The organism is Acidisoma sibiricum, assembly GCF_057837225.1.
Genome location: NZ_CM174445.1, coordinates 747,293 through 804,088, shown reverse-complemented (window position 1 = coordinate 804,088; position 56,796 = coordinate 747,293). Strand labels below are relative to the sequence as shown.

The 56,796-nt window shown below is 63.8% G+C and carries 51 protein-coding genes and 1 tRNA gene (2 of these 52 only partly in view); 27 read left to right on the top strand and 25 right to left on the bottom strand.

All coding sequences use genetic code 11. The features are described from left to right. The 4 genes in view from AC3G7M_RS03860 to AC3G7M_RS03845 are tightly spaced (at most 13 nt apart) and all read left to right on the top strand, a layout consistent with a single transcriptional unit that may run on beyond the window. Positions 1 to 677: the 3' portion of an ABC transporter substrate-binding protein gene (locus AC3G7M_RS03860; protein WP_489214399.1), read on the top strand. Its footprint begins 286 nt before the window's first position; the window shows 677 of its 963 coding nt (coding positions 287–963); its start codon lies off the left edge, out of view; it ends in the stop codon at positions 675 to 677. A 13-nt stretch (positions 678 to 690) separates the two neighbouring features. After that, positions 691 to 2,187: a sugar ABC transporter ATP-binding protein gene (locus AC3G7M_RS03855; RefSeq protein ID WP_489214398.1), complete on the top strand. Its 1,497-nt coding sequence runs from the start codon at positions 691 to 693 to the stop codon at positions 2,185 to 2,187. Beyond that, positions 2,180 to 3,169, top strand: a complete 990-nt coding sequence (locus AC3G7M_RS03850) for an ABC transporter permease (RefSeq protein WP_489214397.1) — start codon at positions 2,180 to 2,182, stop codon at positions 3,167 to 3,169. The genes AC3G7M_RS03855 and AC3G7M_RS03850 overlap by 8 nt, the downstream gene beginning before the upstream one ends. A 5-nt stretch (positions 3,170 to 3,174) precedes the next feature. Next, complete coding sequence (locus AC3G7M_RS03845; RefSeq protein ID WP_489214396.1) at positions 3,175 to 4,185, top strand: zinc-binding alcohol dehydrogenase family protein; 1,011 nt, start codon at positions 3,175 to 3,177, stop codon at positions 4,183 to 4,185. Between the two features lie 173 nt (positions 4,186 to 4,358). Here the strand turns inward: AC3G7M_RS03845 and AC3G7M_RS03840 are convergent, their stop codons facing one another. The 4 genes from AC3G7M_RS03840 to AC3G7M_RS03825 all read right to left on the bottom strand — a co-directional run bounded on the left by AC3G7M_RS03840 (position 4,359) and on the right by AC3G7M_RS03825 (position 8,373). Then, the gene (locus AC3G7M_RS03840) at positions 4,359 to 5,144 is read right to left on the bottom strand and encodes an NAD(P)-binding domain-containing protein (protein WP_489214395.1); all 786 of its coding nucleotides are present in this window, start codon (positions 5,142 to 5,144) and stop codon (positions 4,359 to 4,361) included. Positions 5,145 to 5,220: 76 nt separating this feature from the next. Further along, complete coding sequence (locus AC3G7M_RS03835; protein WP_489214394.1) at positions 5,221 to 6,657, bottom strand: FAD/NAD(P)-binding protein; 1,437 nt, start codon at positions 6,655 to 6,657, stop codon at positions 5,221 to 5,223. Between the two features lie 287 nt (positions 6,658 to 6,944). Further along, the gene (locus AC3G7M_RS03830; RefSeq protein ID WP_489214393.1) at positions 6,945 to 7,388 is read right to left on the bottom strand and encodes an RrF2 family transcriptional regulator; all 444 of its coding nucleotides are present in this window, start codon (positions 7,386 to 7,388) and stop codon (positions 6,945 to 6,947) included. A gap of 88 nt (positions 7,389 to 7,476) precedes the next feature. After that, positions 7,477 to 8,373 (bottom strand): pyruvate, water dikinase regulatory protein, encoded by an 897-nt coding sequence (locus tag AC3G7M_RS03825; protein WP_489214392.1) that lies wholly within the window; start codon positions 8,371 to 8,373, stop codon positions 7,477 to 7,479. A gap of 308 nt (positions 8,374 to 8,681) precedes the next feature. Between AC3G7M_RS03825 and hemE the strand changes: the two genes are divergently transcribed. From hemE to hemJ, 4 genes are read left to right on the top strand one after another with little or no spacing between them, the layout of a single operon-like run. After that, a complete protein-coding gene (hemE, locus tag AC3G7M_RS03820; protein WP_489214391.1) occupies positions 8,682 to 9,713 on the top strand; it encodes a uroporphyrinogen decarboxylase in 1,032 nt (343 codons plus the stop codon). Next, a complete protein-coding gene (gene hemH / locus AC3G7M_RS03815; protein WP_489214390.1) occupies positions 9,714 to 10,850 on the top strand; it encodes a ferrochelatase in 1,137 nt (378 codons plus the stop codon). 22 nt (positions 10,851 to 10,872) lie between these two features. Then, the gene (locus AC3G7M_RS03810; RefSeq protein ID WP_489214389.1) at positions 10,873 to 11,583 is read left to right on the top strand and encodes an HAD family hydrolase; all 711 of its coding nucleotides are present in this window, start codon (positions 10,873 to 10,875) and stop codon (positions 11,581 to 11,583) included. Beyond that, positions 11,583 to 12,026, top strand: coding sequence for a protoporphyrinogen oxidase HemJ (gene hemJ / locus AC3G7M_RS03805; RefSeq protein WP_489214388.1), 444 nt, complete (start codon positions 11,583 to 11,585; stop codon positions 12,024 to 12,026). Before AC3G7M_RS03810 ends, hemJ begins: the two co-directional genes overlap by 1 nt. A 96-nt stretch (positions 12,027 to 12,122) precedes the next feature. Here the strand turns inward: hemJ and adh are convergent, their stop codons facing one another. Then, a complete protein-coding gene (gene adh, locus AC3G7M_RS03800) occupies positions 12,123 to 13,634 on the bottom strand; it encodes an aldehyde dehydrogenase (RefSeq protein ID WP_489215944.1) in 1,512 nt (503 codons plus the stop codon). A 403-nt stretch (positions 13,635 to 14,037) separates the two neighbouring features. Here adh and rho point away from each other — a divergent pair, with 403 nt between their 5' ends. Together rho and AC3G7M_RS03790 are read left to right on the top strand one after the other, a co-directional pair. Then, positions 14,038 to 15,312, top strand: coding sequence for a transcription termination factor Rho (gene rho, locus AC3G7M_RS03795; protein ID WP_227321035.1), 1,275 nt, complete (start codon positions 14,038 to 14,040; stop codon positions 15,310 to 15,312). A gap of 52 nt (positions 15,313 to 15,364) precedes the next feature. Beyond that, entirely contained in the window at positions 15,365 to 16,774 is a 1,410-nt protein-coding gene (locus AC3G7M_RS03790; RefSeq protein ID WP_489214387.1) for an amidase, read from the top strand. A gap of 180 nt (positions 16,775 to 16,954) precedes the next feature. Here the strand turns inward: AC3G7M_RS03790 and AC3G7M_RS03785 are convergent, their stop codons facing one another. Continuing rightward, a complete protein-coding gene (locus AC3G7M_RS03785) occupies positions 16,955 to 19,771 on the bottom strand; it encodes an MFS transporter (RefSeq protein ID WP_489214386.1) in 2,817 nt (938 codons plus the stop codon). A gap of 174 nt (positions 19,772 to 19,945) precedes the next feature. Between AC3G7M_RS03785 and ahcY the strand changes: the two genes are divergently transcribed. Then, on the top strand, positions 19,946 to 21,265 hold the full coding sequence (gene ahcY, locus AC3G7M_RS03780; RefSeq protein WP_489214385.1) for an adenosylhomocysteinase: 1,320 nt from the start codon (positions 19,946 to 19,948) through the stop codon (positions 21,263 to 21,265). Positions 21,266 to 21,376: 111 nt separating this feature from the next. Here the strand turns inward: ahcY and AC3G7M_RS03775 are convergent, their stop codons facing one another. From AC3G7M_RS03775 to AC3G7M_RS03740, 8 genes are all read right to left on the bottom strand, one after another. Further along, entirely contained in the window at positions 21,377 to 21,937 is a 561-nt protein-coding gene (locus AC3G7M_RS03775) for a Maf family protein (RefSeq protein ID WP_489214384.1), read from the bottom strand. A 5-nt stretch (positions 21,938 to 21,942) separates the two neighbouring features. Then, complete coding sequence (gene infA, locus AC3G7M_RS03770; protein WP_227307622.1) at positions 21,943 to 22,161, bottom strand: translation initiation factor IF-1; 219 nt, start codon at positions 22,159 to 22,161, stop codon at positions 21,943 to 21,945. Between the two features lie 133 nt (positions 22,162 to 22,294). Beyond that, complete coding sequence (gene atzF / locus AC3G7M_RS03765; RefSeq protein ID WP_489214383.1) at positions 22,295 to 24,112, bottom strand: allophanate hydrolase; 1,818 nt, start codon at positions 24,110 to 24,112, stop codon at positions 22,295 to 22,297. An 80-nt stretch (positions 24,113 to 24,192) separates the two neighbouring features. Next, a complete protein-coding gene (gene infC, locus AC3G7M_RS03760; protein WP_489215941.1) occupies positions 24,193 to 24,732 on the bottom strand; it encodes a translation initiation factor IF-3 in 540 nt (179 codons plus the stop codon). 190 nt (positions 24,733 to 24,922) lie between these two features. After that, positions 24,923 to 26,857: a threonine--tRNA ligase gene (gene thrS / locus AC3G7M_RS03755; RefSeq protein WP_489214382.1), complete on the bottom strand. Its 1,935-nt coding sequence runs from the start codon at positions 26,855 to 26,857 to the stop codon at positions 24,923 to 24,925. Positions 26,858 to 26,940: 83 nt separating this feature from the next. Beyond that, entirely contained in the window at positions 26,941 to 28,026 is a 1,086-nt protein-coding gene (locus tag AC3G7M_RS03750) for a 5-(carboxyamino)imidazole ribonucleotide synthase (RefSeq protein WP_489215940.1), read from the bottom strand. A 59-nt stretch (positions 28,027 to 28,085) separates the two neighbouring features. Next, positions 28,086 to 28,625, bottom strand: a complete 540-nt coding sequence (gene purE / locus AC3G7M_RS03745; protein WP_489214381.1) for a 5-(carboxyamino)imidazole ribonucleotide mutase — start codon at positions 28,623 to 28,625, stop codon at positions 28,086 to 28,088. Between the two features lie 42 nt (positions 28,626 to 28,667). Next, the gene (locus AC3G7M_RS03740) at positions 28,668 to 28,871 is read right to left on the bottom strand and encodes a YdcH family protein (protein ID WP_489214380.1); all 204 of its coding nucleotides are present in this window, start codon (positions 28,869 to 28,871) and stop codon (positions 28,668 to 28,670) included. Between the two features lie 185 nt (positions 28,872 to 29,056). Here AC3G7M_RS03740 and AC3G7M_RS03735 point away from each other — a divergent pair, with 185 nt between their 5' ends. Then, entirely contained in the window at positions 29,057 to 29,233 is a 177-nt protein-coding gene (locus AC3G7M_RS03735; RefSeq protein ID WP_489214379.1) for a YdcH family protein, read from the top strand. Positions 29,234 to 29,346: 113 nt separating this feature from the next. Here AC3G7M_RS03735 and AC3G7M_RS03730 read toward each other — a convergent pair whose 3' ends face one another. From AC3G7M_RS03730 to AC3G7M_RS03715, 4 genes are all read right to left on the bottom strand, one after another. Then, entirely contained in the window at positions 29,347 to 29,928 is a 582-nt protein-coding gene (locus AC3G7M_RS03730) for a DUF1013 domain-containing protein (protein WP_489214378.1), read from the bottom strand. Between the two features lie 112 nt (positions 29,929 to 30,040). Further along, entirely contained in the window at positions 30,041 to 30,712 is a 672-nt protein-coding gene (locus AC3G7M_RS03725) for a GNAT family N-acetyltransferase (protein ID WP_489214377.1), read from the bottom strand. A 63-nt stretch (positions 30,713 to 30,775) separates the two neighbouring features. Further along, positions 30,776 to 32,455 carry an energy-dependent translational throttle protein EttA gene (ettA, locus tag AC3G7M_RS03720; protein WP_489214376.1) on the bottom strand — a complete coding sequence of 560 codons (1,680 nt, stop codon included), beginning with the start codon at positions 32,453 to 32,455 and terminating at the stop codon, positions 30,776 to 30,778. 87 nt (positions 32,456 to 32,542) lie between these two features. Further along, positions 32,543 to 32,615 (bottom strand) — tRNA-Ile (locus AC3G7M_RS03715). Positions 32,616 to 32,732: 117 nt separating this feature from the next. Between AC3G7M_RS03715 and AC3G7M_RS03710 the strand changes: the two genes are divergently transcribed. From AC3G7M_RS03710 to AC3G7M_RS03700, 3 genes are all read left to right on the top strand, one after another. Beyond that, positions 32,733 to 34,037 (top strand): MFS transporter, encoded by a 1,305-nt coding sequence (locus AC3G7M_RS03710; protein WP_489214375.1) that lies wholly within the window; start codon positions 32,733 to 32,735, stop codon positions 34,035 to 34,037. A 93-nt stretch (positions 34,038 to 34,130) separates the two neighbouring features. Continuing rightward, a complete protein-coding gene (gene ppa, locus AC3G7M_RS03705; RefSeq protein ID WP_489214374.1) occupies positions 34,131 to 34,664 on the top strand; it encodes an inorganic diphosphatase in 534 nt (177 codons plus the stop codon). A gap of 239 nt (positions 34,665 to 34,903) precedes the next feature. Then, positions 34,904 to 35,800 (top strand): DUF6635 family protein, encoded by an 897-nt coding sequence (locus tag AC3G7M_RS03700; protein WP_489214373.1) that lies wholly within the window; start codon positions 34,904 to 34,906, stop codon positions 35,798 to 35,800. Positions 35,801 to 35,804: 4 nt separating this feature from the next. Here AC3G7M_RS03700 and AC3G7M_RS03695 read toward each other — a convergent pair whose 3' ends face one another. Further along, positions 35,805 to 36,533, bottom strand: coding sequence for an SDR family NAD(P)-dependent oxidoreductase (locus AC3G7M_RS03695; protein WP_489214372.1), 729 nt, complete (start codon positions 36,531 to 36,533; stop codon positions 35,805 to 35,807). 977 nt (positions 36,534 to 37,510) lie between these two features. On the opposite strand from AC3G7M_RS03695, the gene AC3G7M_RS03690 reads away from it, so the two are divergent. The 3 genes from AC3G7M_RS03690 to AC3G7M_RS03680 are packed head-to-tail and all read left to right on the top strand — an operon-like array spanning position 37,511 to position 40,118. After that, complete coding sequence (locus AC3G7M_RS03690) at positions 37,511 to 38,839, top strand: nucleoside 2-deoxyribosyltransferase (protein WP_489214371.1); 1,329 nt, start codon at positions 37,511 to 37,513, stop codon at positions 38,837 to 38,839. Next, complete coding sequence (locus AC3G7M_RS03685) at positions 38,836 to 39,459, top strand: 7-cyano-7-deazaguanine synthase (RefSeq protein WP_489214370.1); 624 nt, start codon at positions 38,836 to 38,838, stop codon at positions 39,457 to 39,459. Before AC3G7M_RS03690 ends, AC3G7M_RS03685 begins: the two co-directional genes overlap by 4 nt. Continuing rightward, on the top strand, positions 39,459 to 40,118 hold the full coding sequence (locus AC3G7M_RS03680; RefSeq protein WP_489214369.1) for a hypothetical protein: 660 nt from the start codon (positions 39,459 to 39,461) through the stop codon (positions 40,116 to 40,118). The genes AC3G7M_RS03685 and AC3G7M_RS03680 overlap by 1 nt, the downstream gene beginning before the upstream one ends. A 569-nt stretch (positions 40,119 to 40,687) precedes the next feature. Here the strand turns inward: AC3G7M_RS03680 and AC3G7M_RS03675 are convergent. Together AC3G7M_RS03675 and AC3G7M_RS03670 are read right to left on the bottom strand one after the other, a co-directional pair. Then, on the bottom strand, positions 40,688 to 41,200 hold the full coding sequence (locus tag AC3G7M_RS03675; protein WP_489214368.1) for a DUF2059 domain-containing protein: 513 nt from the start codon (positions 41,198 to 41,200) through the stop codon (positions 40,688 to 40,690). 88 nt (positions 41,201 to 41,288) lie between these two features. Continuing rightward, positions 41,289 to 42,209 carry an aliphatic sulfonate ABC transporter substrate-binding protein gene (locus tag AC3G7M_RS03670; protein WP_489214367.1) on the bottom strand — a complete coding sequence of 307 codons (921 nt, stop codon included), beginning with the start codon at positions 42,207 to 42,209 and terminating at the stop codon, positions 41,289 to 41,291. A 207-nt stretch (positions 42,210 to 42,416) separates the two neighbouring features. On the opposite strand from AC3G7M_RS03670, the gene AC3G7M_RS03665 reads away from it, so the two are divergent. The 8 genes from AC3G7M_RS03665 (at position 42,417) to AC3G7M_RS03630 (ending at position 50,844) form a co-directional block, all read left to right on the top strand. Next, the gene (locus AC3G7M_RS03665) at positions 42,417 to 44,780 is read left to right on the top strand and encodes an Orn/Lys/Arg family decarboxylase (protein ID WP_489214366.1); all 2,364 of its coding nucleotides are present in this window, start codon (positions 42,417 to 42,419) and stop codon (positions 44,778 to 44,780) included. Next, the gene (queC, locus tag AC3G7M_RS03660) at positions 44,777 to 45,487 is read left to right on the top strand and encodes a 7-cyano-7-deazaguanine synthase QueC (protein ID WP_489214365.1); all 711 of its coding nucleotides are present in this window, start codon (positions 44,777 to 44,779) and stop codon (positions 45,485 to 45,487) included. Before AC3G7M_RS03665 ends, queC begins: the two co-directional genes overlap by 4 nt. Positions 45,488 to 45,556: 69 nt before the next feature. Further along, the gene (locus AC3G7M_RS03655) at positions 45,557 to 45,844 is read left to right on the top strand and encodes a hypothetical protein (protein ID WP_489214364.1); all 288 of its coding nucleotides are present in this window, start codon (positions 45,557 to 45,559) and stop codon (positions 45,842 to 45,844) included. 14 nt (positions 45,845 to 45,858) lie between these two features. Next, positions 45,859 to 47,046, top strand: a complete 1,188-nt coding sequence (locus AC3G7M_RS03650; protein WP_489214363.1) for an MFS transporter — start codon at positions 45,859 to 45,861, stop codon at positions 47,044 to 47,046. Positions 47,047 to 47,173: 127 nt separating this feature from the next. Then, the gene (locus AC3G7M_RS03645; protein ID WP_489214362.1) at positions 47,174 to 48,694 is read left to right on the top strand and encodes an aspartate ammonia-lyase; all 1,521 of its coding nucleotides are present in this window, start codon (positions 47,174 to 47,176) and stop codon (positions 48,692 to 48,694) included. Then, positions 48,691 to 50,244 carry an ArnT family glycosyltransferase gene (locus AC3G7M_RS03640; RefSeq protein WP_489214361.1) on the top strand — a complete coding sequence of 518 codons (1,554 nt, stop codon included), beginning with the start codon at positions 48,691 to 48,693 and terminating at the stop codon, positions 50,242 to 50,244. The genes AC3G7M_RS03645 and AC3G7M_RS03640 overlap by 4 nt, the downstream gene beginning before the upstream one ends. Positions 50,245 to 50,299: 55 nt before the next feature. Then, entirely contained in the window at positions 50,300 to 50,551 is a 252-nt protein-coding gene (locus tag AC3G7M_RS03635; RefSeq protein WP_489214360.1) for a type II toxin-antitoxin system ParD family antitoxin, read from the top strand. 8 nt (positions 50,552 to 50,559) lie between these two features. Further along, positions 50,560 to 50,844 carry a type II toxin-antitoxin system RelE/ParE family toxin gene (locus AC3G7M_RS03630; protein WP_489214359.1) on the top strand — a complete coding sequence of 95 codons (285 nt, stop codon included), beginning with the start codon at positions 50,560 to 50,562 and terminating at the stop codon, positions 50,842 to 50,844. Here the strand turns inward: AC3G7M_RS03630 and mdoH are convergent. From mdoH to AC3G7M_RS03615, 3 genes are all read right to left on the bottom strand, one after another. Continuing rightward, positions 50,825 to 52,966, bottom strand: a complete 2,142-nt coding sequence (gene mdoH, locus AC3G7M_RS03625; RefSeq protein ID WP_489214358.1) for a glucans biosynthesis glucosyltransferase MdoH — start codon at positions 52,964 to 52,966, stop codon at positions 50,825 to 50,827. The two genes, AC3G7M_RS03630 and mdoH, sit on opposite strands and share 20 nt — an antisense overlap. Before the next feature lie 11 nt (positions 52,967 to 52,977). After that, entirely contained in the window at positions 52,978 to 54,519 is a 1,542-nt protein-coding gene (locus tag AC3G7M_RS03620; protein ID WP_489214357.1) for an OpgD/OpgG family glucan biosynthesis protein, read from the bottom strand. Positions 54,520 to 54,614: 95 nt separating this feature from the next. Next, positions 54,615 to 55,505: a LysR family transcriptional regulator gene (locus AC3G7M_RS03615; RefSeq protein WP_489214356.1), complete on the bottom strand. Its 891-nt coding sequence runs from the start codon at positions 55,503 to 55,505 to the stop codon at positions 54,615 to 54,617. Between the two features lie 85 nt (positions 55,506 to 55,590). Here AC3G7M_RS03615 and AC3G7M_RS03610 point away from each other — a divergent pair, with 85 nt between their 5' ends. Next, positions 55,591 to 56,571, top strand: a complete 981-nt coding sequence (locus AC3G7M_RS03610; protein ID WP_489214355.1) for a zinc-binding dehydrogenase — start codon at positions 55,591 to 55,593, stop codon at positions 56,569 to 56,571. Between the two features lie 8 nt (positions 56,572 to 56,579). Here AC3G7M_RS03610 and AC3G7M_RS03605 read toward each other — a convergent pair whose 3' ends face one another. Continuing rightward, a protein-coding gene (locus AC3G7M_RS03605; RefSeq protein ID WP_489214354.1) for a MerR family DNA-binding protein crosses the window boundary here: on the bottom strand, positions 56,580 to 56,796 show its 3' portion. It continues 194 nt past the right edge of the window; 217 of the gene's 411 nt are visible here — the last part of the coding sequence; its start codon lies beyond the right edge, outside the window — the gene reads right to left on this strand; the stop codon is at positions 56,580 to 56,582.

The window sequence follows — 56,796 nt, the reverse complement described above, 5'->3', positions numbered from 1 at the left end:
TCACGGCGCTCGGTGCGCCCATCACCGCCGTCGCCGCCAATATCAAGGTCATCGGCATCGACTCGGCCGCCAACACCACCGCCTGGACCTCGTTTCTGTCCACCAACAACGTGACCGGCGGCAAGGTCGCGGCCGATGCGCTGGCCGCCGGCATCCGGGCCAAGACCGGCAAGGTCGAAGGTGAGGTCGCCATCATCACCTCGCTGCCCGGCGTCGGCTCGCTCGATCAGCGCGCGCAGGGCTTCAAGGAAGAACTCGCCGCCAAATATCCCGGTCTCAAGATCATCGCCAACCGCATCGCCGACGGCCAGCCCACCACCGGCCTCAACATCATGACCGATCTGATGACCGCTCATCCCAATCTGGTGGGCGTCTTCGCCAGCAACCTGATCATGATCGAGGGTGCCAGCCAGGCACTGTCCGAATCCGGCAACAAGAAGCTCACGCTGGTCGGCTTCGACAGCGACAAGAACCTGGTGGCGGCGCTGAAGAGCGGCATCATCTACGCCCTCATCGTCCAGGACCCCTATCGCATGGGCTATGAAGGTGTTGAGATCGCGCTGAAGGCCAGCAAGAATGAGACGGTGCCGAAAGAAATTGATACCGGCGTGACGGCGATCACGGCGGCCAATATCGATACGCCGCGCGCGCAGTCGCTGCTCAATCCCAAGCTGTAAGAAAGCAGGTCGCGTGGACAGCCAAAGCTCCACGACGCCGATCCTCGAACTGCGCCAGGTCGATAAGCGCTTCCCGGGCACCCATGCCCTGAAGAGCGTCGACCTGGCCTTTCGTCCGGGGGAGATCCACGCCATCGTGGGTGAAAACGGCGCCGGAAAATCCACCCTCATCCGTATCCTCACCGGCGCGCATGTCCGCAGCGCCGGCACCATCCTGTGGCAAGGGCAGGAGGTCGCCCTCGCGTCCCCGCATGAGGCGATCGGTCTTGGCATCAATGCCGTGCATCAGGAAGTTGTGCTCTGTCCGCATCTGACGGTCGCCGCCAATATCTTCCTGGGCGATGAGCGGACAACGGCTTCGCTCCTCCGCAACCGCGACATGCTGGCCGAAGCCGGGCGCGTGCTCGACAGTCTCGGCTTCGATCTGCCGCCCGGCGCCATCCTCAGCGATCTGGCCATCGGCCAGCAGCAGCTGGTGGCAACCGCCCGCGCCGCCGCGCGAGGCGTCAAATTCCTCATTTTTGACGAACCCACCGCCTATCTCACGCGGCAGGACACCGACAAGCTGTTCGCCCTCATCCGGCGGATGAATGCCGAAGGCGTCACCATCGTCTATATCAGCCACCGGATGGAGGAGATTTTCCAGCTCGCCGATCGCGTCTCAGTGCTGCGCGACGGGCAGCTCGTCGCAACCCATGTCGTCGCAGAGACGAATGAGCGCGAGCTGATCCGTGACATGGTCGCCCGCACCATCGAGGAAATCCATTACAAGGAAGCGATCCCGCAGGGCGACGTTCTGCTCGATGTCGCGGGCCTTACCGGTCCCGGCTTCCACGATGTCTCGCTGACGGTCCGCCGGGGCGAGGTCGTCGGCCTCTATGGTCTCATTGGCGCCGGGCGTTCCGAATTCGTCCAATGCCTCTTCGGCCGCACCAAGCGCACAGCCGGGCAGGTGCAGCTGCATGGTTCGCCCGTCACCATCCGGCATGAAAGCGACGCCATCGCCCGCGGCATCGCACTGGTCCCGGAAAGCCGGCGCGATCAGGGCCTCTGCCTCAATCTGGGCGTCGGCTTCAATATCAACCTGCCATCCTTCGGCCGCATCAGCCCGATGGGGCTGGTCGACCGCCGGGCCGAGCGGCGCGATGCCGCCCAGCAGATCGCCGATCTGCGCATCGTGGCGGCCTCGCCCACCGTGCCGGCCGCCACGCTCTCGGGCGGCAACCAGCAGAAGATCGTGGTCGGCAAATGGCTCAATCATGGGGCCGAGCTGTTCATCTTCGACGAGCCTACGGTCGGCGTCGATGTCGGCACCAAGGTCGAGATCTATAAAGTCTTCGCAACCCTGCTGAAGCGCGGCGCCGGCATCATCCTCATCTCCTCCTACCTGCCGGAAGTGTACGATCTCAGCGACCGGCTGCATGTCTTCCGGCAAGGCACCATCGTCGCCAGCCATGATGCGAAATCCGCTGACCCTGAAACCATTTTGACGGAGGCCATCGGTGTCTGAGACCGCTGCCGCGACCCTTCCCCCGCCGAAGCGGCCGGCCTTGCGCGGCCATCGCTTCGGCTTCCTGCTCAACCTGACGCTGGTCGCCCTACTGGTCGTCATGTGGCTGCTGCTGTCGATCTCGACAGACAGTTTCGCGACTTTCGGTAATTTCGAGAATCTGCTGCGGCAGGATTCGATGTGGTCAATCATGGCGGTGGGACAGACCTTCGTCATCATCACCGCCGGGATTGATCTGTCGGTCGGCGCTGTCGTCGGTCTCACCAGCACCATCATCGCCATGATGCTGGCCGGCGGCGTGCCGATCTGGCTCGCGATCGTCCTGACCCTGGTACTCGGCGTCGTGCTGGGTGCGATCAACGCCTTCGGCATCGTCAATCTGCGCCTGCCGCCCTTCATCATGACGCTCGCGACCATGACCGCCCTCCGCAGCTTCGGCCTGCTGATCACGGACGGTCAGACGGTCGGCGGCCTGCCGCTCAATTTCATCCTGTTTTCCAGCCACCGCAGCTTCGGCATTCCCAATCTCTTCATCATCGTCATTCTGATCGCGCTGCCCTGCTACGTGCTGCTGCATCGCAGCCGCTGGGGCCGCTATGTCTTTGCCGTCGGCAGCAACCCGGAAGCGGCGCGCCTCTCGGGCGTCAGCGTGAACGCGACGATCTATCTTGCCTATATCGTCTCCGCGACACTGGCCGCGGTCGTCGGCGTGCTGGTGGCCTCGCGCATCGGCATCGGCGTCGCGACGACGGGCCAGGGCTGGGAATTGCAAAGCATCGCCTCTTCCGTCATCGGCGGGGCCAGCCTCTTTGGCGCCGTCGGCAGCGTCATCGGCCCGCTGCTGGGGGCCATGCTGCTGACCACCATCAATAACGGCGCCAACCTCCTGAATGTGAATCCCTTCTGGCAGGGAATCATCACAGGATTGCTGATCATCGTAATCGTCTATTTTGACCAGCTTCGCCGCAGAAAGACCCGCTGAGAGACATGCAAACGCTCATCTGCCAGGAACCGGGCAAGCTTGCCCTGATCGACCGGCCCAACCCCGAACCCCGCCCGGACGAGGTTCTGCTCCGCATTCGCCGCATCGGCCTATGCGGCACGGATTACCACATCCTGGGCGGCCGGCAGCCCTATCTCGCCTATCCCCGCGTCATGGGCCATGAACTCGGGGCCGAGATTGTGGCCGCCCCGGTGGGGTCAGGTCTCACGGGCGGCACCACCGCCGTCGTCATCCCCTATATCAGCTGCGGGGCGTGCCGCGCCTGCAAGCGGGGCCTGACCAATTGCTGCCGCCGCATCAGCGTGCTGGGCGTGCATCAGGACGGCGGCATGGCGGAATATCTCGCGGTGCCGGCGCAGAACGTGATCGCGGCCCCGGACCTTACTTTCGATCAGGCCGCCATGGTCGAATTCCTCGCCATCGGCGCGCATGGCGTGCGCCGCGGCCAGATCACGCCAGAGGACCGCGTCCTCGTCGTCGGCGGCGGACCCATCGGCATTGCCGCCGCTATTTTCGCCCGAGCGCGCGGCGCAGAGGTGACGGTGATGGACCTGCGGCAGGACCGGCTTGATTTTGCCCGCACGCAACTCGGCGTCGCCCATACCGTCGTCGCGGGTCCGCAGGCAGCGGGAGCATTGGAAGCCATCACGGAGGGCGAATTCTTCGATGTGGTGATCGACGCGACAGGCCATCCGCCATCCATGAATGCCGGTCTCGCCTATGTCGGTCATGGCGGGCGCTATGTGCTGCTCAGCATCGTCGCCGCCGACATCACCTTCGCCGATCCCGAATTCCACAAGCGGGAGACGACCCTGCTTGCCAGCCGCAATGCCACGCGGGATGATTTCGCAACCGTCATGGCCGCGATGGCGGCGGGCCAGGTGCCAACCGCGGCGCTGGCCAGCCACCGCGCGCCGTTGACGGAGGGTACTTCCGCCATTCCGGTCTGGGCGAGGCCCGAGACCGGCGTCATCAAGGCCCTGCTGGAGGTCTAGAGTCTGTCAGACTTTGTTTGAAACAGTTTACCCTGTCATGCCCAGGAAAGTGGGCATCTTCCTGATTGCCGCAGGCCGCACCGCGCCGGGGCTGGCGCCGTGCCCTTAGAAGATACCCGCTTGCGCGGGTATGCCGGTATTGATTGGGCTATACTGACCGAAACTGACAGACTTTAGCTTTTCTTCATTAAGTTGCGGCGATGGGCTTCGACCACGTCCATCGCCTTTGTCATCTCATCGAACCAGCCGGCCTGTCCCAGATAGGCGCGGGCCGTCTCATTCAAGCCGCCCGGCGTCTCATAATGCTCGGGCGGCAACCCGTCGCCGCGTCGCTCCGCGGCCAGCGCCAGTTCACCGAGGCCGGAAAACAGCGAGCGGACGAACCGGGTCGCGATATCATCGGCAATCGCGCGGCTTTTCATCCAGGCGATCACCGTATTCTGCAACTGGAAATGAGCCGACATCAGGCCGCTGCCGATGCTGATCGTGTCGAGGTCTGATTCCTGCGCCGGGATCACAAGCTCGCCCACTGCGCCGAACAGCTCTTCGACCGCCGCATCGGCCGGCGTCATCAAAATCGGGCCCTTGCAGAATTCGATGCCCGGAAGCGGGATCATGCGCACGATGCGGGTGGCTGGCGCCACATGTTGGCGCAGCACCTCAACCGGCACGCCGGCCAGAAAACTCACCACGATCTGATCGGCCCGAAAGGGCAGATCGCTAAGATCGGCAATCTGCTTCGGCAGCACGCCGATCAGCACGATATCGCTTTTCTCGACAACCGCTGCGTTGCTCTCTTCCCGCAGCGTATTGTGCGGAAAATCAGCCGCCAGCGCGCGGGACCGGCCCTCGGACCGTGGCGACAGGTGATAGCTATGGGCCGAGGCCGCCGTCGTCTGCAACCCGCGGATCACCGCATCCGCCAAAGTGCCGGTGCCCACAAATCCCAGATGCGCCATGATCGCGATCCCTTCCAGAAACTCTATCCGGGGCTCAGCAAGCCGTGATCTGCGCGTAAGCGCAAGTGAGCGGCGATCAGATCGACCAGGTGGTATCGGATGGCGGGGCGGCGGGCGCCGCGGGTTTCACCAGCGCGGCCAATTGCCCGGCCAGGAATTCGGCCTGCTGGCGGATATCAGGCACCGCCGTCATCTCCCAGAAAGCGCCTTTGGTCACGGGGCCGATGGCGAACAGACGCCGTGAAATGGCGCCATCGCGGCCCAGCAGCGCGCACGTGCGGGTGATATCGAGGCCCAGCGACAGCGCATCGGGCCGCACCATGCCCTGGTCCAGCATCCGGCGCACCAAGGGATCGCGAATGCGGCCGAAATCGCTTTCGGGACCGGAGCAATTGATCACGCGGCCGACGGAGAGGGATTCGACATGATCCTTGAAACGCGGACGGTAGGTCACGTCCACGCGTCCCTCTGGGGTTACGGCATAGCCGCGAATGCGCCCTGCCCTGATCTGCAGCTGGCCGCTGCGTTGGGCGTCGGTAATCCGCGCCGCTACGGGGCCCGAGACGCGGTGGCGATGCGTATCCCACCAGGGCCGTAAATGGCGCAGAAAGCGCAGGCGATCCTCATGCGGCATGGCCTGCCAGATTTCCGTCGTCATCGGCCGCAATTCGTCGATCACCGCCTGCCAGGACCCGCCGGCCTCGCGCGCGCGGCGGGTGCGGTCGCGCAGGTAGCGGGCCAGATTGCTTAAGCGCGTCGGGAATTCCTCGGTCTCCGGCAAAGCCGTTTTGGCTGGACCCAGAATATGGTTCTGGGGCAGCAGGCCCCGCCGCGACAGCGCGATGATCGGCCCGCGATGCTGCTGATCGAGCAGGGAAATGACGGTATCGACCGTCGTGAGGCCGGTGCCGATCAGCAGCAGCGGCGCGTCCGGGTCCAGATTGTCGAGCAGGTCAGGCGCCCAGGGGTCCGGGCGATAGCTGTCCGTATCATAGAAGCTGGGATCGGCCACCGGCGGCGGGGAGGGGGGGAAATTGCCCACCGCCAGCACGGCGCGATCGACCTGCATCTCCTCGCCATTGCCAAGGCTGATGACGAGGCCGCCACAGCGCGGCGCGATATCGGTCACATCCGCCCGCAACAGCGCTAGCTCGCCGCAATGGACTGCCGATTTCACCTCGGATTCGAGCAAATCGCCGATATAGCGGCCAAACAGCGCGCGCGGCACGAAGGTGGTGGGCAAAGGCTGCACGCCGTCCAGTTCCTCGGGCGAGCGGGCCTTCAGCCAGTCGAGAAAGTCTGAGGGCCGCGCCTGAAAGGCACTCATCTTGGCGGCCGGGACATTGAGAAGATGAGAGGAATTACCGGTCGAATAGGCCGCACCGCGGCCGAAATGCTGATTGCGCTCGATCAGAAGGATGCGGGTCTCGGGGGAACATTGCCGCATGAGATGAAGGGCCAGCAGGGTACCGCTGAATCCGGCGCCGACGATGGCGATCGTCTGTTGGGTCATCCTATCTTCCTGACTGAATCGGGGATTGTACTGGCCCTCTTTGCGAATTGGTCCGGTGTGAAATGGCTGGGGAGAGGCTGTCTCCCCGCGCGTATCGTGCTGAAAAGACCCTTCCAGATTCTGCAATCTCTGCGAGACCTATCACGCCACGACGATAGTCGTCCCACCGCAAACGCAGGATGCCGAGACTGGCCCGGCCATAGGCCTAGCATACGCCACCATGGCCAGCATTATGCCATCATCTATTTCCTATCGGTCAAGTAGAAAATCCCTATCCCGCGAGCCCGTCAGAGAGAAAGAAGCACCCTCTCTGCCGGCAGCCGCGCGAGGTCGGCCAGGGTGCAGCCTTCCAGCACCGCAGCCGCCGCATCGCGGACGCGCTTCATAAGCTCGGTCAGCTGGCAGGTTTCGATATTCTTGCAGTCCTTGCAGACGGAAAATCGTGTTCTGCTGGCACAGGGCGTCAGCGCGATCGGACCGTCGATGATGCGCAGGACATCGGCGACGGTAATCTGATCAGCGCCCAGCAGCATCTTATGGCCGCCGATGGGACCGCGGCGACTTTGGATAAACCCTTGATCGCGCAGCTGCACCAGAATCGCTTCCAGGAATTTGCGCGGTGTATCGCTTCGCTCGGCAATGGTCTGGGCACTGATCCAGCGATCTGCCTGAGCCTCCTCAGCCAGGACAAGGATTGCGCGGAGAGCATATTTAGCACGGCTGGAGAGCATGGAAGATCCGTCGAAAGGCCATGGCATGGCGCGCTGAGGCAAATGTCATCTGGGTCCCCGCGCCGTCGCCGTCAACGCAGTACCACCCTCAACCGCCGGGTGCTGGCGTCTGACCGGCTGTATCTGCCGCTTTGCGGGCCGCGGCCGCCTTAAGGCGGCGCTCGGTCCAGGCATCCATCAATTGAATGATCGTCGCCGCCGTTTCCTCGATCGAGCGCCGGCTGACGTCAATCACCGGCCAGCCCCGACTGGTACACAGGCGCTTGGCCCAGAGCAGCTCGGCTGTCACTGCTTCCAAATCGGTATAGTCGCCGCGATCCGGCTGACCCGCGCTATGGGTCCCCAGCATGCGCAGACGATGGCGGCGGATGTCGATGAGCGATTGCGGATCAAGCGTCAGCCCGACCACCGGGCAGTTCGGACTATCGAGCGACGTCGGCAGGGCGATGCCCGGTACCAGGGGAATATTGCCGGCCTTGATGCCGCGATTGGCAAGATAGAAGGAGGTCGGCGTTTTTGAGGAGCGCGAGACGCCCACCAGAATGACATCGGCCTCGGCGATCCCGGCCTGCGCCTGCCCGTCATCATGCGCCAAGACATAATGAATGGCGTCGATGCGCCGGAAATAATCGGCATCCAGAATATACTGCCGGCCGGGCCGGGCCGACGCCTGCTCGCCCAGATGATCCTGCAGCATCGTCATGACCTGATCCAGCACATGCACGATCGGCATGCCGAGCTTGGCGCAAGCCATGTCCAGCTCGCTGCGCAAGGCGCGGTCGACCAGGCTGGAGAGCACCGGTCCGGGCTCCGCCTGCAAACCGTCCAGAACCCGGTGCAGCTGAAACCGCGTACGGATCAGGCTCCAGCGGTGGGGCACGATGGTGAGATGCTCAAACTGCACGGTCGTCGCCCGGGCGATCGCATTGAGCGTCTCCCCGGTCGCGTCTGAGACGAGATGAAGGTTTAGCCGATGCGTGGACATCTCGGGATCATAACGGGATAAGTGGGGATAAGGGAGAGCGCGCGGAACGGGGTCTGCGGGTACCGGGTATAGGTGGCGAGTCACGGTGACATGTGAAGATGTGTACGACGCTCATCGGGCTGTCACTGAGTCTTCACAGAGTCTTGAGAGAAAACAGGGCCCTAATTGCCCCCAAGCCTGTGGAAAAGTCTGGGGAGAAAATCGGGGCGGTCCGGGTACCCCGCTTTTCCACCCCCCATCTACTATCCCAATCTTTCTAAGAATCTTTACAGACGTAGTAGGGTGAAACCGCTGGATTGGGGATAACCGTGAAAAGACTCTTGGACGCACTTCTGGGGAAAACCACTTGGCCACCCCCCATTTGGCTGATGCGACAGGCCGGAAGATACCTCCCGGAATACCGGGAGATACGGTCTCAAACTACTGATTTCGTTAGTTTTTGTCTGGACCCGACACGCGCGTCCGAGGCGACGCTGCAGCCGATCCGCCGGTTCGGCATGGATGGCGCCATTCTCTTCAGCGACATTCTGATCCTGCCCTGGGCCTTGGGCAGAGAGTTGCGTTTTGATGAAGGCCACGGTCCACGCCTGCAGCCACTGCGGGTTGTGGATGAAGTGCGCGGTCTGCAGGTTCAGGGATTCCTGAAAAAGGTGTCACCCGTCCTGGAAACCATCCGGCTGACGCGGGCGCGGCTGACCGCGGACCACCCCGAGACCGCCCTGATCGGCTTTGTCGGTGCCCCCTTTACCGTCGCCTGCTATATGGTCGAGGGCGGCGGCTCGAAGGATTTCCCGGAGACCCGGAAAATGGCGGCGTCCGACCCGGCGCTGTTCGGGGACCTGATCGACCGGATTACCGAGGCGAGCATCGCCTACCTTCTGGCGCAGATCGAGGCCGGGGCCGAAGCCGTCATGCTGTTCGACAGCTGGGCCGGGCTGCTGTCGCCCTCGGGCTTCGACCGCCATGTCATCCAGCCCACGGCGCGGATCGTCGCGGCCATCCGGCAGCAGCATCCCACCATCCCGATCATTGGCTTTCCGCGTCTCGCCGGCACCATGGCCGCCGCCTATGCGGCCAAAACCGGGGTCAATACGATGGGTGTCGATACGGCCGCCGATATGGCCGTCGTCCGCCAGCTGGTGCCGCCGACGGTCGGCCTGCAGGGCAACCTTGATCCCTTTGCGCTTTTAAGCGGCGGCCAGGTGATGGAACAGGAAGCCCGTGCTATCCTGTCGGCCATGAAGGGGCATCCCTTCATTTTCAATCTCGGCCATGGCGTTATGCCGCCCACGCCGCCCGCGCATGTGGCAGCATTGGTCGATCTAATTCGAGGTCAGTGAGTGGATCAGGTTTCAAGCCGTCCGGTCGAGCTGTCGCCGATGCCTGCCCGCAGGCGCGTGGCGATTGTCCTGTTCAATCTCGGCGGCCCCGACAATCAGGAAGCGGTCCGCCCCTTCCTGATGAATCTCTTCACCGATCCGGCCATTCTGCGGGTGCCACCCTTCATCCGGCCTTTCCTGGCCCGCTACATCGCCCATAAGCGGGTCCCGGCTGCGAAGGAGAATTACCGCCTGATGGGCGGCGGCTCCCCGCTTCTCCCGTTGACGGAAAAACAGTCGCAGGCGCTGGAAGCCGAACTCTGCCGCGATTGGGATGCGAAATGCTTCATCGCCATGCGCTACTGGCATCCGTTCAGTGATGCGGCCGTCCAGGCGGTGAAAGCCTGGAAGCCGGATGAAATCCTGCTCGTTCCGCTCTATGCCCATTTCTCCACCACCACGACGGGCAGTTCTCTGGCCGCCTGGCGCGAGGCTGCGGCCCGGGGCGGTCTCGCCGTGCAGACGACGACGCTCTGCTGCTGGTTCGATGACGAGGCGGTGCAGGCCCATGCCGCGGGCCTGGTGCAGAACACCATCGATGCTGCCCGTGCCGTGCTGCCGCCCGGCACGCCGCTGCGGGTGCTGTTCTCGGCCCATGGTCTGCCCGAGATCATCGTCGAGCGCGGCGATCCCTATCAGTTCCAGATCGAATCCTATGTCGCCGGCCTGCGCAGCTTTCTGGCCGATCCGGCGACCGAGGGTCTGGTCTGTTACCAGTCCCGCGCGACGCCGCAGAAATGGCTCGGTCCCAGCACCGATGAAGCGGTGATGGAAGCGGGACGCGACGGCGTGGCCCTGGTCGTGGTGCCGGTCGCCTTCGTCTCCGACCATTCGGAAACGCTGGTCGAGCTGGATATCGAATATCGTGAACTGGCTGAGAAGCATGGCGTGCCCGGCTACTTCCGGGCGCCGGTGCAGAATGACGATCCGGGTTTCATCGGCGCTTTGGCCGATGTCGCCCGCGCCGCGGCAGCGCGGGGGCCGGGGCTCTGCAGCCGCCATGGTGGCCGCGCCTGTCCGACGCCGCATCGCGACTGTCCTTTCGCCCAGGCAGGTCTTGCCTATGCTGAAACCAGCCCGGCATCGGCGATGTCATGACGATAAGGATAGCGAAACCCGCATGCTGACGGCTTCTGAACTACTGGCCCAGCGCGATCAGCCGATCGAGCTGGTCATTTTCGATTGCGATGGGGTTCTGATCGACAGCGAAGGCCTGGCCGCCGTCGTCCTCTCCCGTGAGCTGAACAGGGTCGGCTGGATGATCTCGGCCGAGGAATGCGAGCATGCGTTTCTGGGCACCTCGCTGACCGACATCATCCAGCGCACGGAGGCCGCGATCGGCCATCCTGTGCCCGAGGATTTTGCGCATCGCTTCTCCGCCGCCATGGTGAAGGCGCTGAGTGAGGAAGTAGGCGCCATTCCAGGCGCCGCTGAGGCCCTGGAGCAGCTGACCGCGGCGGGCATGCCCTGGCGGGTCGCGTCCAACTCCAGCCACGCGGAAATGGCGGTCAAATTCAATCGCACCGGCATGGCCGTTCTGGTTGGTGACCGTCAGCATAGTGCCGAGGACATGATGAAGATCGGCCTCAACGGCAAGCCGGACCCGCATCTGTTTCTGGCCGCGGCGGAAGCCGGTGGCGTGCCGCCCGACCGCTGCCTGGTGATTGAGGATTCGGTGCCCGGCGCGCGGGCCGCCCGGCGCGCCGGCATGACCTGCCTCGGCTATGCGCCGGCCGGCGACGGCCAGGGACTGGCCGCGGAAGGCGCGGGTGTTTTCAAAGATATGGCGCAGCTGGCGCGCCTGCTCGGTCTCAAGGGGATTGCCGCGTAATGCTGCTCATCACGCTTTATCCTTGGGTGAAGGCCTTTCACGTTATCAGCCTCATCGCCTGGATGGCTGCGACCTTCTACCTGCCGCGCCTCTACGTCTATCACTGCCAGGTGGCGATCGGCTCGGCGGAAAGCGAACGCTTCAAGATCATGGAGCGACGTCTGCATAAGCAGATCATGACGCCGGCAATGATCGCGACCTGGGTCTTCGGCCTCATCCTGGTCTTCACGCCAGGCGTCGTGCTGTGGAGCCAGGGCTGGTGGTATGTGAAGCTCATTTCGATTCTGGCGCTGACCGGGTTTCACGGTGCGCAATCAAAATGGCGCAAGGACTTCCTTAACGACCGTAACAAGCGGCCAGAGAAATTCTATCGCATTGCCAATGAAGTGCCGACCATTTTGATGATCATCATCGTGATCATGGTGATCGTGAAACCGTTCTGACCACCCCTTCCGTCATGCGCGGCTTTATGCCGCGCATCTACCGATTTATTCGTAGGGTGGGCTTAAGCCCACCCTACGATCCACTGGGCGAATGGCTCAGAAGAAGCCAAGCGCCTTCGGGCTGTAGCTGACCAGAAGATTCTTGGTCTGCTGGTAGTGATCCAGCATCATCTTATGCGTCTCGCGGCCGATGCCGGACTGCTTGTAGCCGCCGAAAGCGGCATGGGCCGGATAGGCATGGTAGCAATTGGTCCAGACGCGCCCGGCCTGAATGCCCCGGCCGAAGCGATAGGCGCGGCTGCCGTCGCGGGTCCAGACACCCGCACCCAGGCCATAGAGCGTGTCATTGGCCATTTCCAGGGCTTCCGCCTCGGTCTTGAAGGTCGTGACGGAGACGACCGGCCCGAAGATCTCCTCCTGGAAGATGCGCATCTTGTTATGGCCGTGGAAGATCGTCGGCTTGACGTAGAACCCGTCCTTCAGATCGCCGTCCAGCACATTGCGCTCGCCGCCGGTGAGGACCTTGGCGCCTTCCTGCTTGCCGATATCGATATAGCTCAGGATCTTCTCAAGCTGTTCCGAGGAGGCCTGGGCACCGATCATGGTGGAGGGGTCGAGCGGATTGCCCTGGCGGATCGCCTCCACCCGCTTGATCGCGCGTTCCATGAAACGGTCATAGACCGATTCCTGGATCAGCGCGCGGCTAGGACAGGTGCAGACTTCGCCCTGGTTGAGGGCGAACATGGTGAAGCCTTCCAGCGCCTTGTCGAAGAAATCGTCATCTTCGGCCGCAACATCGGCGAAGAAGATGTTGGGGGACTTGCCGCCCAGTTCCAGCGTCACCGGAATCAGATTCTGGCTGGCATATTGCATGATCAGCCGGCCGGTCGTGGTCTCGCCGGTGAAGGCGATCTTGGCAATCCGGCTGCTGGATGCCAGCGGCTTGCCGGCTTCAAGTCCGAAACCATTGACGATGTTCAGCACGCCGGGCGGCAGCAGGTCGCCGATCAGCTCGGCCAGAATCAGAATGCTGGCCGGGGTCTGTTCGGCCGGCTTCAGCACCACGCAGTTGCCGGCGGCCAGTGCGGGGGCAAGTTTCCAGACGGCCATCAGGATCGGGAAGTTCCAGGGAATGATCTGACCGACGACGCCCAGCGGCTCATGAAAATGATAGGCGATGGTGTCGTGATCGATTTCGCTGAGCGCGCCTTCCTGCGCGCGCACGCAGCTCGCGAAATAGCGGAAATGGTCGATCGCCAGCGGAATGTCGGCGGCTGTGGTCTCACGGATCGGCTTGCCATTGTCCCAGGCTTCGGCCAAGGCCAGCGTGTCGAGATTGTCTTCCATCACCTGGGCGATGCGCATCAGAATCAGCGCCCGGTCGGCGGCCGGCTTGCGCCCCCAGGCCTCTTTCGCAGCATGGGCGGCATCAAGGGCGAGTTCGATATCATCCTTGTCTGAACGGGCGATCTCGCAAATTACCCGGCCGGTGATGGAGGACGTATTGTCGAAGTAGCGGCCTCCGACGGGCGGCACCCATTTACCACCGATGAAGTTTTCGTAACGCTTTGCGAAAGGCGGAGCCTGTAGCAGGCTGCTCGGAGCCATCTGGTCCATCTTTTGTCTCTCCCTTGAGCGTTTGTTAATTTGCCGCTCGTTTTATTTGCGTGTCTTTGACGCGCTTTAGTGACGGCATATGGCTTAATGTTCTTTAATGTTGCCGCGCGACTTGAAGGGTATCAGGCGCGGCCGGGCGACCGCAATTGGTGTCTGCAGCAAGGCTGCTCTTTTTCCGGCGCGCCTGCGATTTGCCGTCAAACAGGGTCTTGACTTGTGCCGCGCGACAGGCCAGTTGAGTGGGATCTAAGTGGTTGGAGTCCTTCCATCCACCGTGCGGCAGCCTCTTTCACAGGCTTCAGTCGCCACCTGGTCACAGCAGCCCAATCAACCCCCCAAGCCCGTCGCTTGTAGGCCAATTATCCTGGCCGATCGTTCCCCCGAAGGCGTTCCGATGCATCTCGCCGAACTTAAAGCAAAAAGCCCCACCGATCTGCTCAGCCTTGCTGAGTCTCTTCAGATCGAGAACGCCTCATCGCTGCGCAAGCAGGAGATGATGTTCGCCATTCTGAAAAGCCTGGCGGAGAACGATCAGGCCATTCATGGCGAGGGCACGCTCGAAATCCTCCCCGACGGTTTTGGCTTCCTGCGCAGCCCGCAGTCCAATTACCTGCCCGGTCCGGATGACATCTATGTCAGTCCGCATCAGGTGCGGCGCTTCGGCCTGCGCACGGGGGATTCGGTCGAAGGCCAGATCCGCGCGCCCAAGGACGGGGAGCGCTATTTCGCCATGTATAAGATCAATACGATCAATTACGAGGCGCCTGAAGCCGTTCGCCATCGGACCAATTTCGACAATCTCACGCCGCTCTATCCCAATGACCGGCTGAAGATGGAAATGGAGCTGCCGCCGTCCCCGGTCAAAGGGGCAGCGAAGGACTATACCCCGCGCGTCATCGACCTCATCTCGCCGATCGGCAAGGGCCAGCGCGCGCTGATCGTGGCGCCGCCGCGCACCGGCAAGACGGTCATGCTGCAAAGCATCGCGACCGCCATCTCAACCAATCACCCGGAAGTCTTTCTCATCGTGCTGCTCATCGATGAGCGGCCCGAGGAAGTGACCGACATGGCGCGCAGCGTGAAGGGTGAGGTTATCAGCTCAACCTTTGACGAGCCTGCGACCCGCCATGTGCAGGTCACTGAGATGGTCATCGAAAAGGCCAAGCGCCTGGTGGAACACAAGCGTGACGTCGTCATCCTGCTGGACAGCATCACCCGTCTGGCCCGCGCCTATAACGCGGTTGTGCCCAGCTCCGGCAAGGTGCTGACGGGCGGTGTCGACAGCAATGCGCTGCAGCGCCCGAAGCGTTTCTTCGGTGCCGCGCGTAATATCGAAGAAGGCGGCAGCCTGACCATCATCGCGACCGCCCTGATCGACACCGGCAGCCGCATGGACGAAGTCATTTTTGAAGAGTTCAAGGGCACCGGCAATTCGGAAATCATCCTGGACCGCAAGATCTCGGACAAGCGCACTTTCCCGGCGATCGACATCACCAAGTCGGGCACCCGCAAAGAAGAGCTATTGGTGGAGCGCGCGACCTTGTCCAAGATGTGGGTGCTGCGCCGTATCCTCAACCCGATGGGCTCGACGGACGGTATGGAGTTCCTGCTCGACAAGCTGAAATACAGCAAGACGAACCAGGACTTCTTCGACGCAATGAACACCTGATCACGCCCGGGCAGCGCGGCTGGGTCAGGTGCTTGGATCAGGAGAGCATCACATGGCCCAGCCCCACGCTGCCGAAACGCCCTTGGACGATGCCGGCGCGCTGTGCCGCCTGAGCGGCACCGAGCTTCTGGCACTGTACGCCAGCCGAAAGCTTTCGCCGGTCGAGGTTGCGCGTGCCACCCTCGCGCGCGCCGACGAGGTGCAGGCGCGGTTCAATGCCTTCGTCCGCATTGACCATGAGGCGGCGCTTGCTGCCGCAACGGCGTCGGAACAGCGCTGGCAGGCGGGCAGCCCGATCGGTCCGCTGGACGGCGTGCCCACCACCATCAAGGACATCGTCTGGGTCCGCGATAGTCTCGCCCGCTATGGCTCGTGCTCGCCGGGCGTGACACCCACGGCGGATGCGCCCTCGGTCGCCCTGCTGCGCCAGGCCGGTGCGGTGTTCCTCGGCCTCACCACCACCCCGGAATTCGGCTGGAAGGCGCTGACCGACGGTCCGCTCACCGGCATCACGCGCAACCCCTGGAATCCTGACCTCACGCCCGGCGGCTCCTCGGGCGGTGCGGCTGTCGCAGCTGCCACAGGCGCAGGCGCGCTCCATCTCGGCACCGACGGCGGCGGCTCCATCCGCGTGCCCGCGGCCTTCACCGGCATCGTCGGCCATAAGCCCACCTTCGGCCGCGTGCCGGCCTACCCGGCCAGCGCCTTCGGCACCGTCGCCCATATCGGCCCGATGACCCGCACGGTGGCCGATGCCCAGTTGATGCTGCAGGCCATGTCCGGGCGCGATTTCCGCGACTGGTTTCAGAACCCCCTGTCATTCGGCCCGGCCGATGCCGCCGCGCCCACCGATCTCAAGGGGCTTTACTTCGGCGTCTGGCGCACGCCGCCGAGCGGCTTTGTGGAACCCGAGATTGCCGCTGCCTTCGACCGTGCGCTCGCGGCCATCTCTGCGGCCGGCGCGGAACTCATCGAGATCGACCTGCCCAGGGACGAGAACCTGCTCGACCTCTTCCATCGCCACTGGTTCGCGGGTGCGGCCGCCCGTCTCTCGGCGCTGTCCGAGGCGGATCTCGCGAATGTCGATCCCGGCCTGCGCCAGATCGCGGCTCAGGGGGCTAGCTATAGTGCCGTCGATCTCATCCACGCCCATAACCGCCGCGCAGCCTTCGGCGGCGCTTTCGATGCGCTGCTGGACGGGTTCGACGCTATCCTGTCGCCCGCCGTCTCCGTTCTGCCCTTCAAAGCCGGTGAGGAAGTGCCGCCCGGCGCGGGTCTCGCGCGCTGGACCGAATGGGCGGGCTTCAGCTACCCGGTCAATCTCGCCCAGGCGCCGGCCGCCATCATCCGCTCCGAAATCCTCGGCAACGGCCTGCCGGTCGGCTTGCAGATCATCGGCCCGCGGGGTGAGGACGGTGACGTCCTCTCCATCGCGGCCGCACTCGAAAGCCTTCTTGGCTGATCTCTAGAGTTTGTCAGTTTCGGTCGGAATCGCCCATTCAATACCGTCATACCCGCGCAAGCGGGTATCTTCTGAGGGCACGGTGCCAGTCCCGGCGCGGTGCCGCCTGCGGCGGTCAAGAAGATGCCCGCTTACGCGGGCATGACGGGGTCGACTGTTGCAAACAAAGTCTGACAGACTCTAGGCCGCCTGACCCGCCTCAGTGCCGCTCAAAGCCAGACGCTGGACTGCGGCAAAGTCGATCTTGCCGGAGCCCAGCAGAGGTACAGCCGGGATCACGCGAATTTCCGCCGGCACCATCAGCTCCGTGGCCCCTCGTGCCCGCGCGAAGGCCAGGAAGCCAGACCGGTCGGCGTCAGCCTGTTCCGTCAGAAGAACGATCTTCTCGCCCTTGCGTGCGTCCGGCACGCCGGCCGCGACGGACAGCGCTTCGGGCCAGAGTTCGGCCGCCAGCAGATCGATCGCCTGCAGAGAGATCATCTCGCCGCCCAGCTTGGCGAAGCGCTTGGCGCGGCCCTTGATGGCGATGAAACCATCGGCATCGATCGTCACGATATCCCCGGTATCGTGCCAGCCCTCGGGCGGCGGGTCGATCACGCCGGGGGCATCGGCGCGCAGATAGCCCAGCATGATATTGGGGCCGCGCACCACCAGCCTGCCGCCTTCGGCAATGCCGGGCACCGGGTCCAGCCGTGCCTCGATCCCCGGCAGCATCTGCCCCACAGTGCCGATGCGGCTGAGGACCGGGGTGTTCAGCGCCAGCACCGGCCCGGTCTCGGTCACGCCATAGCCTTCCAGCAGTTCGATGCCGAATTTTGCCAGATACAGCGCGCGAGTGGCCGCTTTCACCGGTTCCCCGCCCGCCACGACATAGCGCAGCGTGCGAAGGTCATCGGGTTCGGCCTGCCGCGCATAGCCGGCCAGGAAGGTATCGGTGCCGATCAGCGCCGTGGCGCGGGTCTTGCGGATCAGTTCCGGGATCGTCTTGTAATGCAACGGCGAGGGATACTGGAAAACCGAGACGCCATAGACCAGCGGCAGCACCACCCCGGCCGTGAGGCCAAAGGAATGGAAGATCGGCAGCACGTTGAAGATCTTGTCCTCGGGTCCGTAATCGATCCGCGCCGCGACCTGGGTGATATTGGCCAGCATGTTGCGATGGCTGATGACGACGCCTTTGGGCGTCCCTTCCGAGCCCGAGGTGAAGACGATCGCGGCCGGATCGTCGGCGCGGGCGCGGGCCATCGGCCGGCTGCCTTGCAGGATGCCGCGCAGCTTGTCGGCGAGCGTGATCTGCTTGCGGATGTCTTCCAGATAGACGATGCGCGGGCGCGCCCCCTCAGGGGCCGCTTCCAGCCCTTCGATCAGCTTTTCCAGCTGGCCTTTCAGGATGAAGGCGCGGGAGGTGAGAATGAGGCGCACCTCGGCCGTCCGGCAGGCCGAGAGCAGATTGGCGGGCCCCGCCGTGAAGTTCAGCATGGTCGGGACACGGCCGGAGGAGACCAGGCCCAGAATCAGGGCGAGCGTCGCATTGGCATTGGGCATCAGCACGCCGACCGCCTCACGCGGGGCGGAGAGGGGGCTGAGCTTGCGGCCCAGGATCGCGGCACCCAGCAGCAGGCGCTTATAGGTGATGGTGCCGGAGGTCGTGTCTTCGGCCGCGATCCGCTGTCCGCCGTGAATATGCGCGGCCCGCGCCGTCGCCTCGAAAATCGTCATGTTCACGATCTCCTCCTCGCTCCTGTTGGAGGGCAGGGTCACCAGCATCCAGAGAGCGACCGCGAGGCAGGACAGGCCGAGCAGGCCGAAGCTCAAGGGCACGCTCAGCCCTAGGCCGAGGAGCACCGCCATGAGCAGCGCTCCGGCCGCGATGGCGCCAGCCGAGATGACATTGGCACCGGCAATGACGCGGGCGCGGTGATCGGGCTTGGCCCAGGTCTGCAGGGCGGCGAAGGTCGGCACGGCCAGCAGGCCGCCTGCGACCGCCATCAGCAGCAGATCGCCGAAAACATGCGCCGTGAGGCCAGGGGCCTTTGTCGCGCCCTGGGTCACGCGCCACAGATCGACCAGGAAAATCCCCAGCACCGCAGTGCCGATGACGGACGGAATGAGGTTCACCCGCCCGCCCGTCAGCCGCGCCGCCAGCAATGATCCGATGGCTATGCCGATGCAGAAGACCAGCAGCCCGAGCGTCGCGGTCTCCCGGCTGCCGCCCAGCGACTGCTTGATCAGAGCGGGTAGCAGGCCAAGGGCGATGGCACCGACCAGCCAGAACCAGGCATTGGTGAGCGCCGCCCACCAGATGCGGCGATCGCGCCTCAGATCGACGATCAGAGCCCAGGTGGAGGCGAGGATATTGCGTTCGATGTGGAGCGTCGGCGCGCCCTCGCCGGTGGGCGGAATAAAGCGGGCCATCACCCAGCTCAGTACCGCGAAGACCGCGACTGTCGCGGCCAGAACCAGCGGGCCATGGGGCAGGGTGAAGGCGAAGCCGCCGGCGGCGGTGCCGCCGATGATGGCGAGGAAGGTGGCGCCTTCGACCAGGGCATTGGCCGTCGGTAGGGCCTCGGGTGGCAGATGGTCAGGCAGGATGCCGTATTTCACCGGGCCGAACAGCGCCGACAGCGTGCCGAAGGCAAAGAGGGCAAAAAACAGGATCGGCACGCTCTGCGCCAGGAATCCCACCACCGCGACCGCGGCGACGGCGATTTCCATCAGCTTGATGCGCTGGGCGAGGCGCGCCTTGTCGAAGCGGTCCGCCATCTCTCCGGCCAGGCCAGACAGCAGGAAAAACGGCAGGATAAAGATGGCGCCGGCCAGCGTGATCAGCGCATTGGCGGTATGCGGCGGCTCGCCCCCTGCGGCGGCCGCATGTCCTGCACCCCAGAGAATAAGAAAAAGCAGGGCGTTCTTCAGGAAATTGTCATTGAAAGCCGCGAAGAATTGGCACCAGAAGAGAGGTGCGAAGCGGCGTTCCGTCAGGAGCGAGCGTATCATATCGTGTCGGTCTCCTCGTCGCTCCCGTGATACAGTCTCGGGCAGCTTTGCGTCATTTGGGCGGCGTCAGGCATCGGATGTGATGTCTGCACCTGCCGGATCTGCTTGGAAAAGGTTTCCCTTAGACAGGCGCTCGGCTATGCCGCCTTCAGAGATCGAACGGAACACATATCTATGCCCGACACTGCCATCACCTCCCCCGCCGCAGATTACAAGGTCCGTGATTTCAGCCTGGCCGATTGGGGCCGGAAGGAAATCTCGATGGCCGAGGACGAAATGCCCGGCCTGATGGCGCTGCGTGCCGAATACGGCGCCAGCAAGCCCTTGGCCGGCGCCCGCATCGCCGGCTGCCTCCACATGACCATCCAGACCGCCGTGCTGATCGAGACGCTGGTCGCCCTCGGCGCCACCGTCCGCTGGTCGTCCTGCAATATCTTCTCGACCCAGGACCATGCCGCCGCCGGCGTCGCCGCCGCCGGCATTCCCGTTTTTGCCTGGAAGGGCATGAATGAGGACGAGTTCTGGTGGTGCATCGAGCAGACCGTGCGCGGCCCGGACGGTTGGACGCCGAACATGATTCTGGACGATGGCGGCGATCTCACGGTGCTGATGCACGACAAATATCCTGAAATGCTGGCCGATGTGCGTGGCATTTCCGAGGAAACGACGACGGGCGTGCATCGTCTCTGGGAAATGGCCAAGGCCGGCAAGCTGCTGGTGCCCGCCATCAACGTCAACGACAGCGTGACCAAGTCGAAATTCGACAACCTCTACGGCTGCCGGGAAAGCCTGGTGGATGCGATCCGTCGCGGCACCGACGTCATGCTGGCCGGCAAGGTCGCCGTCGTCGCCGGCTTCGGCGATGTCGGCAAGGGCTCGGCCGCCTCTCTCCGCAATGGCGGCTGCCGCGTGCTGGTGACGGAAGCGGACCCCATCTGCGCCCTGCAGGCGGCGATGGAAGGCTATGAGGTCGTGACCATGGAAGACGCCGCCCCCCGCGGCGATATCTTCGTCACCGCCACCGGCAATGTCGATGTCATCACCATCGAGCATATGCGCGCCATGAAGAACCGCGCCATCGTCTGCAATATCGGCCATTTCGATAGCGAGATTCAGATCGATGCCCTGCGCAACTACAAGTGGGACAATGTGAAGCCGCAGGTCGATGAGGTCATCTTCCCGGACAGCAAGCGTCTCATCGTGCTCAGCGAAGGCCGCCTGGTGAACCTTGGCAATGCCACCGGCCACCCGAGCTTCGTGATGTCCGCCTCCTTCACCAATCAGGTTCTGGCGCAGCTGGAACTCTGGCAGGCGAAGCCCGGCACTTACGAAAAGCGCGTCTACACGCTGCCCAAGGTGCTGGATGAGAAGGTTGCGGCGCTGCATCTCGCCAAGGTCGGCGCGGCGCTGACCAAGCTGACCCCGAAACAGGCCGAATATATCGGCGCCGCCGGCGTCAACGGCCCCTTCAAGCACGACCTCTACCGCTATTGACCTGCGCCTCCGACCCTGTGGGCGCACATCGCCCACAGGGATCGGCTGGTTTCAAAAGCGCGGGTTGCGCTGCATCCGATCTTTATCGGTCCGCGGGCGCGGGTCGCAACGTCAGAGACCCAGCAGATGGGCGGTCTCATGCAGCGGCAGGCCAACCACGCCTGAATAGCTGCCCGCGATCGTGGGGATGAAGCGCGCCGCCTGGCCCTGAATGGCATAGCCGCCGGCCTTGCCGCGCCATTCGCCGCTCGCGATATATCCGTCGATCTCAGCCTTCGACAGGCGGGCAAAGATCACCACGGTCTCGACCAGTTTTTCGCGCAGTTTTCCGTCCACGGCGACGACGACCGCCGTCAGCACGCGGTGGCGCCGTCCCGAGAGCAGCGCCAGGCACGCACGCGCCTGAACTTCCGTCTCGGCTTTCGGCAGGATGCGGCGCCCGACGCAGACCACGGTATCAGCGGCGAGCACCCGGTGATCGGGCAGGATGTGAGCGACGGCGAGCGCTTTGGCCCGGGCAGTGCGCCTGGCATAGACGCGCGGCATCTCTCCCCGCAGCGGCGTCTCATCGACGTCGGGGGCAAGAACCTGATCGGGCGTCAGACCAAGCTGGGCGAGAAGCTCAAGGCGGCGGGGACTGGCAGAGGCCAGAACCAGGCCGCGATCAGCCAAGGTTCTTATTTGAACCGGAAGGTAATGCGACCTTTGGTGAGGTCGTAGGGCGTCATTTCAACATTGACGCGATCGCCGGCAAGCACGCGGATGCGGTTCTTACGCATTTTGCCGCTGGTATGAGCCAGAATGACGTGGTCATTGTCGAGTTTCACGCGGAACATGGCGTTGGGCAGAAGCTCCGCCACCATCCCACTGAACTCGATCATGTCCTCTTTTGACATAGATCGGTAATATTCCTCTGAGAGTATTAGATGCTGCCGTAAATGGCGCGCCGCTCCGTCCCGGTCAAGCTTTCCCTGATGCTTGGCGGGATCTGGAGCCGGCAGGGCTGTCAGTCATGCCGTGCAGGGCCGATTATTTGGCGAGCGTTTGCAAATAGGCGGGCCAGGTGCCGAATTGACTGACATCGGGTGCGCCTTCCGTCAAAACGCCGCCCTCGCAGATGAAGCCGAGCGAGGTTTCGCCGCCGTCCAGCCGCACCGTGCCCAGACCCAGCGGCGGCGCGATGGTCGCCAGGAAGCCAGCGAGAGCCGCACCGGGCAGAGACCAGATTTCCCCCTCGATCGCCGTGCCGCCGTCACCGATATCGATTAGGCCAGGGCGCAGAATCCGCCCCGGAATGGCGACCATCCTGTAGCTCGCCGCCGTGCGGCAGAGGCGCTGAAAGCGTCCCCCGAAGCCGCGCAGCTGCGGGTTGAGCGGCTGGCCGGTGAGATGCGCGCCGAAGACCGCGATGGCGATCTCCGGCTGGCTGATGACAGCGGCCGCCGGTTCCGCTGCCGCAGGCTGCGCGATGCCGGTGGCGCCCATCGGGCCGCCCATGGAACGGTGCATCGTATGGGCGAAGCTCGCCAGCTTCGCGTCATGCCAGGCCGGGCCGATCAGCGTCACGCCAGCCGGAAAGCCGTTCGGCTTGAAGCCGCTGGGCACGGCGATGGCGGACAGATCCAGCAGATTGGTGAAATTGGTATAGTAGCCGAGGTCAGTATTGCGGGCGATTGGTTCGGCTTCTAGATCGGCCAGGCTGAAGGCCGTGCCCGTCGTCGGCACCAGCAGGAAATCGGCCTCGTCCCAGACCGGGCGGATGGTCTGGCGCAGCGCCTGCAGCCGGTATTGCGCCTGGAAGATATCGACCGCTGAGGGCTTCAGCCCCACTTCGACGATCTTGCGGGTGACGGGGTGCAGCACATCGGGCTCCACGGCCAGCATCGGCCCGACGGCGGCCGTGCGCTCGGCGGTCCAGGGTCCGTAGAGCAGGTTCGCGGTCTCTACCCATGGTGCGAAGTCAATTTCGATCTTGCGGCCACCCAAAGCCTCGGCGCGGGCGACGGCTTCCGCGAACAGGTGCCGCGCCGCTTCGTCGCCAAAAAACTCCAGCTCGGCCTGATGCGGCACGGCAAAGGTGAAGGCCTCCGCGGCAGGCCGCAGCCGCGCCTGGAATCCGGCTGGCGGCACTTGCGAATAGCTGTCTTCGGCGTCGAACCCGCCGGCGACCTCCAGCACGGCCAGCGCATCCGGCACGGTGAGCGCGAAGATGGAAATGCAGTCGATCGATCGGCAGGCCGGCACCAGACCGGTATTGCTGATCAGGCCACGCGTGGGCTTCAGCCCGACCAGATTGTTGAAGGCCGCCGGCACCCGGCCGGACCCCGCCGTGTCGGTGCCGAGGGAGAAGCTGACGAGGCCGGACGCCACTGAGACCGCCGAGCCTGAGCTTGATCCGCCCGGCACCATCAGAGCGTCGAAACTATTGCGGGGAATGCCGTAAGGGGAGCGGACGCCCACCAGTCCGGTCGCGAACTGGTCCAGATTGGTTTTGCCGATGACGATGGCCCCGGCCGCGACCAGCTTTTCGACCGCTGTCGCTGACCGCGCGGGATGATAGGCGAAGGCCGGGCAGGCGGCCGTCGTCGGCAATCCGATGACGTCGATATTGTCTTTGACCGCAAAGGGAATGCCATAGAGCGGCAGGCTGTCGATATCACTGACACGGGCGGACAGCGCCTCAGCCTCGGCCAGCAGCACGTCATCGCTGGGACGGCTGATCCAGATAGCGGGATCGTCGAGCGTGGCGATGCGCCGCAGCACCTCTGCCACCATCTGCACAGGCGTCAGGCTGCCGCCCAGATAAGCGGCACGCAGGCTGGAAATATCGAAGGAAAATTCAGACATCGTCGACCCCGATCGTATCATCGGGGCCGATCCATTCAAGATCAGGGCCAGAGGCCAGGATCAAATCCGGTCAGCCGCCGCTAGCGCGGCGTCAGCACCATGACCATCTGACGGTTTTCCATCTTGGGCATCTGCTCGACCTTGCTCTGCTCGTCCATATCCCCACGGATACGTTCCAGCACCTTCACGCCGATATCCTGATGGGCCATTTCACGGCCACGGAAGCGCAGCGTCACCTTCACCTTGTCGCCTTCCTCGATGAAGCTCTTCATGGCGCGAAGCTTCACCTGGTAGTCGTTCTCGTCGATGTTCGGGCGCACCTTGACCTCTTTGATCTCGATGACCTTCTGCCGCTTCTTGGCTTCGTTCTTCTTTTTTTGCTGTTCGTATTTGAACTTGCCGAAATCCAGGATCTTGACGACCGGCGGCTCGGCATTCGGGCTGATTTCCAGAAGGTCGAGACCAACCTGGAAGGCGCGCTGCAGCGCGTCGCGCGCGCTCATCACGCCGATCATCTCGCCGTCCTGATCGATCAGGCGGACCGTCGCCGAGCGGATTTCTTCGTTCACACGCGGACCGTCGTTGCGCGGCGGTGTGGGCGCTTGGGGTGGCCTAGGGATGGAGCTCTCCTGTCAATGTTTAGACGTAATAGATCTGGCCGCAAGAATACCGTTAGAGGAGTGGAACGGATAGCCCTCCGTCCGAACGGATGCAATCACATCCACGCCGCTCCAACTATATCAGTGATCCAGCCGCCTCTTCGCAAGAGGCAGCTGGATCAAGCCAGCTTTGCCGGGATCAGGGTAAGGGTTATGCGGCCGTGCGCTGGTCGGGCGCCAGCGCCTCGGCCGCCAGCAGGCCGACAGCCTCGGTCAGGTCCATGACCTCCTGCTTTTCCTGGCCCAGGCGGCGCAGGCTGACCCGCCGCTCCTCCGCTTCCCGCCGCCCGACGACGGCGATCACCGGCACATGGGCGAGGGAATGCTCGCGCACCTTGGCGTTGATCTTCTCGTTGCGCAGGTCGGTGGAAACCGACAGGCCCTGTGCCCGCAGCTGGGCCGCGACCTCCTCGGCATAGTCGTTGGCGTCCGAGACGATCGGCGCTACCACAACCTGAACGGGGGCCAGCCATAGCGGGAAGCGGCCTGCATATTGCTCGATCAAGATGCCGATGAAGCGCTCGAAACTGCCCAGAATGGCGCGATGCAGCATGACCGGGCGGTGCTTCGCGCCATCTTCGCCGATATATTCGGCATCCAGGCGCTCGGGCAGCACGAAATCCACCTGCAGCGTGCCGCACTGCCAGTCCCGGCCAATCGCGTCACGCAGCACGAATTCCAGCTTGGGACCATAGAAGGCGCCCTCGCCCGGATTGAGTTCGTAGTCCACCCCGGCATCGGCGCAGGCGCGTTTCAGCGCGGCCTCGGCCTGGTCCCAGGTGGCGTCCGTCCCAGCGCGGGTGTCCGGCCGGTCGGAGAATTTCACGCGGAAATCCTCGAAGCCGAGATCCTTGTAGATCGCCGACAGCAGGGCGACGAAGCGCACCGTCTCGCCGGTGATCTGGTCCTCGGTGCAGAAAATATGCGCGTCATCCTGGGTGAAGGCGCGCACGCGCATGATGCCGTGCAGCGCGCCCGAGGGCTCGTAGCGATGGCAGGAGCCGAATTCGGCCATGCGCCAGGGCAATTCGCGATAGGAGCGCAGGCCCTGGTTGAAGATCTGCACATGGCAGGGGCAGTTCATCGGCTTCAGGGCGAGGGTGACATCGGGCTCCTCCGCCACCGTCGCGATGAACATGTTCTGGCGGAACTTCTCCCAATGGCCGGAGGCTTCCCACAGCGCGCGGTCGACCAGCTGCGGCGTCTTCACCTCGTCATAGCCGGCACCTTCCAGGCGGCGGCGCATGTAGCTTTCCAGCGTCCGGTACAGGCGCCAGCCCTTCTGATGCCAGAAGATCGACCCCTGAGCCTCGGACTGCATATGGAACAGGTCCATCGCCTTGCCGATGCGGCGATGGTCACGCCGCTCGGCTTCCTCCAGCATGGTCAGATAGCCGTCCAGCTCCTTCTGGTCGCGCCAGGCGGTGCCATAGATGCGGCTCAGCATGGCGTTGCGATGATCGCCGCGCCAATAGGCGCCGGCCACCTTCTGCAACTTGAAGGCAGTGCCGATATCGCCGGTATCGCGCATATGCGGACCACGGCAGAGGTCGATCCACTCGCCCTGGCGATAGAGCGTGATGGTCTCCGTCACCGGCAGATCCTGGATCAGCTCGGCCTTGTAGCGCTCACCCTTGTTGCGGAAGAAGGCGATGGCTTCGTCCCGGTCCCAGACTTCGCGGGTAAAGGGCGCGCGGGCGGCGATGATTTCCTTCATCTTCGCTTCGATCTTGGGCAGATCGTCTAGCGTGAAGGGCTCATTGCGGGCGAAATCGTAATAGAAGCCGTTGTCGATCGCCGGCCCGATGGTGACCTGAGTGCCCGGATACAGCGCCTGGACGGCCTCAGCCAGAACATGCGCCGTATCGTGGCGGATCAGCTCCAGCGCGTCCGGGTCCTTCCGTGTCACGAAGGTAACGGCGGCGTCGTTTTCGATCTCACGCGACAGATCAAGCAGCGTGCCGTCCACGCGCATGGCAAGGGCCGCGCGCGCGAGACCGGGCCCGATATCGGCCGCCACCTGGGTGCCGGTGACGGTGCCCGCGAAATGTCGCACGGAGCCGTCAGGCAGGGTGATGGCGGGCATGGCAAATCTTCCGGTTAAAAGGCCGCGAGCGATAAGGGCGCCTATCTAGGGTGCAGGCCCAAGAGGCCGCAACCCTCAGCGCTTCAGCCCTGATCCGTGATGCGCTCGGCCAGCGGCCCGAGACCAGCACTGATGCCGAACGGTCCGGGCAGGCTGCCGCGGGGGAACAGCCGGTTCACATGGCCCATCTTGCGGCCGGACCGGGCTTCGGCCTTGCCGTAATGGTGCGGGATCAGACCGGGTGTCGCCAGAATCTCAGGCCACAGGGCGATGTCATCCGGGCCGACGAGGTTTTTCATCACCGCATCCGAATGCCGCGTGGCGGGCGGCAGCGGCAGGCCCGCGACGGCGCGGATATGCAGCTCGAACTGGCTGGCCTGGCAGGCATCCATCGTCCAATGGCCGGAATTATGCGGCCGCGGCGCGATTTCGTTGACCCGCAAGGACCCGTCGCGGTCGACGAACATTTCGACCGCCAAAAGGCCGACGAGGTCGAGCGCTTCCGCGACGCGCCGGCCCAGTGCCTGGGCCGCAGCGGCTGTCTCCTCCGGGATGCGGGCGGGGGCGAAGGTCAGGTCCAGAATGCCGTGCTTGTGGTGGTTCTCGACCGTGTCGAAACTGGTGATCTGCCCGTTCTGGCCGCGCGCGACGACGACGCTGACTTCGCAGGCGAAATCCACGAAACCTTCCAGCACCAGCGGTTTCGGCTCCAGACGGTGGAAGGCCATCAGCGCTTCCTCGGGTGTCGCGACGCGGGCCTGGCCGCGCCCGTCATAGCCGAGGCGACTGGTCTTCAGGATCGCCGGCAGGCCGATGGCGGCAATGGCGGCGGTCAGGCTCCCCTCGTCGGTCACTTCCGCCCAAGGAGCGGTCGCCACGCCCGCCGCATTGAGGAAGGATTTTTCCGCCACCCGGTCCTGGCTGATGCCGAGTATTTTGGGCGAGGGATGCACCGGCTTCAGCGCGGCGAGGAGCGAAAGCCCCTCGGCGCTGACATTCTCGAATTCAAAGGTCACGACATCGACGGACGCGGCAAAGGCCTGCAGCGCTGCGGGATCGTCGTAACTGCCCAGTGTGACGCCGGCGGCGACCTGAGCGGCCGGCCCGTCTTCCTCTTGCGTCAGGATATGGGCGCGGTAGCCAAGGCGGGAAGCGGCCATCGCCGACATGCGGCCAAGCTGTCCGCCGCCCAGAATGCCGATGGTGCTGCCAGGCGCGAGCGGGCCGCTCACGCCGCCGGCTCCTCGCTGGGCTCGTCGGCGACCGATTCCGTCTGCGCCGCGCGCCAGGCCGCCAGCGCATCGGCCAGATGCGGGTCCGACAGGCCAAGGATGGAGGCGGCGGTCAGCGCCGCGTTGATGGCGCCGGCGCGGCCGATGGCGAAGGTGCTGACCGGCACGCCGCCCGGCATCTGCACGATAGAGAGAAGGCTATCCATGCCCTTCAGGGCATGGGTTTCCACGGGCACGCCCAGCACCGGCAAAATGGTCCAGGATGCGCACATGCCCGGCAGATGGGCGGCCCCGCCGGCACCAGCGATGATCACCTTCAAGCCTCGCCCGCGCGCAGACTTGGCGTAATCGGCCAGCCGGTCCGGGGTGCGATGGGCCGAGACGATGCGCGTCTCATACGGAATATGAAGGGCGGCGAGCGTTTCGGTCGTATGCCGCATGGTCGCCCAGTCAGACTGGCTGCCCATGATGACGCCGACATCGGGCGGCTTCTTCTCAGCCTCGTGACTGGGATGGGCGGGGGGCTGGGTCGTCATCGGCATCCATCAAAGCAAGAATAAGCGTTCAGTATCAAAACGCTAAGCGATGTTGTCGGGGATAAGCCGGCTTTCGAGGCGCGCGATCTCATCCTTCAGGGCAAGCTTGCGCTTCTTCAGCCGCTGCACGTTGAGCAGGTCCTGCGCCCCGATATCGCCCATCCGTATGATGACCGTATCGAGATCGCGGTGCTCGCTCCTTAGCTCATGCAGACGGCGCAGCACGGTGTCACGATCAGAAAGCATGGAGCCTGCTTAGCATGGGGGCGTGGCTGGTCATACCCTCCGGCATTGGACGCATGCAATCGCGATATTGTGAGTCTTTCCGCTGGAATATGACAGGACAGTGGCAGTAGCCTTCGGAGGTCCGCCTGGTTCAGTCGTGGACGGGCGGGCCCAACAGACCGTGTGCTTGTTAGAAGGGAGATCCCATGTCTCTACAGGCCAGAATTGAGACCCTCAAAGACCGTCATGCCAGCCTGGAAGCGCGTTTGGCGTCTGAAGACCAGCGCCCGGCGCCCGATAGCCAGACTATCGGCACGCTTAAACGCGAAAAACTTCGACTAAAGGAAGAAATGGCCCGGCTTTCCGCCAGCAAAGGCCACTAACTCCGGGATCGGCACAATCCCCACACAGACTGCAAAGACCAAAAAACCGGACTAAGACGAGACAGGGGTAGGCGACGCGCCTACCCCTTTTTTGTCGTCAGCGTCTTGCGGGGTCAGGCGGCGTCATGTTCCGTCAGCGGCGGCGGGGGCGGCGGCACCTGGCGGCCTTCCTTCAGCAGCCGGTCATTGGCCTGGGACACCGCCTCGTTCAGGTCGCTCTGCTTGCAGAGCCCGAGGATGACCGGGTCGCGCGGCTTGATATTGGCGCTGTTCCAATGGCTGCGCTCGCGCACCTTCTGGATCGTCTCCTTGGTGGTGCCGAGCAGCTTCGAGAGCTGCAATTCCGACAGCTGCGGGAAGTTGCGCAGCAGGAAGGCGATGGCGTCCGGCCGGTCATTGCGCTTGGCAACCGGCGTGTAGCGGCCGCCGCGGGTCTTCTTGGTCGCCGGCACTGCGGAGGCCAGGATGCGCAGGCGCGCATCGGGGTTCGCCTCGCAGCGGGCGATATCCTCGGCCGTTACCTGGCTATTGGCCACGGGGTCGTAGCCCATGATGCCCTGGGCGACTTCACCGTCGGCAATGGCCTGCACTTCCAGCGGATGCATGCCGCAGAATTCCGCGACCTGCTCGAAGGTCAGAGCGGTCTTGTCAATCAGCCAGACAGCAGTGGCTTTGGGCATCAAAGGAAGGGTCATTGTCGAAACACCTAGAATCACCCGCTGGACGGATGTGAGGTAAGCGGTTCATGTCCGGGTCGGGGACCGATATGGACGTCCGCCCCTTCACCGGTCAAGTCGCGAAACTCTGTTATGAGTGAGGGGCAGAGGCCACAAATCCGGGGCGAGCCGTCTGGATTTGCGCATCGGCGGAGACCGCGCCCGTGTCGCTTTTGTCGTTTGGGTGCCAGTTTTCCACAAAATAAAGCCTGGGCTCGCTGACGAAAACGAGCATGCGATAACCATCGCGTGTGAAGGCAAGGTCCGGTGCCTCCTGCATGCCGATGCCGGTCAGCAGCATGCAGGAGGCCGCGTTGGTTTCGCGGGCGACGGCGATGACGCGGGCGATTCCGGCCCGGTCATGCGCGAAATGCAGCGCCGCGATCGCCGCTTCCCGCGCCAGACCATGGCCGCGGGCTTCCGGCTCGAAGGCGAAGCGCAGCGCCATGCCGCGGCCGTCCGCGCGCTGCATGATGCCGGCGATGCCGTAGAATTCCCCGGTTTCGCGGTCGCGCGCCGACCACAGGCCGATGCCATGGGCGCCCCAGGCGCGCACATCGGCGGCCAGTTCATCATTCGCCTGCTCATAGCTGCGCACCCCGCCCAGCATCATCGCGTAGGCGCGCGGGTCGGCCTTCAGCGCCGCGATCTCCGCCGCATCGCCGCCGGAGACGGGTCGCAGGACCATCCGCCCGGTGCGCAGAACCCATGCCGGATTCCATCCGCCCGGCTCAGGCGGCGGGAGGGGCAGGAGATGGGTCACGGTTTCAGGCCTTCCCGCAGCAAGCCAGGCGGCGCGGCAGCGCCGCGCGGCGCCTCTGCCGCCCTAGCGCGCGAGAGGACGATACTTGATGCGATGGGGCTCGGTCGCCTGTGCGCCCAGTCGACGTCGCTTATCCTCTTCATAATCCTGGAAGTTACCCTCGAACCACTCGACATGGCTGTCGCCCTCGAAGGCCAGGATATGGGTCGCCAGACGATCCAGGAACCAACGGTCATGGGAGATGATCACCGCGCAGCCGGGATATTCGGCCAGCGCCTCTTCCAGGGCACGCAGGGTATCGACGTCGAGATCGTTGGTCGGTTCGTCGAGCAGGATGACATTGGCTTCGGTCTGCAGCATCTTGGCCAGATGCACGCGGTTGCGCTCACCGCCTGAGAGGATGCCGACCTTCTTCTGCTGGTCCGAGCCTTTGAAGTTGAAGGCGCCGACATAGGCGCGCGACGCGATGGTGCGCTTGCCGAGATGGATCACATCGGTGCCGCCGGAGATTTCCTCCCAGACGTTCTTGTTCGGGTCCAGGCTGTCACGTGACTGATCGACATAGCCGAGCTTCACCGTGTCACCGATGCGCAAGGTGCCGCCGTCCGGCGTTTCCTGGCCCAGGATCATGCGGAACAGAGTCGATTTGCCGGCGCCGTTCGGGCCGATGACGCCGACGATGCCGCCCGGCGGCAGTTTGAAATTGAGCCCGTCGACCAGCATGCGGTCGCCGAACCCCTTCTTGAGGTCGGTCGCCTCGATCACCAGGCCGCCGAGGCGGGGGCCGGGCGGAATGACGATTTCGGCGACGCCGCCGGCGCGCTCCTGGCTGGCCTGCTGCATCTCCTCATAGCGCTTGATACGCGCCTGGCTTTTGCTTTGGCGGGCGCGCGGGGAGGAGGCGATCCACTCGGCTTCGGCGGCCAGCGCCCGCTGGCGCGAGCTCTCTTCCTTCTCTTCCTGCTGCAGCCGCTTGCGCTTCTGATCCAGCCAGGAGGAGTAGTTGCCCTCGAACGGATAGCCGCGGCCGCGCTCGATTTCCAGAATCCAGTTGGTGACGTTGTCGAGGAAGTAGCGGTCATGGGTGATGATCATCACCGTGCCGGTGAATTCCCGCAGCGTGTGTTCCAGCCAGGCGACGCTTTCGGCGTCCAGATGGTTGGTCGGTTCGTCGAGCAGCAGCAGGTCGGGCTTTTCCAGCAGCAGGCGGCACAGCGCCACGCGGCGGCGCTCACCGCCCGAAAGCTTGGTCACCTCGGACTCGGCCGGCGGGCAGCGCAGCGCGTCGAGCGCGATCTCGATCTTGCGGTCCATCTCCCAGCCGTCGCCGGCGTCGATCTTTTCCTGCAAGGCGGACTGCTCGGCGAGGAGGGCGTTCATCTCGTCCTCCTCCATCGGCTCCATGAACTTTTCGGAGATTTCGTTGAAGCGGGCGAGGGCGGCCTTCACCACCGCGAAGGCTTCGGCGACGTTTTCGCCCACCGTCTTGGTCGGGTCGAGCTGCGGCTCCTGTTCCAGATAGCCGACGCGCACGCCTTCAGCCGCCCAGGCCTCGCCGCCGAATTCCTTTTCCACACCCGCCATGATTTTGAGCAGCGTCGACTTGCCGGCGCCGTTCACGCCCAGCACGCCGATCTTCACGCCCGGCAGGAAGGAGAGAGTGATGCCTTTGAAGACTTCGCGACCGCCCGGATAGGCCTTGGTCACATCCTTCATCACGTAGACATACTGGTAGGCGGCCATGGCGATGCTCCGAATGCGCGCGGGGACTGCGTGCTGCTCTAGGCAATGTCGGGGTTAGGGGCAACCGCCAAGCGACGGCGGCGTCACTGCGCCTGGCAGGAATCGAACCCGCAACCAAGCCGTTATGAGCGGCCCGCTCTAACCGTTGAGCTACAGGCGCAGAAGACTGGATATCTCTCACCGCAGGGGGCTTTGGCAAGCGCCGCGCGGGTATGGCTCTTTCCCCTGGCGCGCGAGGCGCTAAAACCTCTCCCAACTCAGGGAGAGAAACCACATCATGTCTGCCATCTCCAAGGCAGGCCGCGCGCCTGCGGCCGCGCCCCGCACCGGGCGCATCGTATTGGCGAGCCTGATCGGCACGACGGTCGAGTTCTACGACTTCTATATCTATGGCACGGCGGCGGCCCTGGTGCTGGGGCCGGTGTTTTTCCCCGCCCATGTCCCGCAGGCCGAGCAGCTGGCGGCTTTCCTCACCTTCGGCATCGCCTTCCTGGCGCGGCCCTTCGGCGCCTTTCTGTTCGGCCATTTCGGCGACCGGGTCGGGCGCAAGTCGACCCTCGTCGCCTCGATGCTGGTGATGGGCCTGTCCACCACGCTGATCGGCCTGCTGCCGGGCTATGCGACCGCCGGCATTCTGGCGCCGCTGCTGCTGTGTCTGCTGCGCCTCGGCCAGGGACTGGGCCTGGGCGGTGAATGGGGTGGCGCTGCCTTGCTCGCGACCGAGAATGCGCCGGCCGGCCGTCGCGCCTGGTTCGGCATGTTTCCGCAGCTTGGCCCCTCGATCGGCTTTCTGCTCTCGAACGGTCTGTTTCTCCTGCTGTTCAGTGTTCTGACGAATGCGCAGTTCCTGGCCTGGGGCTGGCGCATTCCCTTCCTGGCGAGCGCTGTGCTGGTCGGTATCGGACTTTACGTCCGCGGCCGCCTGCCCGAGACGCTGGCCTTCCAGAAGAGCCTGGCCCGGCAGGAGCGGCTGCGCCTGCCGGTGCGCGACGTGCTGACCCGGCAATGGGTGCCGCTGCTGCAGGGCGCCTGTGCGATGGTGGTGTGCTACGCGCTGTTCTATATCTCGACCGTCTTTGCGCTCGGCTACGGCACCAAGATCGGCCATATCCCGCGCACGACCTTCCTGGGTCTGCTGTGCCTCGCGATCCTGGGCATGGCGGTGGCGACGCCGGTTGCGGCCGCACTTGCCGATCGCTTCGGCCGCCGCCCGGTGCTGATGACGGCCGCCATCGCCGCCGGCCTGTCGGGCTTTCTCATCGCGCCCTTGCTGGGCAGCGGGCAAACAGACCGGGTGCTGCTGTTTCTGGTCATCGAGCTGGTGCTGATGGGCTTCACCTTCGCGCCCATGGGCGCGCTGCTGCCGGAATTGTTCCCGACCAATCTGCGCTATTCCGGCGCCTCGGCCGCCTATAGCCTGGGCGGCATTCTGGGCGGGTCGCTGGCCCCCTACATCGCGCAGAAGCTGGTGATCTATGGCGGGCTGGCCTGGGTGGGCCATTACATCACGGCCGCTGGCGTCATCAGCCTGATCGCCGTGCTGACCATGACCGAGACGTCACGGCGCGATCTGCCGCGCTGAGGCGTTTCGGCTTGGCAAGAGCAGGCGAATGGAGGAGGGTGCGCCCGCTTTCAATTTGCCGTTTCATAGTTTTGAGAACGACCGGAGACCATCATGGATGTGAGCAAGATTCCCACGGGCAAGGCCGCGCCCGGCGATATCAATGTGGTGATCGAAATCCCGCAGGGTTCGGCCGTGAAATACGAGATCGACAAGGAGAGCGGCGCGATTTTCGTCGACCGCTTCCTGTTCACGCCCATGGCCTATCCGGCCGCCTATGGCTTCATCCCGAACACGCTGTCGGAAGACGGTGACCCGGCCGACGCCCTGGTTCTGGTGCCGACCCAGGTGGTGCCCGGCGCCGTGATCCGCGCGCGGCCCATCGGCGTGCTGTTCATGGAAGACGAGTCCGGCAAGGACGAGAAGATCATCTGCGTGCCGCATGACAAGGTGCATCCGCAGTATAAGGACCAGACCGAACTCTCCGGCCTGCCTGAGATTACGCTGAAGGTGATTGAGCATTTCTTCACCCGCTACAAGGATCTGGAGCCCGGCAAATGGGTGAAGGTGGTGGGCTGGGGTGACCGCGTGGCGGCCGAGCAGGCGATCGTCGCGGCGATCGACGCGTTCGACGCCCGCAGCAAATAGGTCCGTCTCGGGACGAGTTGCCACCTGGCAACTCCGTGCAAATGCACGCATCTCACGGAAGGGTGTGACCCTGCGGGGTCGAAACCGGGTAGAAAAGGGCAGCGCAAGCTGCCCTTTTTCATGGCTCATCACGGGACGGGAATGCTGGCATCGACACAGACCTGACGCCGCTGGACCAGGACGCCGTCCGCGCGGCGGTGGAAGATGGCGCCCGGCGCTATTTCGCGGCGCGCCGGGCCATGATCGGCCCCTTTGTGGACCGCAACTTCTCCTTCACCGGGTCGCTGGCGCTGCATCGCGCGGCGGTCGGCTGGGACATTGCCCGCGCGCCGCTGAACCTGACGCTGGCCATGCCGCAGGTGGCGATGCAGCTGGGCACCAGGCTTGCCCGCAAGCTGGGCGCGCGCCGGGCCGCGCGGCTGCTCGACCGCTCGGTCCTGCTCCGCACCGATGTCGCCGAGGAGATCGAGTGGCGAATCATGACCGATCTGCTGGACCTGCCGATTGCCCAGAAGACGCGGGTGAGCGCCCGCAACGGATTGACCGACGCCATTCTGGAAAGCCCGCTGCTGGAAGGGACCATCGAAAGCCTGCTGGAGGCGATCGGCCGTCACCGGCAGGACCCGCTATTCGCCGCCCGCCTGCGCGAGGCGATGACGGAATATGGCGTGACGCGGGGCGCGGCGGCCGAGATTACGACGGGACTGCTCAACCTCGGCGCCGGAGCGCTCGCCGTGCAGAAGCTGACGCCGGGCGCGGTGACGCTGGGCCCGGCGCTGGCCGGGGTGATCTCTCAACACGTCGCCGCCGGCAGTTTTCCGCTGGGCGCCTGGGCGGCCTCGGCCTGCTATGTGGTGTTTCCGCTGGCGCCGCCTGCGGCCGGGCTGGTGATGACCACGACGGGCGGGCTGATGCTGGCCTCGGCCAGCCTGGCCGCTTTCGCCGGCATCATCGCCGACCCCGTGCAGCGGCGGCTGGGCCTGCATCAGAAGCGGCTGACGAAAATGGTCGATGCGCTGGAGCGGCAGTTCTTTGACCCCGCAGCGCCGGGCTTTGCGGTGCATGATCATTACGTCGCGCGCCTGCTGGACCTGTTCGACATCCTGGGGGCTGCGGCCAAGTTCGCCGCGCGGTAGCGGGTCAGGGCGGGATGGTGACACCATCCCAGCCGATACACTGGCCGCTATCGGCAGGCGTGATGGTGTCGATCACCCGCAGCAGCGCGGCGGCCGAGGTTTGCGGCGTAATCACCTGGCCCTCCGGCAGGCCGCGATGGAAGGCCCGGCTGAGACCCGTATCGACCGTGCCGGGATGGAGTGTGACGCAGATGGCGCCCGCGTTGCGCCGCGCCGTCTCGATCGCGAAATTGCGCATCAGCATGTTCAAAGCGGCCTTGGCGGCGCGATAGGCGTGCCAGCCGCCGGCGCGATTGTCGGTGATGCTGCCGACGCGGGCGGAGAGGGCGGCGAAAACGGTCTTGCCGTCCCGCGCCATGAGCGGCAGGAAATGCTTCGCGACCAGCGCAGGACCCGCCGTGTTGAGCTGGAAACTGGCGAGTAGCGCGTCGGCCTCCAGAGCCTTGTAGGTTTTCTCAGGCGCCGGGAAGCGTGGGCCTTGCAGCGCGCCGGTCGCGATGATGACGAGATGCAGGGGGCCGGTGATGCGCGCGGCGGCCGCCGCGATGCTCGCCTCATCCAGCACATCGATGAAACCCGTGTGCAGGCGGCCTGCGGACGCGCCCGGATGGCGAGAGAGGGCATGGACGGCGGCGAAGCCTGGGTCCTGGGCGAGGGCCGCCGCCAGCGCGCCGCCAATGCCGCCCCCCGCGCCGATCACGACCGCCTGGGCCTCAGGCTCAAAGCTGTTCATGCTGGCTCCGCGGGTGGTTTCTTGTTCTTCGCGGGGAGCGGGGGTGTTGGATGCAAGGGGGGTGACTGTTCATGCCTGCCCGTCTGGACCTGTCAAAGCCGACGCCATTATTGCGGCCGAGGGTGCTTCGGCAATCCCACAGGGTTTCACGCGGCAGTTTTTTGCCAAGCAGAGTTGGATTCGGTTCAAGCCGCGATACCCCGCGGTCTGCGCCTGGACGCGCCCTGTCTCCGCATGTCCGTCAGGCCCGGTCGCGCCGTTCGTTCTCGTCTACCCGCCCGCCGCCAAAGCTTTCATCATCCGCGACCGGCCGACGGACGCGGCATAGGACGGGAAGATGTTGTTCTTTACGGCGATAACCACATTCTGAGGCTGACCTGCAAAGCTGTTTATGCTGCGTCCGTAGCGTGATTGCTTCCATTGGCGTGGAGCGGGGTCTTAGATCCAGAATGACTATTTGAAACTCGAAACGGTTCTTATATCACTGGCTCGCAATTCGGAGTGCTATTAGCTTCGGAAAGCACATATCTGAGAAATTTATTCAGGAATACTTGATATCATCAGTCCGTCGCGGCTAGTGTAATCAAAAATAAAGGATGGGGTTGATGGGAAGCACCGGGTCGGGAAATTTCAGCGACTATTCCGGCAAGAAAAAAACAGAATCAGGTAGTGGATCATCTGGTGGCTCCAGTGGCTCAGATAAATGCGGCGAGGCATTCACTGCCAGTTTAGAGGACGTTGCTAGCCACGATTTCTATATAAAATACGGATTCTCGCCTACGGTGGGAACCCAGCTTACCATTCAGGTTAGGGGCCGAGTAGTCGCGATAATAGGGACGGAGTCGGTTGGCTCGCTGCCTACGCGGCTTAACTACCTTGCACGTTGCTTAGAAGATGGATTTACATACGCCGGTATCGTGACTGCATCCTCAAACGGCAGCAATCCTCAAGTCCAAGCCGATTTTGTAGCTGTTTAAATGTCCGAAGCAATCCCACTGTTGATCGGTGAAGTTATGGTTGACTTCACGATGCCTACGCGCGCCACCAGCGCAAAGCTAAGGCTCGGGGGAGTAGTGCATGCAGCTCGTGGCCTGTGGGCTAGCGGGCAAAACTACTCAGTCGGGGCATTCTGCCCGGCATATCTGGTTGAACAGGCGCGGGACTATTTGACACAGCATGGTTGCAAGAACTTTGTGCTTCTTGGGGAGGTAACTGGCGCACCAAATGTAATCGCAATTGCTGACGTTAAAGAGGTAGGACACCAAGGTTATGAAGACCTTCTGCGCGATGAGAGAAGGGTCGTTCCAAATTATGACGATATTGATTTGAGTGAGTTTAATCGCATTGTTGTATTTCCTGGAAGGTACGATTTAGTAGATGTGATCAATCAGCTCAAGCCTGACGCTCGGGTCACTGTCGATTTTGCCTACGACATCGACGATACAAAATATCTTCAATCTCTTACGGGTAGAATTGACTCAGTGGTCATATCTACATCTTCAAGTTTTTTCTTGGATCTTGCGTCGAGGGATGTCGTTCCACTCCTAGATTTGGCCAAGAGCATTGGGGCAAAAAAACTGCTGCTAAAGGAAAACCGTGGTGGCAGCAGACTATTCGACCTAGAAACGGAAGATACCGAATACATTACAGCTACGCTGAGCGTGACAACTAACTCAGTGGGTGTGGGGGACGTATTTACTGCTGTCTTCGGTGTTTTTGAAGGTAGTCCAAAAGATGTTGCTTGGCGGGGAATGCAAGTTGCCACCGTTTATGCTCAAACTACGTGGCCGGATGATCTTAAACGCGACGTCAAGCGCGAACTCCAGATACCTGTCGATATTGTCCGCGGTCTGGGCGGTGTCTCTCTACCGTGGCATGTGCGCCCACGTATGCAGATTTATTTGGCCGCCCCAGACTTCTCGTACACAGATTATCAGGAGATAAGCGCTGCGGTAGCTGCTTTAGAATATCATAACTTTCGTATCAGACGGCCAGTTAAGGAGAATGGCGAAGCAAACCCCGGATCGTCAGTCGAGTCACTATCAGGCTACTATTTTAGTGACGTGCAATTGCTCCGCGAGTGTTCGGCAGTTTTTGCAATCCCGATCGAACGCGATCCAGGGACTCTGGTCGAGATTGGTCTTGCGATAGAGATGGGAAAGCCGGTCGTTACCTTCGATCCACGCAACGAGAACAGAAACACAATGGTGGTCACGGGTAGTGTCAGCTATTCTTCTGATCTCGACATTTGTTTGAATAGTATTTTTGAGTCGTTATCAAAAATCAATGAAAGTTTCCTTGGATGACTAGGCGGGTAGTACTTCTGGCATCTGGTGGTTTAGACTCAACGACCGTCGCCTTTGCACTTCAAGCAAAAGGAGCGGATGTGCATCCATTGTTTTTTGATTATGGGCAACACTGTGTTGAGACCGAATGGAGCCGAGTGAATGAAGTTCTGCCGGCAGATATGAATCGCCCTGAGCGGGTCAACCTCTCGGACCTTTTTCGAGGGTCAGCGTCGCGCCTGATCGTTGAGGCCAATCTCTGGAAGGAGGAGATTCGCGATGATGATTTGTACGTTCCTTATCGAACCCTCCTGTTCTACGCTTCGGCTGCTGCGAGAGCGCAGACTCTTGGGATTCTCGAAGTTTATACCGGCTTCATCAATAGCAACCACGCTAAAGAGATTGACTGTACTTCTGAGTTCATGAACAGCCTCGATGGGCTTACAGATACGATCGGACCGGTGCGGTTTACATCACCTTTTCGGCATTCATCTAAGACACAGGTTGCACAAGAGGCCATTCGCCTGGGCGTGCCCGTAGGCAGGACATTCTCCTGCCAAGCATCTAGCAGGCTACCCTGCGGAGCTTGCCCAAATTGCGTGGAGCGCTTAGGAGCTCTACGAGAAACTGGGCTTTTATAATGACAAGTTTTCTTCCTGACCGACTCGAACTTTTGACGGCGGCACGCATCGTCGCGAATTTTGCGTCAGAGCAGGGCGTGCCTTCGTCATACGCTCTGCGGCGCTCAACGTATGAACACGCCGGAGCTCTGCTTGCGGATGCTGTGCTGCAGGCAGGGCTTAACTATCGTTCTGTGGTTATGCCGCGAATTGGACGCATTCTGAAGGAATTTCCAGATGCGGACCGGGTGAGCGTACTCATGTGTCTTGTTAAGAATGGCAGCACTGCGCAGCTTTTAGACTGGAGGCATCCGACCAAGTTAGAGCGCTTTGAGCATTTGGTCAGCTTTCTTCACAGGGTAAACGTGGACACGACCGAAGACATTCACGCAGCACTCAAGTCTGACGGGTTCTGCGCCGACCTCAGATCATTAAACGGCGTCGGCCCTAAGACGGTCGACTACATGTCTTGTTTAGTAGGAATCGAGTCGGTCGCTGTGGATCGGCATATCAGAACATTTGCCGCGAGAGCAGGGATCTATAATAATGGCTATGAATTTTTAAAGAATGTGTTTTGCTTTGCGGCCGACCTACTTTCTATTCCTCGGCGAGAATTCGATGCTTGGGTATGGTCTCTGGAGACTCGCAAACATTCTTTACAGCTAAATTTCGGCTTCTAATATTGTTAGATTAGGGTGTTGTCGGCACCGATCATTCGGCGCCAATGGAGAGCGCCGATACCCGCGTCGGCATAACCTTCCTGGTGGCGAACGGGTCACCATCTAGCTGGGTAAGAAGGCGGACGGCGTCGGCCCTAGCGTTTTTGTCTCGTCACGACACTGCCACCCACGCGCATACCCGCGCCCGCGCCCGGCGCCCGGCGCCCGCTACCCCGCCTTGGGCGTCGTGGTCTGGGGCCGCGGGTTGTGGCCCTTCAGCGAGGCCCAGAGACTATCCTTGATGCTTTGAATCAGGATCGGCAGCCGCTGCTGGGCTTCCCGCGCGATGTCGCGGGTGGCGGCGGCTCCTCTCCGCGTAACGCCTGCGGCGGCGGATAGATCCCCGGGTCAAGCCCGGGGATGACGATTCAGAGGGGATGACGGTCAAGAGGGGACGGTGGTTAAGACACGTCCGCGGATGATGGGAGGAAGGCAGATGACGGGTCGGCGTGGGCGGCCTTAATGCGTCTACCTCATCACCGTGGCGCCGCAGCGCACCATCACCACCGCGCCGGCACGCCCGGCGCCCGCTACCCCGCTTTCGGCGTCGTCGGCTGGGGCAGGAGGTTGTGGCCCTTCAGCGAGGCCCACAAAATATCCTTGATGCTTTGAATCAGGATCGGCAGCCGCTGCTGGGCTTCCCGCGCAAGGGCGTGGGTCGCCGCGCGATTGGCGGCGCGATAGGCTTTCCCCTCCGGCGACGCGAAGAACGCAATTGCGGCCTTGATCTGTTCATCGCTCAACCTGCTGCCGAAATAGGCGGCGGTCTCGGCGCCGGCGGTGTCAAGATAGGCTTTCTCAACGCTCAGGACCTGGGTTTGCAGCTTCACCACCTCATCGCCCGTCAGATCGGGATGCTGGTCGATGAAGATCTGCAGCGTGAAGCGGACCCTGTTGTCCACCTGCCGTTCGACTGCTTCGGTATTGCGGCCGGTGAGGTCCATCAGCGTCTGCACGTCATCCGATTTCTGATCGGCATAGGCGCTGTGGCTGATGAGGCCAGCGCCGATGACGAGCGCCGAGACCAAAGCAAAGCTCCGCATGACACCCTCTTGTCCGTTCAACTCCCGCCCGGATTATGGCCGGGTTTTGTAACGGGTTGGTGTCATTGCGGAGATGCGCGGCCGGTGCCTAACCCAGCACCGCCTGGGACACGTCAATCTTGCGCGGAATGAGATGCAGGGACGCGAAGGTATCGGCGATCACCTGCTGGTCCGCGACGATGGCGGGCGTCACCGGTCCCACGCCGTATTTCTGCCGGGTAAACCAGAGTTTCAAAATCTGCGGCGGGACGCCGATGGTCTTGGAGAGGTCCGTCGCGATCTGGTCGATATGGCTAGGCTCCCAGGCCTCGATTTCGCGAATGGCGCCGATGGCGGCTTTCAGCGCGTCGGCGTCCTTGGTCGCGAAATCCCGGCTGGAGAGATAGAAGGCGCGATTGGGCATCAGCCCGGTGCCGTCGGTCAGGATGCGCGCGCCCGCGACCTCGGCCGCCGCCTCGAACGGGTCCCACACCGCCCAGGCATCGACCGCGCCCGATTGCAGCGCCACCCGCCCGTCCGACGGCTGCAGATAGACAGGCTTGATATCCGACCAGGTCAGGCCCGCATGGCGCAGCGCGGAGACGACGAGGTAATTGGCGCTGGACCCTTTCGCGACCGCGACCTTTTTGCCCTTCAGGTCCGCGACCGTGCCGATCGTGCTGCCGGGCTCCGTCAGGATGGCGACCGATCGCGGCGAGGGGTTGGTGGCGGCGGCATAGACCACGGGCACGCCCGCGGCCTGGGCGAAGATCGGCGGCGGCTCCCCCGTGAAGGCGAAATCGACGGCGCCGTCATTCAGCGCCTCCAGGATCGGCGGGCCCGAGGTGAAGATGGCCCAGGAGACGCGATAGCCGAGCGGCTTCAGCCGCTGCTCCAGCAGGCCCTGCGCCTTGAGCAGCGAGAGCGCGACCGAGGCCTTCTGATAGCCGACCTTCAGCACGCGATCCTCGGCCCGCGCGGCTGTCCCCAGCGTCAGCGCCGGCAGGGCGGCGCCGGAGGCCTGCAACATTCTACGTCGTGTGATCGCCATAAGACCGGGTTCCCAGTTTTGCTGGCGCAAAATATCCGCGGCCCATCCGTCAGTCAAACTATAGCGCGAACGAAAATCGCTATTACGGCTGAAAATTTGTCACACGGCTGCGGTCGATGGCGCTATGCGCCTGCAGGCAGTCCCGTCACGCCGCCCCGGCACGCCCGCACGCTCAAGGACATTCGGATGGAATATTCGCGCCGCTTCAAGTTCCTCATCTGCGTTCCCGCCTTCAATGAGAGCGACCTGGAAGGGGCGCGGCTGACACAGATCCTGGGCGAGATCGAGCAGGACGGCTACGCCGTGCTGCGCGCCCGGCGGGAGGAGGATGCCGAGCTCGTCATCCGCACCGACGCCGCCATCGGCTGCATCATCGTCGACTGGGGCAAGAAGGGCGTGGCCGGCAAATCCTCGGCGCTGATCGACCTGGTGCGCAAGCGCGGGCTGGATGTGCCGATCATCATTCTGGTGCGCCGGCAGACGCTGGACCAGATTCCGGTCGAGGTGCTGGATAATGTCGACGGCTTCGTCTTCCTGGCCGAGGAGACGCCGGACTTCATCGCCAAGAACCTGGTGGCGCGGCTGAAGCAATATGCCGACAGCCTGAAAACCCCGTTCTTCGGCACGCTGGTGGATTATGCCGAGCAGGGCAATATGCTGTGGACCTGCCCCGGCCATAATGGCGGCGCCTTCTATCGCCGCAGCCCGATCGGCCGCATTTTCGTGGAGCATCTGGGCGAGGCGATCTTCCGCGACGACCTCGACAACTCGGTGCTGCAGCTGGGTGACCTGCTGACCCATGAAGGCCCGGCCCTGCGCGCCGAGCAGGAAGCCGCCAAGATCTTCGGCGCCGAGCGGACCTATTTCGTGCTCAACGGCACCTCGGCGTCCAACAAAATCGTGCTCAACGCGCTGCTGGCCGAGGGCGATCTGGTGCTGTTCGATCGCAACAACCATAAGGCCGCGCATCATGGCGCGCTGCTGCTGGCGGGTGCGACGCCGATTTATGTCGAGACCGCGCGCAATCCGCATGGGCTGATCGGGCCGATGCAGCTGGCGGCGCTGGATGAGACGCGGCTGCGCGAAGCGATCCGCGACAATCCCTCCGTCGCCGACAAGGAGGCCTGGCGCCGGGAACGTCCGTTCCGCGCGGCGGTGGTGGAGCAATGCACCTATGACGGCACCATCGTCTCTGCCGAGGAGATCGTCGCCCGCATCGGCCATCTGTGCGACTACATCCTGTTCGACGAGGCCTGGGCCGGTTTCATGAAGTTCCATCCGCTGTTCCGCGGACGTTTCGGCATGGGGCTGGAAAAGCTGGGGCCTGATCATTCCGGCATCATCGTGACGCAAAGCTCGCACAAGCAGCTGGCGAGCTTTTCCCAGGCGAGCCAGATCCATGTGAAGGATTCCCATCTGGCGGGGCAGCGGCGGCAGGTGAGTGCGCAACGCTTCAACGAGATGTTTCTGCTGCATGCCTCCACCAGCCCCTTCTATCCGCTGTTCGCGTCCCTCGATGTCGGCGCGCAGATGATGAAGGGCCGCTCGGGCGAGGTGCTGTGGGATGATACGGTGCGGCTGGGGATTGAGCTGCGCAAGAAGATCCGCCTGGCGGCGCGGGAATATGGCGAGCATGAGACGGACCCCAACCGGCGCTGGTTCTTCGAGCCTTTCGTGCCGCGCTTCGTGCAGCCGTCGGACGCCGCGCGCGGGTCTGAGGGCATGCGCTGGGAAGATGCCGAGACCGATCTGCTCGCGAGCGACCCCGCGCAATGGGAATTGGTGCCGGATGAATTCTGGCACGGCTTTCCGGGCCTGGAACGCGGCTGGGCGATTACGGACCCCAACAAGCTGACGATCCTGACGCCGGGCTTCAGCGACAGTGCCGAGGACCGCTATGCCGAGCACGGCATTCCGGCGCCGGTTGTCGCCGAATATCTGCGCGAAAACCGCATCGTGCCGGAGAAGAACGACCTCAACTCCCTGCTGTTTCTGCTGACGCCGGGGGTGGAGAGCAGCAAGGCCGGCACGCTGCTGTCGCATCTCGTCACCTTCAAGAAGCTGCATGACGAGAACCGCCCGCTGGAAGATGTCTTTCCCAGTTTCGTCGCGCGCCGGCCGCAGCGCTATAGCGGGATCGGCCTGCGCGACCTCTGCGCTGAGATGCACGCCTTCTACCGCGCGGCGGGCACCAGCGCCCTGCAGGCGGCGCAGTTCCGCGCCGAGCATCTGCCCGAGATGGTGCTGCATCCGCATGAGGCGACGCGGGAACTGGTGCGCAACAATGTCGATTACGTACCGCTGGACGAGGCGGCCGGGCGGATCGCCGCGACCTTGTGGCTGGTCTATCCGCCGGGGATCGCGACCATCGTGCCGGGTGAGCGCGTCGGCGGCCGCGCGCAGCCGATGATCGATTACCTGAAGGTCTTCGAGCGGGCGTCGAACCTGTTTCCGGGCTTTGAATCCGAGGTTCAGGGCCTCTATCGGGAGACGCGGGATGGGGTTATGCGCTTCTACACCTATGTTATCCGGGAGAAGGGTGCGGCGTGACGGCGGCTGAGACCAAGGCTTTGGTGCTGTTTTCGGGCGGGCAGGATTCGGCGACCTGCCTCGCCTGGGCGCTTGACCGCTTCGCGCGCGTCGAGACGATCGGCTTCGACTATGGCCAGCGCCATCGGGTGGAATTGGATGTCCGCGCGCCTGTGCTGGCTGCGCTGCGCGCCCAGTTCCCCGTCTGGGGCGAGAGGCTGGGCGCAGATCATGTCATCGATGCCGGGATCGTCGGAACACTCAGCGAGACGGCGCTGACGGCTGAGACCGAAATCGCCATGCAGGCGGACGGCTTGCCCAATACTTTCGTGCCGGGGCGGAACCTGCTGTTTCTGACCATGGCGGCGGTCACTGCCTATCGGCGTGGCATCAAGCATATCGTGACGGGCGTCTGCGAGACCGATTTTTCCGGCTACCCGGATTGCCGGGACGATACCATCAAGGCGCTGCAGCTGGCGCTGAACCTGGGGATGGACCGGCGCTTCGTGCTGCATACGCCGCTCATGTGGATCGACAAGGCCGCGACCTGGGACCTGGCGCAGGACCTGGGCGGCGAGCCCCTGGTGCGGCTGATCAACCACGAAACCCATACCTGCTATCTCGGCGACCGCACGCATCTGCACGCCTGGGGCTACGGCTGCGGCCATTGCCCCGCCTGCGCATTGCGGGCCGAGGGCTGGGCCCGCTTCACAGCCCGCACCAGCTGAGGCTAGGGCTCTTGGCAGCCGCGCGCGGCACGCCAGCTAAAAGGCTGATCTGCCCGAAAGGACTGCTTCATGGATTCCGCGATCAATTTCGTGCTGACCCTGATCCTGCGCCTGGTCGCCGTCGTCATGACGGTGATCACGGTCATCGAAAACGCATTGCGCCATCTTCTGGAACAGGCGGGCATTCATGGCCAGACCCAGTCCGCCGTGCTGGTGGTGGCGGCCATCCTGATCATCATCGCCGCCCTGCGGCTGCTGGGCGGCGTGTTCGGTCTGCTGATTACGGTGCTGCTGGTGCTGATGATCCTCAACCTGCTGATGCCGGGCTTCCATGTGCCGATGAACGCCCACGCCTGATCGCGGTCAGCGCCATGGACGCCGAGACGCAGGGGCTGGAGGACGCCGCGGCGCTGGGGCGCCACCGGCGGGCGCTCTATGCCCTCATGCTGGCCAGTTTCGGCATCGGTACCGGCGAATTCGTCATCGTCGGCCTGGTACCGGGCCTGGCGACCGACCTCCACGTCTCCGTGCCGACGGCGGGTCTTCTCATCTCCGTCTATGCGCTGTCCGTTGCCTTCGGATCGCCCTTCGTCGCGGCGATGCTCTCCTCTGTGTCGCAGCGGCGGGCCCTGGTGGTGCTGATGGTCATGTTCCTGGTCGGTGACGCGGCTTGCGCACTGGCGCCCGACTTCCGCCTGCTGATGATCGCGCGGGTGGTGACCGCCCTGGCGCATGGCGCCTTCTTCGGCATTGCCTCGATTGTCGCGGCGAAGCTGGCGCCGCCGGGCAAGGCGGTGCGGGCGGTCGCACTCCTGTTCACCGGCATGACGGTCGCGAATGTCGTGGGTGTCCCGCTCGGCACCTGGATCGGGCAGGCGGCTGGCTGGCGGGTCACCTTCGTGCTGGTGGCAGCCCTGGCCGCCACGGCGCTGGCCGCCATGCTGCTGTGGATGCCGCGCCATCTGGGCGGCGGGTCCTTCGGTGTCCGGCGCGAACTGGCCGCGTTGCGGCAGAACCAGATCTGGCTGGCCATGACCGTCAGCATGCTGTCCTCGGCGGCGCTGTTCTGCGTGCTGACCTTTCTGACCCCCATGCTGGAACATGAGGCGGGGCTGACCCCGCATGGCGCAGCGCTCGCCCTGTTCCTGTTCGGCGCCGGCCTGACGGTGGGCGGTCTGGCGGGCGGCCGGCTGGCCGATCGCAACGTCATGCGCGCGCTGCGCGCCCTGCTGGCGGCGGACGCGGTCGCCCTGGTGGTCTTTGGTCTTCTGGTCCAGACCGGGCCGCTGGCGCTTGCCGCTGTCTTCCTGTGGGGTATCGCCGCCTTCGCCCTGGTGCCGCCATTGCAGCACCGGGTGGTGATGGAAGCGCGGGAGGCGCCGAACCTCGCCTCCACGCTCAACCAATCGGCCTTCAACCTGGGCGATGCGTTGGGAGCGGCCTTGGGGGCCGCGGTGCTGGCGCATGGCGCAAGCTACGCGTCCCTGCCGTGGATCGGCGCTGCGGTTCTCTGTCTGGCCCTGGTGCCTGCGTTCCTGAGCAGAGGTGTCGCGCGCTGACTCGCCGCATAACCCGGAAGGGAATTGCTGCCCTACCGGCGTGGCTAGGCAGACCCGCTTCGCCGCCCCCTCATTCCCGCCGTCTTTCAGTCCTAGTCTCCCACGCATAAGAAACGGGCCGGGTGCGATGACAGCTGATCTGGACAATAGGGACGACACCGCACCTTCTGACACGCTACAACTGGCGACGACGCGGCAGGTGGCGCTGTCGGAGGTTGAGACGCGAACGGAGCATGATCTGCTGGGCGAGGTGGCGGTTCCGTCAGCCGCCTATTGGGGTGTGCATTCGCTGCGCGCCGTCGAGAATTTTCCGATCACGGGCGTGCCGATCGGCCATTTCCCGGATCTCGTCCGCGCGCTCGCCATGGTGAAGATGGCGGCGGCGCGGGCCAATCGGACGCTGGGCGCGCTAACCGCGGACAAGGCCGCGATGATCGAACGGGCCTGCCAGGCGCTGCTCGCCGATACCGAGTATCATGGCCAGTTCGTGGTCGATGCGGTGCAGGGTGGCGCCGGGACATCCACCAATATGAACGCCAATGAGGTCATCGCGAACCTCGCGCTGACGCTCGCGGGCCACGCGCGCGGCCGCTACGACCTGCTGCACCCCAATGACGACGTCAACATGGCGCAGTCGACCAATGACGCGTACCCGACCGCGCTGCGGGTGGCGACGCTTGAGGGCGTGAAGCCGCTGCAGCGGGCGCTGCGCGACCTGTCGCTGGCGCTCAAGCAGAAGGGTGCCGAATTCGCCGATGTGCTGAAGATGGGCCGCACCCAGCTGCAGGATGCGGTGCCGATGACGCTGGGCCAGGAATTCGACGCCTTCCATGTGACGGTGAAGGAGGATGTGCAGCGCCTGGGTGAGGTGGCTTCGCTGTTCCATGAGGTCAATCTGGGTGCCACGGCGATTGGCACCGGCATCAATGCCGATCCGCGCTATGCGCCTTTGGTGGTGGAGGAGCTGGCGGCGATCAGCGGTCATTCGCTGTCGCTCGCCCCCAATCTGATCGAGGCGACGTCCGACATGGGCGCCTTCGTGCTGTTCTCAGGCGTGCTGAAGCGGATTGCCGTCAAACTCTCAAAAATCTGCAACGACCTGCGGCTGCTATCCAGCGGACCCCGAACAGGATTTGGCGAGATCAACCTGCCCGCGCGGCAGGCGGGGTCCTCCATCATGCCGGGCAAGGTCAATCCCGTGATCCCGGAAGTGGTCAGCCAGGTCGCCTATCTCGTCATCGGGCATGATCTGACGGTGACGATGTGTGCTGAGGGCGGCCAGCTGCAACTGAATGCCTTCGAGCCGACCATCGCCTTCTGCATCATGACCAGCTTGCGCATGCTGACGGCCGCCATCGACAGTCTGACACAGCGCTGCATCATCGGCATTACCGCCAATCGGGAGCATTGCCTGGATCTGGTCAATCACAGTATCGGCCTGGTAACGGCGCTGGCGCCGACGCTGGGTTATGAGGTGACGTCACGCATCGCCAAACGGGCCTTGGCCGAAGGGCGCGGCGTGCGCGAGATTGTGCTGGAGGAAGGCTTGCTGGAGGAGCGCGTGCTGGATGAGCTGCTGCGGATTGAGGCGATGACGCGGCCTTCGCGCTTTATCACGCCGCGTGCTGTCGCTGCTGCCAAGGGATGAGCGCTGCCCCGTCGCGACTTGATAAGGCACCGGTTGTCCTGCCCTGGCTGATCGGCACCGTGCTGGTGCTGGTGACAGTAGCATCGCGCGCGCCCGCCTATGTGATGAGCGTCGTCGATTGGGACGAAAGCCTGTATTTCATCATGGCCCAGCTTTGGGGGGCCGGGCATCTGCCCTATACTGCCGTCTGGGACAATAAGCCGGTCGGTATTTACGCGATCTTTGCTGTGTTCCAAGGTGTTTTTGGCGACAGCATCTTTTCCATGCGCCTGGCTGGGACCATCGCGATCGCCGCCATGGCGCTGCTGACCTGGCGCATCGCCCGGCATTATTTGCGTGGTCAACCTTACAGGGTTGCAGAGATTTGCGCCGGCATCGCGGGCCTGCTGGTGATCGGCACGACGATTCCCGATGACGGCATTGCCAGCAATACCGAGATTTTTATGGAGGCCTTCACCTGCGCGGGTATGCTGTGGGCGCTGGTGCCGGCGGGACCGATCCGGCCGCTTCGCGCGATCGGCATCGGGCTCTGTCTCGGTGCCGCGTTCATGGTGAAATATGTCGCGGTCTTCGACATGGTCGCGGTGTTCCTGGCAATGCTGGTGCTGCCCGGACGGCTGCGCAGCGGCGTGGCGATGGTCGTAGACGTGCTGCGCCTGGGTCTTTTGTTCAGCATCGGCGCGCTGGCGCCTTTCCTGGCGACGGTCCTGCTCTATGCCGCCCATGGCGCGCTGCCCGTGTTGATCGAGGCGAGCCTGCTCTCCAATCTGCGGCGCGTCGCGGTGCCGGTCTCGGGCAATAGTTTCCTTCATGCCTATGCCTTGCAGGCCATGCTGTTTCCCGCACTTTTTCTCTCGCTCTTCTGGCTTGTCCTGCGGTTGGTGCGGACGCCGCGGGAGAACGGCATTCTGCTGGCCTGGATTGTCACGAGCTGCATTGGCGTCGCCTCCGGCGGGCTTTATTTCAGCCATTACTTTCTGCAGCTTCTGCCGGTGCTGTGTGTGCTGACGGCGCTGATGCTGGCGGGGTTATGGCAGGTGCTGCCGCGGTTCGGGCGGATCGGCCTGGCGGTGCTGTTTGTCGCGAGCCTTGTGCCGATGGTCCTGCGCAGTGCGACCGATATGGGCCGGATGGTCGCGGATATGAGCCTGCCGCCCTTGGGAATTGGCCTGCTGCGCGACACGTCGGCGCGGGTGGCGGTAGACCTGCAGGCAGCACTTGCGCAGTCACCGGGTGCGGAGGTTTACGTCTTCGACGGTGAGCCGGTGCTCTATGCGCTGCTGCGCGAGCCCCTGCCGACGAAATTCATCTTTCCGTCCTTTCTGCTGTCCAAACTGCTGGCGCATACCGTGGGGATCGACCCGCTGGCGGAGCTGCACCGCATCCTGGCCGCAAAGCCGCTCTTCATCGTCCGCCGCACCAACCCGGACGACCAGAATGCGGCGACGCGCAACCTGGATGTCTATGCCGCTATGAATGCTGTTCTGGCGGCCGACTATGAGGTGTGGAAACGCTACGACACGATGGTGGTGTATCGGCGACGGCCATGACAGGATGCTTGGCCTATGTGCTGATATTTAGTACAATGGTCTGGGAGATTTTCTGATGGCCAGAACCACATCTGTCAGTCTAGGCGATCACTTTTCGCTTTTTGTAGAGCGCCAGATCAATGAGGGGCGCTATGGTAGCGCGACGGACGTGATCCGGGCGGGCCTCCGGCTTCTAGAGGAGCACGAAACTAAATTAGCCGCGCTTCGCGCCGCCCTGATTGAGGGCGAGGCAAGCGGGCCGGCGGTGCCTTTCGACCTTGAGGGTTTCGTTGCGCGAAAGCGGGATGGCCGTCCCCCTGCGGCATGAAGGGCCAGTTGAAGCTTTCCCCTCTTGCCCAATACGATCTCAGCGAGATTTGGGATTACACGGCGGCTCAATGGAACTCTGATCAGGCCGAAACATACATACGCCGGCTTGCCCAGACTATGGCCCTTATCGCCGCCGAGCCTCAGCTGGGACAACCATGTCCCCATATTCGCGAAGGGTATCGTCGTTTCCCCTGCGGCGCACATATTATGTTTTATCGCCTCATGGACCCGGATGTGGAGATCGTCCGCATCCTGCATAAATCTATGGATTTTAACCGTCGCCTAGACTGAGCACCGCAAAGCTGTCGGATAGCGTCTGCAGGCGGTGCAGACCCTCGGCCGAGCCGAGGACGGCGGCGGTCTCCTGGCGTGACAGCTGGTCGATCGCCTTTTGCAGCGTATCGGCCTCGGCGAGTTTGGCGAGGCCGACGAGCAGCGGCACGTCGATCGGGTCCTGTCCTGCACGGCGGGGTGGCGGCAGCATGGCGAGATGGGCGGCAAGCAAAGCGGGGTCAGCCAGAAGCTGCTTGATGGCGCCGCCGGAGACAGCGGGCGCCGGCGCGGCCCGCAGAACCGCCGCGCGCTGCAGGATGGCATTGGGCTGCCGCTCCTCCGTGATGCTGAGCAGGCCCATGCGCTGCAGCGCGACGCCGACACGGCTGGAGGCCGTCATCATCACCAATGGCACCGCGAGCACGAGGCCGATCAGCACGGGCGTCATCCAGAGGAAGAGCGACGGGGAGACCGCATAGGCAATGACGGCGAGTGCGACCCCGAAGGCCATGAAGCGCCAGTATTGACGGAAGACCAGGCGCAGCGGCACGGCGTCGCCATCGCGGCGCTGGGCGTTCCAGCCGCTGTCGCGACCGGCCAGGATCTGCATCACGCCTTCTGTCTGGATGAGCATGGCGACCGGCGCGATGAGGCCGCCGATCAGGGTTTCGAGCAGCAGGCTGATGAAGGCCCGAATGGCGCCGCCTGAGCCGCGGCGCATGGGTCCGTTCACCAGCAGCAGCGCATAGGCGAAGAGTTTCGGCACCAGCAGCACGGCCATGGTGCCGATGAAGACCCATTTCGCGAGCACTGGATCGACCTGCGGCCAGCGCGGAAAGAGCGACTTGGTGGCGCCGAAATATTGCGGCTGCACGAAGCGCGACTGCAGCGAGACCAGCACACCGACCAAAAGAAAGCACAGCCAGAGCGGCGAGGTGACGTAGCTGCCGATGCCCATCAGCAGATGCAGCCGGCTGACCCAGTGCAGCCCGCGCGCCGTCAAGACGCCCGCATGCTGCAGATTGCCCTGCGCCCAGCGGCGGTCACGGATGGCGACATCGGTGAGCGAGGGTGGGCTTTCCTCGTAACTGCCGCCCAAGGCGGGGACCATGTGGATGGCCCAGCCGCCGCGCCGCATCAGGGCGGCCTCGACGAAATCATGGCTCAGGATCGCGCCGCCAAAAGGCTTGCGGCCTTTCAGATGCGGCAGGCCCGCCTGTTCGGCGAAGGCCCGGGTGCGGATGACGGCGTTATGGCCCCAGTAATTGCCTTCCGACCCATGCCACCAGGCGATGCCCTGGGCGATCAGCGGCCCGTATACCCGGCCCGCGAATTGCTGCATGCGCGCAAACAGCGACGTGCCGTTGACGATGACCGGCAGCGTCTGGATGAGGCCGACGCCGGGATGGCTTTCCATCGCCGCGGTCATGCGGACAATGCTCTCGCCTTCCATCAGACTATCGGCATCGAGCGTCAGCATCTGCGGATAAGCGCCCCCGAAGCGGCGCACCCATTCCGCGACATTGCCGGCCTTGCGCTCGGTATTCTTGGCGCGCCGGCGGTAGAACAGGCGCGGCGCGGTGCCGGCGATCTCGGCCCGGAAGGCGAGGAAGGCGGCTTCCTCGGCGATCCAGACATCGGGGTCTGTCGTGTCGCTCAGGATGAAGATGTCGAAATGCTCGCCCTGGCCGGTGGCGACCAGGCTTTCATGGATGGCCCGCAGCCCCGCCATCACCCGCGCCGGTTCCTCGTTATAGGTCGGCATCAGCAGAGCGGTGCGGCTGGTCAGCCGGGGCAGCGGACCTGTGCGCGCGATGCCGAGACCGAGGCCGCCGCCGGCGAGGCTCGCAAAAAAGCCGCCGAGCGCACTCATGAACGAGAGCGCGATCCAGGCGAAGAGCACGAGGAAGAGCACGAGGACGAGGATACCGAGGACACTCGGCCCATTGCCGTTGAAGACAAAATACATCTCATAGCCGCCGCCGGCGGTCATGAGGACGGCGCCGCCGATGACGAAAAGGCGGCGCAGGAACAGGCCGCGCGGCGCCGTTTCGGGTCTGCCGTGGCGCTGGGGCGCGATACCGAGCGACTGCACCGGCATGGCGAGCGGCGCTTCGGGCGGCAGGGCCGGTTGCTGCATGGGATGCGGGCTCACGGGGTCCAGCGGTAGAGCCAGGTTTCGGACAGCGGCGTCTGGTCGTTCATCAGCACGCCGCTGAGTTCGACCAGCTTGGCATCACCCGGATCGAGCGTGAACATGATGCGCTGGCCGCCCGTGGCGGGATTGGGCTCCACCACCACGGCGCTGATCTTGCCCGCACTGGCCGAGAGCTGAGCATGGGGCTTGGCGTCGGCGGGCAGGTTTTTCATTGAGTCACCCACGATATCGAGAACGATTTCGATACCCTGGTGGTCATCGGAATTGCCGATGCGGGTATCGACGATGCGGCCAAGCTTGGACGGGGTCGGGTTATCCCAGCCCCAATGCATGCGATAGGTGAAGTTGTACTGGCCGCGGGCCGCGAGCTTGTCCTTCGGCCGCCAGAAGCTGACGATATTGTCGTTGACCTCATTGGGGCTTGGGATTTCAACCAGATCGACGCCGCCCTGGCCCCAATCGCCGATCGGCTCGATCCAAAGGCTGGGCCGCTTTTCGTATTGCAAGGAGACGTCCTGGTAATCGAAGAAGCTGCGCTTGCGCTGCATGAGGCCGAAGCCATGCGGGCTGGAATCCTGGAAGGCGCTGAATTGCAGCGTCGTCGGGTCATTCAGCGGCCGCCAGAGCTGCGTGCCTGAGCCCGTCCACATCGACAGACCTTCGGAATCATGCGCGGCCGGGCGCCAGTCATTCACCTTGTTGCGGTTATTGGCATCGAAATAGAACATGCCGGTGAGGGTCGCGATGCCGGGTTCGGTGATATCGACGCGGGGAAAGATACTGCTTTCGACATCGAAAACGGTCTCCTCGCCCGGGGTGATGGTGAATTTGAAGGCGCCGGTGACGCTTTGGCTGTCGAGCAGCGCATAGACGACGAGGGAGTTCTGGCCGCTGGGCGGACGCACCAGCCAGAAGGCGCTGAAGCGCGCGAATTCCTCGCCCTTGGGGTCGCCCGTGCCGATGGCGAGGCCGCGCGCCGAGAGGCCGTAGACCTGGCCTTTGGCGACGGCGCGGAAGTAGCTCGCGCCGAGGAAGACGCAGAACTCATCGAAGACATCAGGCTTGTTGATGGGGGTGGAGATGCGCAGGCCGGAGTAGCCGAGCTGGTCCGGCACGCGCAGTTTGGGATTGGCGTAGTCGAAGACGTCCGGGCTGTAGGGGACGGGAGCGGACTTGCCGTCCACCACCTCGAACATGTCCACGCGCGCCGGATAGAGGAAGCCGCGGGGAAAGAACTGGACCTGGAAGGGCAGCTTTTCGGCCCGCCACAGCGCCTGATCCGGCCGGTAGGTGACGGCGCGGAAGTCATCGTAATTCATATGCGCGATGGCGCTGGGCAGGGAGGTATTGGGCGCCTGATAGGGCTCCTCCGCCATCTTTTGCGCCAGGTGCTGCACGGTGGACCCGTCGAAGGGGCCGGGTTGCGGCACGGTATGGGGCGCGCTGGCGGCGCGGCCGGGCCGCAGGCCGAGGGCCGACAGCAAGGCGATGCTGGAGAAGCCGAGGCCACCCTGAATCAATTCCCGACGCAGCACTGGCAATCCTTTCGCAGTCAAACCCTCGGCGGGAAGTGGTATCGCACTGCAGCATGGCAAGCGTAAGGCTGGGCGATGCAGGTTTTGTGGCGCATTTAATTGGCGTCGGTGATCGTCCTTTTCAGCAGAGTCCAGAGGGCTGAGGCGGCCGGTCCATGCCGGCGCTCCGCGCGCCGGGCCGCGACAAGCTCGATCTCGCCGCCGCGGAAAAACCGATTGGCCAGCGAGACGAGGCGGCCGTCGCGCAGCTCGGCTTCGACCAGGAAGTCCGGCATATGGCCCCAGCCGAGGCCTTGCAGGATGACCTCCTTCTTCATGAGCTGGTCGCTGACGCTGCAGGTGGGGGCGCCTTCCAGCACGAAATAGCTTTTCGACGCGCTGTGCCGGGCGCTGTCGCGGATCACGCATTGCACCATGGCCCGCATCCGGTCCGGTGAGGCGTCCGCCACCGCAAAGGGCAGAAAATGCGGGGCCGCCACCGGGATCAGCCGAATGCGGCGCAGATCCAGCGTTTCAAAACGGGGGTCGCTGCGGTCGACATGGTGCAGGATGAGGTCCGCCTGATCGTTCAGCAGCAATTCCCAGGGGCCTGACAGCGCCTCGAACTGCAGATGCAGCCGTGTCGCCGGCCGGTCTGCGAAAAAGCTGCGCAGCAGACTGAGCATCTCGGGAAGCGGTGACAGGTCTCCGATCACGACGCGCAGCTCCGGCTCCTCGCCGGCGGCGAGATGGGTCGCGAAACGCTGCAGCTCCTCCATCGCCTCGAGCAGGCGGCGGGCGCGGACCAGGAAGGCCGCACCGGGTGCGGTCAGCACCAGCCGATATCCGGTCCGATCGAAGAGTGAAAACCCGAGCTGGCTTTCGATATTGGTCAGCGTCGTGTGCAAGGTGGGGTGCGTGCGACCGAGGCGGATCGCCGCCGCCTGAAGCGAGCCTTCGGCGATCACAGCATCCAGGACGCGGAGCTGGGCAAGCGTCAGGTTCATGGTGTTTTCTACAATCTCAGCAGAATTTTTGTAAGTTCTTATCGAGCGCCCAGCGGCTAAGCCGCCATGAGAAGGAGAACCCATCATGCGCGCCATTATCATCAGCCGGCCGGGCGGACCCGAGGTGCTTACCATTGCCGAACGTCCGACACCGCAGCCTCAGTCCGAGGAGGTTCTGATCGCCGTCCGCGCCTTCGGCATCAACAGAGCGGAGCTTTACTTTCGCAGCGGGGCCTGGGGCGAGGTCGCGGAGATCAGCGGCATCGCATGCGCCGGCGTGGTGGTAGCTGACCCATCGGGCGCGCTTTCGCCCGGCCAGAGGGTCTTCGCCCTGATGGGCGGCATGGGGCGCAGCCGCCCAGGCTCCTATGCCGAATATGTCACTGTCCCGCGGAGCAATGTCGTGGCGGTCGAAAGCGATCTGTCCTGGCCGGATCTGGCGGCTTTGCCCGAATCCTACGCGACCGCCTGGACCTGCCTTGCCGGCAATCTCGGCCTTGCGCGCTCCCAGACCCTGGTCATCAGGGGCGCGACCTCGGCTTTGGGGCAGGCGGCGCTGAACATAGCGGCAGGCCTGGGTGCCCGCGTGATTGCGACGACGCGCCGGGAAGCGAACAGCGCGATGCTGCGGGACTTAGGCGCGGCTGAGGTGCTGGTGGGCGACAGTGCCACGGCCGAGGCCGTGAGGCGCATCCAGCCCGGCGGGGCTGATGCGGTGCTCGACCTGATCGGCACCGCGACCCTGCTTGAGTCTCTCGCCATGGTCCGCCGCGGTGGCCGTGTCTGCGTTGCGGGCTTCCTGGGCGGCGGTGGTGCGCTGGCCAATTTCGATCCCGTCTTTCAAATGCCGAGCGAGGTTCATCTCAGTGCCTTCGCCAGTGCTTTCGCTTTCGGCACTGCCGATTTTCCCCTGGACGCGATCCCGTTCCAAGCCATCGCCGCCAAGGCGGCTGCCGGGCTGTATCAGGCGAAGCCCGCGCATGTGTTTCGGTTCGAGGATATCGTCGCGGCCCATCGGCTGGCGGAGGCGAGTGCGGCGGGCGGCAAAATCGTCGTCTGCGTCTGATCCGGCCTTTACGCCGCGGCGACCGGCGCCGGGTCGGCCAGTTCTTCGATGATCGGGCAACCCGGCCGGTCGCTGGTTTCGCAGGCATGGGCGAGGGTGCGGAGCGCGGCGCTCATTTCCGCGATTTCGCGGGCCTTGGCTTCCAGCGCTGCGGCGTGAGACAAAGCGAGCCTCTGCACTTCGGGCTTAGACCGGCTGTCATCTCGCCAGAGGGCCAGCAGGTCG

What these genes read in the sequence shown, in the direction of transcription:
- ettA (WP_489214376.1), bottom strand. Translation starts at nt 32,455, where the DNA reads ATGGCCGCCTACCAGTATGTCTACGTGATGAAGGATGTGACCAAGGCC.
- AC3G7M_RS03640 (WP_489214361.1), top strand. Translation starts at nt 48,691, where the DNA reads ATGAGCGCTGCCCCGTCGCGACTTGATAAGGCACCGGTTGTCCTGCCC.
- ahcY (WP_489214385.1), top strand. Translation starts at nt 19,946, where the DNA reads ATGCCCGACACTGCCATCACCTCCCCCGCCGCAGATTACAAGGTCCGT.
- hemJ (WP_489214388.1), top strand. Translation starts at nt 11,583, where the DNA reads ATGCTGCTCATCACGCTTTATCCTTGGGTGAAGGCCTTTCACGTTATC.
- AC3G7M_RS03645 (WP_489214362.1), top strand. Translation starts at nt 47,174, where the DNA reads ATGACAGCTGATCTGGACAATAGGGACGACACCGCACCTTCTGACACG.
- thrS (WP_489214382.1), bottom strand. Translation starts at nt 26,857, where the DNA reads ATGCCCGCCATCACCCTGCCTGACGGCTCCGTGCGACATTTCGCGGGC.
- AC3G7M_RS03810 (WP_489214389.1), top strand. Translation starts at nt 10,873, where the DNA reads ATGCTGACGGCTTCTGAACTACTGGCCCAGCGCGATCAGCCGATCGAG.
- AC3G7M_RS03830 (WP_489214393.1), bottom strand. Translation starts at nt 7,388, where the DNA reads ATGCTCTCCAGCCGTGCTAAATATGCTCTCCGCGCAATCCTTGTCCTG.
- AC3G7M_RS03750 (WP_489215940.1), bottom strand. Translation starts at nt 28,026, where the DNA reads ATGTCGGCGATGGCCGCTTCCCGCCTTGGCTACCGCGCCCATATCCTG.
- AC3G7M_RS03785 (WP_489214386.1), bottom strand. Translation starts at nt 19,771, where the DNA reads ATGATACGCTCGCTCCTGACGGAACGCCGCTTCGCACCTCTCTTCTGG.
- AC3G7M_RS03710 (WP_489214375.1), top strand. Translation starts at nt 32,733, where the DNA reads ATGTCTGCCATCTCCAAGGCAGGCCGCGCGCCTGCGGCCGCGCCCCGC.
- AC3G7M_RS03690 (WP_489214371.1), top strand. Translation starts at nt 37,511, where the DNA reads ATGTCCGAAGCAATCCCACTGTTGATCGGTGAAGTTATGGTTGACTTC.
- AC3G7M_RS03825 (WP_489214392.1), bottom strand. Translation starts at nt 8,373, where the DNA reads ATGTCCACGCATCGGCTAAACCTTCATCTCGTCTCAGACGCGACCGGG.
- AC3G7M_RS03670 (WP_489214367.1), bottom strand. Translation starts at nt 42,209, where the DNA reads ATGTTGCAGGCCTCCGGCGCCGCCCTGCCGGCGCTGACGCTGGGGACA.
- AC3G7M_RS03735 (WP_489214379.1), top strand. Translation starts at nt 29,057, where the DNA reads ATGTCTCTACAGGCCAGAATTGAGACCCTCAAAGACCGTCATGCCAGC.
- AC3G7M_RS03730 (WP_489214378.1), bottom strand. Translation starts at nt 29,928, where the DNA reads ATGACCCTTCCTTTGATGCCCAAAGCCACTGCTGTCTGGCTGATTGAC.
- AC3G7M_RS03680 (WP_489214369.1), top strand. Translation starts at nt 39,459, where the DNA reads ATGACAAGTTTTCTTCCTGACCGACTCGAACTTTTGACGGCGGCACGC.
- AC3G7M_RS03685 (WP_489214370.1), top strand. Translation starts at nt 38,836, where the DNA reads ATGACTAGGCGGGTAGTACTTCTGGCATCTGGTGGTTTAGACTCAACG.
- AC3G7M_RS03655 (WP_489214364.1), top strand. Translation starts at nt 45,557, where the DNA reads ATGGATTCCGCGATCAATTTCGTGCTGACCCTGATCCTGCGCCTGGTC.
- AC3G7M_RS03840 (WP_489214395.1), bottom strand. Translation starts at nt 5,144, where the DNA reads ATGGCGCATCTGGGATTTGTGGGCACCGGCACTTTGGCGGATGCGGTG.
- AC3G7M_RS03675 (WP_489214368.1), bottom strand. Translation starts at nt 41,200, where the DNA reads ATGCGGAGCTTTGCTTTGGTCTCGGCGCTCGTCATCGGCGCTGGCCTC.
- ppa (WP_489214374.1), top strand. Translation starts at nt 34,131, where the DNA reads ATGGATGTGAGCAAGATTCCCACGGGCAAGGCCGCGCCCGGCGATATC.
- AC3G7M_RS03650 (WP_489214363.1), top strand. Translation starts at nt 45,859, where the DNA reads ATGGACGCCGAGACGCAGGGGCTGGAGGACGCCGCGGCGCTGGGGCGC.
- AC3G7M_RS03665 (WP_489214366.1), top strand. Translation starts at nt 42,417, where the DNA reads ATGGAATATTCGCGCCGCTTCAAGTTCCTCATCTGCGTTCCCGCCTTC.
- AC3G7M_RS03615 (WP_489214356.1), bottom strand. Translation starts at nt 55,505, where the DNA reads ATGAACCTGACGCTTGCCCAGCTCCGCGTCCTGGATGCTGTGATCGCC.
- AC3G7M_RS03790 (WP_489214387.1), top strand. Translation starts at nt 15,365, where the DNA reads ATGGCCCAGCCCCACGCTGCCGAAACGCCCTTGGACGATGCCGGCGCG.
- rho (WP_227321035.1), top strand. Translation starts at nt 14,038, where the DNA reads ATGCATCTCGCCGAACTTAAAGCAAAAAGCCCCACCGATCTGCTCAGC.
- AC3G7M_RS03740 (WP_489214380.1), bottom strand. Translation starts at nt 28,871, where the DNA reads ATGCTTTCTGATCGTGACACCGTGCTGCGCCGTCTGCATGAGCTAAGG.
- AC3G7M_RS03610 (WP_489214355.1), top strand. Translation starts at nt 55,591, where the DNA reads ATGCGCGCCATTATCATCAGCCGGCCGGGCGGACCCGAGGTGCTTACC.
- atzF (WP_489214383.1), bottom strand. Translation starts at nt 24,112, where the DNA reads ATGTCTGAATTTTCCTTCGATATTTCCAGCCTGCGTGCCGCTTATCTG.
- AC3G7M_RS03635 (WP_489214360.1), top strand. Translation starts at nt 50,300, where the DNA reads ATGGCCAGAACCACATCTGTCAGTCTAGGCGATCACTTTTCGCTTTTT.
- AC3G7M_RS03835 (WP_489214394.1), bottom strand. Translation starts at nt 6,657, where the DNA reads ATGACCCAACAGACGATCGCCATCGTCGGCGCCGGATTCAGCGGTACC.
- AC3G7M_RS03695 (WP_489214372.1), bottom strand. Translation starts at nt 36,533, where the DNA reads ATGAACAGCTTTGAGCCTGAGGCCCAGGCGGTCGTGATCGGCGCGGGG.
- AC3G7M_RS03845 (WP_489214396.1), top strand. Translation starts at nt 3,175, where the DNA reads ATGCAAACGCTCATCTGCCAGGAACCGGGCAAGCTTGCCCTGATCGAC.
- purE (WP_489214381.1), bottom strand. Translation starts at nt 28,625, where the DNA reads ATGACGACCCAGCCCCCCGCCCATCCCAGTCACGAGGCTGAGAAGAAG.
- mdoH (WP_489214358.1), bottom strand. Translation starts at nt 52,966, where the DNA reads ATGCAGCAACCGGCCCTGCCGCCCGAAGCGCCGCTCGCCATGCCGGTG.
- infA (WP_227307622.1), bottom strand. Translation starts at nt 22,161, where the DNA reads ATGTCAAAAGAGGACATGATCGAGTTCAGTGGGATGGTGGCGGAGCTT.
- AC3G7M_RS03700 (WP_489214373.1), top strand. Translation starts at nt 34,904, where the DNA reads ATGATCGGCCCCTTTGTGGACCGCAACTTCTCCTTCACCGGGTCGCTG.
- adh (WP_489215944.1), bottom strand. Translation starts at nt 13,634, where the DNA reads ATGGCTCCGAGCAGCCTGCTACAGGCTCCGCCTTTCGCAAAGCGTTAC.